Below are 57671 nucleotides of genomic sequence, written 5' to 3' on the forward strand. Positions count from 1 at the left end.
TCACTCCATACCCAGCTTAATGCTATTTACTCTCATTAAGCCTCTTAACTTTTAAGTTACCTTTAGTTATTATGTACTACTTTAATGGCTTTTTTGATCTGTGACAGTTGAGGGTGCGGAATGTGGGTTATATAAGCGCATTTAATAGAGCGCAACAAGCTTACAGAATGGAAAATTCAGCTTTCGCTGGGGATATAGAGACTTTACAACTGGGTATTCCTACTGTAACCAATAATTAGAATTATAACATTGCAGCAGATATTAATACTACTACGGTTACAGCAGTAGCTAATGACGCTGCTGCGCTTAAAGGTTTTAATGGTGGTGTGACTGTTCTTTTAAGTGGAATTACTGTAAGTGTTGCTTGTCAAACCGCAGGAACATTAGCTAATAATCCTATTACTGCTCCTAGTTTAACTTCTACTGGAGCAAGTTGTACAGGAACGATGGTTAGTATGGATTAGGAATTAATTCTTTTTAGTAAGAATCTGCACATTAGCAACAGTGTAAGACTTAATATGAGATTTTTCCGAAGTTATCAGCGGTGCGCCTTTTAATATACCAGATAAAGCAACGGAAAGCATTAAACCACCGGTAGCAGCTGCAATTAAAGTAAATTTATCGTTCACAGAAGTATCTCAGTTTTGTTGTTAGTTATCAAGAGAGAGTCAGGAGAAAGACTTAGTTTTTCTCACCCAGTCACCAGTCACCAGTCACCAGTCACTAGTCACCAGTCATCTATTTTCTCTTCTCAAACGAGGATTGACAAACTCATTCAACCCTTCACCAAGTAGTGATAACCCTACTACCATGATAGTCATTGCTAAACCGGGAAAAAGGGTAGTCCACCAAATACCTGTGGGTAGTGCTTCCAGAGCTTGTTTTAAATCATAACCCCATTCGGGTACATCTTCGGGTAGTCCTAAACCCAAAAAGCCTAAACCACCTAATACTAATATGGCATCTGCGGCGTTAAGGGTAAAGAGGACGGGGACACTTTGAATAACGTTGAAAAATAGATATCTTGATAATACAATCCAGGTAGAAGCGCCCATTGCTTGCGCTGCTTCGATGTAGACTTCGGTTTTAACGCTGACGGTGTGGTTACGCACAACGCGATAATATTGGGGAATGTAAGCAATACTAATGGCGATCGCCGCATTTAATATTCCTCTCCCTACCACAAAAGCTAAGGTAACAGATAGCAGCAAACCCGGTAAAGTGTAAATGCTATCCATGAGAAATAGTAAAGTTTTATCTAATTTTCCTCCTAAATAACCACTTACCATTCCCAAGGGTACACCCACAATCATACTTAATGCAGTGGCTAAAATAACTACTTGCAGTGCTGCTTGTGCGCCAAAAATTGTTCTGGAAAAGACATCATAACCCAAGCGACTTGTACCAAACCAATGTTTTAAAGAAGGTGCTTCATGAATAGGGTTACTTAAAAATTCTTTGGGGTTTTGTAACCATCCCCACTGTTGGAAAACTGGGGCAAAAAAGGCTAAAAAGATAAAAAATAAAGTCATTGCTAAACCTATCAACATAAATCTCTGGGATAGGTTAGATTTAGCAAAGTTTAAAAATCTTGGTATGCGGCTTTTTGTAATAGTCATGGTAATATAATTATGATGGTAATTTTTTTCTAACCCTTGTGGAACAGGCATCTTGCCTGTTAACCTTGTACCTCATAACTTAGGAAACGGCTGTAAAAATATAAATTATATATTACAATAACCAATTTTTTACAATAACCAATTTTCTAATTTAAGTCCTTCAATTCTGGATAAATCGGAATCATTAGAAACAAGAATTAAATCTAAGATAATTGCTGTTGCTGCTATTAAAATTTGAATCTAGTAAATAATTCACAGTGTTATTTTCCTTCTACCGCTGCATCAAAAATCGCTATTTCTTCGGGTGATAAGTCGTTCAATGTCCCTGCAACAGTTTCTAACACAAGAATTTTATCAATTCTTCTGGTTAAATCATGTTCTTTAATTGCTCTCATTTCCTCTGGTGACAATCTACCAAATAATTCTATCAGCATTTCTGTCATTTCATATTGGTCTAATTTGACTTTGTAGAAACTACTTCCTTGAAATAATTTATCTACCAATGTGGAAATACGTTCTGTTAGTTCTTGTTGATACTCGGTTATTTGTTCTTGCATGGTTTTGACTCCTGATGACGGCTGAATATTTACATTATACAGCAGATTTCATCTGAGTGAGGTACACAAGGGCGTGCAGGATGCCCACCCCACAAGAGTTTTACAATAGACTTCTCCAAAATAGAATGTATTAATTTGTCATAAGTTGTAGGGGCGAAGCTTATGGGCGATAATTTAACAAAAAAATCAGACATCTAGATATCCCATAAGCTTCGACCTGCCCCCATAAATAAGTTCCATAATTTCTTTTCTGGAGATGTCTAATTAATATCTGTACCTCATTGATCTGCAATCTGCTATACTTGCATGAAAATTATATTATAATCTACACTCTTACAAACTAGCTTGAAAAATTTGATTAGCAGTTAATTTTAACTCTGGGAAAGTTGGTGATATTATTAAATCATCATCTCTAAATTGACTAACTTGATATTCTCCTTCTATCAGTTGATAAAGTGAAATAGTTGGTTGTTTAGGATTGCCAATAAACACTCTACCACCTAAAGCAGCATAATCTACAATCCAATATTCTGCAATACCCATTTCCTCATAGTCAGCAAGTTTTTTATGGTAATCATCACGCCAGTTTGTACTGACAACTTCAACTACTAAAGGAATTGAAGCTGATTCACTAATTGTAGATGATTTTTTCCATAAAGGTTCATTAATTAAATTAGAACGATTTAACAATATTATATCTGGTAAATATCCTGATTCTTTTTCTGGTGGTTTGATAAAAGCTGTTTTAGGAATGAAATAAGGAAGTTTTAGACGTTTATATTCTGTGACTATTTCTTCAACTAAAAAGCCAATAATTTCTTCATGTTCTCCTACTGGTGGTGTCATTTCTACAATTACTCCATCATATAATTCATAGCGAACTCCTGTATCTGGATACCACTCTATAAACTCGGCAAAAGTTATTAATTTAGTTTCAGGTAAAGCTTGAATCATAATTTAGATTCTTTGGTTTGAATAGTTATCATATTGTTTGTTTGGTGATTGGTGATTGGTAATTGGTAATTGGTAATTGGTGATTGGTAAAAATAAAATTTATTACCCATTCCCCAGTCACCAGTCCCCAGTCACCAGTCCCCAGTCACCAGTCCCCAGTCCCTACAAATTACTTTCTATCAACTGTCGATATTCACTTTTCTGTTTTACACCTTTCACTTCTTTTACCAATTCCTTATTCTTAAATATCTGTACCGTCGGTGTTCCTATGATGCCGGCATTCTCCGCTATGTCTCGATCTTGGTCAATGTCAACTTCAACAAAGTGAATCTTACCATCAAATTCATCGACGACTTTATTTAATATCGGTTTCAAGGTGTGACAAGGGCCACAACCAGGAGACACATATTTTACCAACAACAAGCGATCGCTCTCATGGAATAATTTTCTTAAAGCATAACCCCCATTATGCCTTGTTGCTTGTAAATTAAATTCTGCTGCTGTTTCTGCTTTCTGGGTTTCTGGGTGGGGTGTTGTTCCTTCAATTTGGGTTTGATGAAATTCATGAATTAAATTCTTTGATGATAACCATCTTTCCGCTAACATGGCCGCCATACAACCAGTACCTGCTGCTGTAATCGCTTGTCTAAATTCATGGTCTTGCACGTCACCGGCTGCAAATACACCCTCTAAACTGGTTTCTACACCACCATGTTTAGTGATAATGTACCCCACCTCATCCAGTTCTAATAGTCCCTGAAATAACTCTGTATTGGGCTTGTGACCAATGGCGTAAAATAAACCTTTAGCGGGAATAGTGCTTTCTTCCCCGGTTTGATTATTACGCACTTGCACACCATTCATACTTTCTTCACCAATTACATCTACTGCTTCGGTGTGCCAATGTATTTTAATTTTCGGGTTACTCAAAACTCTGTCTTGCATAGCTTTAGAAGCCCGCATTTTATCAGAACGCACTAACAAATGCACCAAAGAAGCATATTTAGTTAAATAAATAGCTTCTTCTGCTGCTGAGTCTCCCGCACCAATAATCCCTAACTCCGTATTACGAAATAGAGGAGTTGCACCATCACATATAGCACAAGCGGAAATTCCCCGACTCCAAAATTGATGTTCACTTGGTAAACCTAAGCGTTTAGCTGTTGCACCAGTAGCGATAATTAAACTATGGGCTTTTACTTCTCTTTCTTGGGAACGGATAGTAAAAGGACGTTGACTCAAATCAACTGATATCACATCTTCAGTATATAATTCTGCGCCCCACCGTTCTGCTTGGGCTTTCATGTTATCCATCAAGTCTGGTCCGGTGATACCTTGGGGAAAACCTGGGAAGTTCTCAACTTCGGTGGTTGTCATGAGTTGGCCTCCTGGTAAACCACCTGCTTGGAAACCTTCAAATACTACGGGTTTTAAATTTGCCCTTCCTGCATAGATAGCTGCTGTGTAACCAGCGGGTCCAGAACCGATAATTACTAAGTTTTCTACTGTGTTTTCTACTTTGGAATTTGTCATACTAGTATACAAACTCATAACGACTACGTTTAAGTTAGTATAGCATAACTCAAAGATCCCCGACTTCTGACATTAATTTAGGGGATGCTGAATAAATGTAAAACCCAGAGATATCAAAGGTTAGAGGGTGATAAACACAAAAATAAGTGCAAGGTTTTTCAAGGGTATAGCTGAAAAAGCGTGCATTTTTTGAGATTTCCAGAGAGGGCAAAGAAATTTTCAAACCTCCTCCTGACTCCTGTAAGGGCGAAGCATTCGGGCGATAAATTATCAATTTTTATCACAGGTTATTTTCCTGTAAGGGCGAAGCATTCGGGCGATAAATTATCAATTTTTATCACAGGTTATTTTCCGAATGCTTCGCCCCTACTTCGCCCCTACGACTCCTGACTCCTATGCCCTCATGAAAAGACTTTCTCAGCAACCCCTAATTTATGATTTCAGGACTTACGCAGCATAGAACGGAAGTAGGGGTAATTCATGAATTACCCCTAAACAAGAATCAAGTTTTGAGTTCAATCTTGCGTAAGTCCTAATTTGTAGACAAGATCAAAAAAGAAGTCGGGGGTCTGATGGTTCAAACTATAAAATTACACTATAAAATTAAAGTTTCCAGCCTAGCTTGTACTTCTTCTATTAAATCCTGTGGCACACTTTCTACAAATTTGACTTTTCTAGCTCTCCAATCTAATGTTTTAATTTGGTCAGCTAAAACGACTCCTTTTGTTTGTATTCCCTCAACCAGTGGAACTTCAAAACTCAGCCCTTTTCGGTTGCTAGTTATGGGACAAGCTAGAATTAAAGAAGCCATTTGATTATATTTAATTGGAGATATCACCAAAACTGGACGATAACCAATTTGTTCACGTCCTTGTTGTTGTATTTCCTCATTTAAGATGTTAGCAATATCATCAAAAGACATTCCTGAAGCTTGTAGAGTCAATGCACGCCTAATAGAATCAGCAGTCAACCGCTGCTTATTGCCAAATTCTAATTTAACAATATCTCCTCTGTTGGGAAAATAAGAAACTACCAATCTTCATTCCCCACAGCGTTTCCAGTTTCAAATTCAGGATGAAATTTATCAGGAGTCATACCCTCCAGCAACTCATCAAGTGTATATTTTTTTCTCTTTTGTGGTGTAATCACAATACTGTTACCTTCCAGAGTCAAGTTTATTGCTACTCCTTCGGTTAATTGCACTTGTTCAGCTATAGATTTGGGAATGCGAATAGCTAAACTGTTTCCCCATTTGGCGACAATTGTAGTCATACTCTATATCAACTGTTAAAGTTCCGCCTTTAAACAACTGGACTGAATGTATATACTTTGAAGATACAGATTTAATTGGCAGATGTCAACAGGAAGTTTAGGTTTTGTATTATGTAAGGGTTGAGCGATGCTTTACCTCTACTGACTCCTGCTATAAATAAAGAAGAGTTTTCTGGTGTATTATGTCTCTGACTATTGCTGATTTAGAACAGTTACAAACCGAACATCCAGAATGGCAAATGGAGTTGGTAGAGGGGAATATAGTAATTATGGGTCCATCAGATTACGAGTCTGAAGAAATAGGAGGTCGGTTACTGACCTTTTTGAATATGTGGGTGCTATCTCGTAAACTGGGAAGAGTCACAGGTTCTAGTGCTGGTTTTATTTTGCCAAGTATAGATAATAACTCAGAAAAAAGAAACCTCCGCGCACCAGATGTATCTTTTGTGAAAGCGGAAAGATTGAAAAAAAGTAAACGGGACTTTGTAGAGTTAGTACCTGATTTAGTAGTAGAAATCAAGTCTAAATCAGACAGAATTAAACCTTTAGAAGAGAAAATACAGTTATTTTTACAACTGGGTGCTACAGTGGGTATTTTAATTGACCCTGATAAGTTGACTGTAACAGTTTACCGATTTAATCAAGCAACAATGGTATTGGAAAATGGGGATATTCTGACTATACCAGAATTACTTCCTGGTTGGGAATTGGCTGTATCAGAACTATGGCCGCCTGAATTTGAGTAATTTATGTATATTTTCTGCAACATATACACATAATCAATAAAACCTTTTGATCATCTAACAGCGCAACCTATAGAGAAAGTGAAGGTTTTTTACCTGTTGCAAAAGCAGTTATTAGTGTTACATGATTTTGATTACATTATGCTGGAGTGCGGTTCGTAGTGAGCGATTTATCGCTCAAAGCTAGGAGCATGAGGACTAAAGTCCTCACTACGAATTTAAATTTATTTGTTGAGATAAGGGCGGATATTATTAACTACAGCTAGAGAATCTAATCCACACTTGTTCAAAAAGACCTTGCTGTTTCAGGGTTTGCACAAAAATAGACATAATAATTTTTTGGGTTGAGTAATGGATGCTTTTAAGCGTAAATAGTTGTAATACTTAAACTTTTGTATTATATATCGTATATCGGTGTATTCAGTACAAAATAAAACCTGTATTTAATCATGTAAGCTTTACTTATTTACCTCTGATTTGAGTCAGTATTGATACTCGTTGCTTCAAGAACAAGATTAATTAAGATATACAATTATTTAACTCTTTTAAACTCGAACAATATACAGGTAAAGTATTTCTAAATAAAGGTTTTAGCCCATTTTCATCACTTTTGACAAGATGGTAAAAAAATTTTTGCTAGAGGTGATATGAAACTGATCAGATGTGGGTAAGTTATTTGTACAAAGAAACAAACAATACTTCACCTGAAGGAAAACTACTATGAAAACTGAACTGAAAGCAAAATTCTTAGAACACATCCTGGGTAAAAAGAAAGAAAACGAAGGTTTCACCCTGATTGAATTATTAGTTGTTATCATCATCATCGTTATTCTATCTGCTATCGCGCTACCTTCTTTCCTTAACCAAGCTGCAAAAGCTAAACAATCAGAAGCAAAAACCTATGTAAATTCAGTAAACAAAGCGCAACAGTCATACCGGATTAAGAATACATCCTTTGCGACAACGTTTGACCAGCTCAAAATAGGTATTCCTTCATCAACAGATTTCTATAATTATACAATACCCAGCGCCGATGTAAACAGCACAGTTGTTCTAGCGACAACAAAAGACCCAAGTTCTCTCAAAGGTTTTTCTGGTGGTGTAGTCATTCTCACTACTGGTCAAACTGAAGCTATTGCTTGTCAGACAACAGGTGTGCAGACAGGAACATCAGTTGCTGCACCTAATTTAAGCACTACTCCTAACACTTCAGCTTGTACTGGTCTGGAAAAAATGAAATAACACTTAATTTTTGCTTGTTGGAAATGCTAGATCAATGGAAGTGCATCTAGCATTTTTACCTGATTTTATCACATTATGTAGGGGTTAACAGTCGTTAATCCCTACAATGCTTTTGATTTTTAAGCTTATTTTCAGATCAGGCGTAATCTCACTTGGTAAGATATTTCCAAACGATTTCCAGTTTGTTCATTATGACTACCCAGTTAAATAATCAAGTTGCTTCAGCTTTAACTTTGTTAAGTATTCCAGAATATGAACAAAATATTGCTGAAAATCCCAGAGATGTTTCTAATTATTGGTATTTAGGGTTAGCCTTATTATTAGAGGGTAGAGAGGAAGAAGCCCAAATTACATGGATGACTCCCCTTCTGGAATTTGGAGAAGAAGAGTCAGAATCTTGGTTGCAAGAATTAACAGAAATTTTATTACATTCTGCTCAAGAACAAGAAGCAAATTCTAACAATAAATTAGCTTGGGTAATTCGTCAACACATTAAAGAATTTATACCTGATGATATTAATAATCTTTTAAAAATAATTGAACTAAACACTGACTTAAATATTGAGGATCTGGAAACGAATATTAATCAATTAGTTGAAACTATATCTCAACTAACAGAAACCCCTGTTTTTGACGAAAATTTATTAGTTAAAGTAATTGAAAAGTTAGTTCATCTTGATCCAGTTACTCCTCCTCCCTTTGTTGATCATCTGCTTGAAAAATTTATAATTCATTTATCAACATCTGACACCATTATTCCATTACTGAAAGGAAAAGCCGAAGCTTATTATCGGTTTTCTCAGTCTTATATGTCAATTTACTTTGCAAAAGTTGCTCTCCATTTAGACCCAAATAATTTAGATTGCATTAGAAAAATTGTTGCTCCTTTGCAAAGACTAGGATCAGCTTATACTAAAGAATCTATTGATTGGGTGAAAAAATATTTAGCCCTTGCTCAAAAACCAATTGATCAAATTAATGGTTACCATTACTTACTAGACGCATTATTAACTTCTTGTGCAAGTTGGGAAAAAGCAGTTCAAGCTTACCAAGCATATAAACTATATTTATCTAATGTTGTCAACAGCAAATCAGACGACGAAAGCTTAGTTCAGCTTCTTAGCATTGGCGCTTTTTTGTTATACATGGAAGATAATCCACGTGAAAATAGATTAATTCGCAATGGATTAGCTGATTTATCTCAACAAGTGTTGTGGAAAAGTTTTCCCGAAAATATTAATACTTATCAAAAACGTTTTCAATCACATCGTCCTGCTTTGAGTGAGCGTCCTTTAAGAATAGGCTATTTATCAGAATGTTTTCGTACTCATTCTGTGGGTTTCTTAGCTTGGTGGTTGTTAAAATATCATGATCCTCAGCAATTTGATATTTATCTGTATTCTTTAAAAGAGAATATTTACGACCCCCATCAACAAGCTTACAAGAACGAATTTGGTGAGCGTTATCATCAAGAATGTTTGTCAATGGTAGCAATGGCAGATAAAATTAATGCAGATGAGATAGATATTTTAGTTGATTTAGATAGTTTAACTTCCTATGGTGGTTGCGCCATTTTAGCCTTGAAACCTGCACCCATTCAAATTAGTTGGTTAGGGTATGATGGGACTGGTTTTCCCACAGTAGATTATTTTATGGCTGATCACTATGTTCTACCAGAATCAGCACAGGATTATTACACAGAAAAAATTTGGCGACTGCCTGAAAATTATATTGGTATTGATGGTTTTACTATAGGAACACCAACTCTCACCAGAGAATCTTTAGATATTCCTGAAGATGGGATTATTTATTTTAGTTCTCAAACGGGATTAAAACGTAATCCTCAGAATATCCGATTGCAATTACAAATTCTTAAACAAGTACCTAATAGTTATTTTCTCCTCAAAAGTCATCGAACTAATTATCAAGATTTACAAGATTTTATCGCCCCAATTGCGGAAGCAGAAGGAGTTGATTTAAAACAGTTAAGATTTTTACCTTCTGCACCGTTAGATACAGAACATCGTGCTAATTTAGCTATTGCGGATGTTGTCTTAGATACCTATCCTTACAACGGTGCAACCACAACCCTAGAAACATTATGGATGGGAATACCTATAGTTACCAGAGTGGGAGAACAATTTGCAGCCCGTAATAGTTATACAATGATGATGAATGTGGGTGTAACTGAAGGAATAGCTTGGAGTGATGAAGAGTATGTAGAGTGGGGTGTAAGGTTGGGTAAGGATGAAAAATTAAGACAAGAAATAGTATGGAAACTACGAAAATCAAGACAAACATCTCCCCTCTGGAATGGTAAGAAATTTGCGCGGGAAATGGAGAAAGCTTATTTACAGATGTGGCAAATATATTTTTCTGGAGATGTCTATTGTTCTAGTTCATCCTGTCAATCCTTAAATCCTGTCAATCCTTAAATCCTGGATATCCTGATTCAGACAATAAAGTTTTTATGTAAGTATTCGCTTACATTTTTATTGTTTATAACCAGATCCCAGAATTATTTAATAAGTCCGGGATCTATTGATTTTTACTCTAAACCATTAATATCAACACCTGAATTTTTCAACAAATCCCTTAACCTTGCTATTTCTAATTCTGCATCATCCGCACGTTGTTTTTCCTGTTCAGCACGTTGTTTTTCCTGTTCAGCACGTTGTTTTTCCTGTTCAGCACGTTGTTTTTCCTGTTCACTAACTTCTTTATCTGTTAACAGCAACTCACCATCTAAAGTTTCCCACCGCAACCAAACCGTATCCACACCTCTATACACACCTTGCCAACACACTAAAGCTAATTGCAATTTCTTACTAATATAGCGATTTTTATCATCACGGGTTAGAGGTTGATATACTCCCTCAACAATAGCAAAACCCGCCCAATCATCAGGATTAAAAGGATCATACCAGAAATACTCCGGTACTCGCATCCGGTCTTGATAAACTAATTTTTTCTTAGTTTTATCATAATTAGCAGTGCTTTCTGATAATAACTCTATCACCACATCAGGGGTTTTTCCTTCTTCCCAAACTACCCAGCTTTTTCTTTCCTGTTGTGATACATCTAAAACACAGAAAAAATCAGGACCTTTATAATCATATTTTTTCACTTGGTAGGGACTAAAATAAACAAACATATTCCCTGCGGCAAAACCATCTTGACGTTTTTCTAACCAAGGGTAGATGGTTTCCAAAAGTAAATCCATTTGGTATTTATGTCGCAGAGTTTCCATAACGTCATCGTCATCACAGGGGAGATCATGTTGGGTGGGAAAATTAATCAGTTGTTCTTCTGAGTTGGAAATTGTTTCTTCTGTGGTGAATGGGAGCATAATTTTATTCACTCCTATTTTATCTGTTATTGATTAATCATATCCGCCAAAGGTTTAGGGACTTACCTTGTAGGGGCGAAGCATTCGGGTGATAACCTATTGCTGAAACCAGTTCATATTCTGTCCGAATGCTATACGCCCTTACGATTAATGCATCGGTGTTCTAGCAGTCTATTTACTCATCTAATTCTATTCCCAATTGTCGCAATTTAGCCGCTAATTTATCCGCCCGTTGTTTTTCTTGTTCAGCCCGTTGTTTTTCTTGTTCAGCCCGTTGTTTTTCCTGTTCCGCCCGTTGTTTTTCCTGTTCCGCCCGTTGTTTTTCCTGTTCAGCTTGTTCTTCTCCTGTTAACAATAAATTACCATCTAAATCCCACCATCTTAACCAAGGTAACTCTACATTTTTATATGTTCCTTGCCAAATACCCAACTCTACACCCATTTTTTGAATTAGATAACGACCCCTTTCATTAGGTGACATTAAATAATACTTTCCCTCAACTAAATGATATAATTCCAATGATGCTTTCTGCACTTCATAAATTCCATAAAAAGGTACTCTAATCGCTTTTTCATACACCCAAAATTTACCTAAATATGGCGTTTCATCCCTTTCTTCAGCACCATTACCTGAGACAAATTCAATCACAATTAAAGGAGCGACAAATTCTTGCCATAACACATAAGAACGGCGCATTTGTCCATTTAAAGTTGGCGGTACATCAGGAACATAAAACCAATCTGGTGCTTCTGCTCCTTTTTGTGGTGGCTCAGTAATACGCCAATAAATACCGCTATCTTGACCTATACAAAATTGTTTATCTGGATGAATTTCCTGTAATCTTGACCAAATAGATTCTGTTAATAAAATACTTTGAGGATGTTCTTGAAAATTTTTCACAAAAGTTCCATCTTCACAGGGTAATTGAGTATGGTCTGGTAATTGGGTGGGTAGATCAGTTGGCAGATCAAGTTTCATATCAAGTTTCACAGTGTCCATAATTTCCCATTGTGTAGGTTTGTGTTAGCTAGGATAGGTTATGGCATGGCATTCACCTGAGTTTATTGTAAACAATTCAATATTAGGGCAAATATTAGGGCGGGCAGGGATGCCCACCTCACAAGAGTTAAACTTGTTTAGTTCATAAAATTTAAATGCGTAATAGCTCACTTATTTAGCCGCTTGATTATTTCCCTCTGCTCTATTTTTCACATCCGCCAACACAGTCTGGTAATCCTCCCGATCAGGATGCAACTTCACCAAACGTTCCATCAGAGCGATCGCTCCCTGATTATCCCCCATCTGTAACTTCATCACTGACAACTTCTCCAAAGCAACTTGATTATTAGGTTCACGCTGCAAAACCAACTCATAACCCTTAATTTGTTTCTCTAACCCAGTCTCAGCAGATTCAACCACCGATTGCTGCGGTTGTTGCCAAGCCCGTTGAATCGTACTAAACCCCCCAAACAATATAGAACCACCGAAGCCCAATAAAGAAATATATGTAACAATTCTTTGCTTTCTTGCAATTTGCTGACGACGTTTTTCTAAGTAATCACTACCAGAACTAGCCATGTATCAATACTTGCTGCGGTAAACACAGAAAAACAGCAATCTTCCTCTCCTATTTATGAGATTACCCACAAACCCCAAGAAAATATCACAGCCTCCTGTGCCTCCTGCCTTTAGTCGTAATTACCGTACAAAACCAAATTTTTAGCAATTTCCCAGAATCATTTATGATATACTCTAGAAGTTAAGACTAGCTTCGCCAAACTATAGGACTCGCGCACCAGTAAAAAATGCCAACTGGAAAGCAGTTTTAACTAAGTATTCACACAAATAAAATTTGAACCACATCGAGGTTATGACTCAGCAAGTGATTCACCCTATGGTGAAATTGCAGCGCAATGTGCAATCACTCGTAGAATCCAGTATTATCAAGCCCAGCGATAGCATCTGGAAAATTGCCTTCCTCTACGGCAATGAATGGCAACACTGGAAACAAGAACTCCTGGACTTTGGCTTTAGTATGCAAGATCCCATTGGTGATCTATTAGCAGTAGAAACTTGGGACGAAGATTAGGGACTGGGGACTGGTGACTGGGGACTGGTGACTGGGAAAAGAATTTCACGTAATTACCAATTACCAATTACCCATTACCCATTACCCAATCACTAACAAGCCATCAAAGCCTTAGCCAACTCCTTAGCACTTTGAAAGCGATCGCGTGGTAAAGCTTCCGTCACCCGTTCAATAATTTCGCGGAGTTGAGGAGTAATTGTCGGCACATTTTTCACATCAAAACAAACACCACGTCCCCTGTGGCGGATAAAATTTACAGGATTTTGCCCAGTCAGTAAAAAAATCAGCGTTGGACCGATAGCATACAAATCCGATTGTGTCAATGGTTGTCCTCGTTCCTGCTCAGGAGCGCAATAACCTTCAGCGCCGATCCTCGTCCCTGGTGCAGTGCCAATTTCCTTCACAGCACCAAAATCCAACACCACAATTTGATTATTAGCATTTCTTACCATCAAATTAGCAGGTTTAATATCCCGGTGAATCAGAGGTGGATCTTGGTTATGGAGATAATCTAAAATATCGCAAGTCTGAATCATCCAAGCGATCGCCTGATGAGGAGTCACAGGACCAGTAGTATATACACGCTTTTCCAAATCCTGTCCGTGAATTAACTCCATTGCCAAGTAGTTTTTCCTATCTTCGGCAAAAAAATCATAATATTTGGGAATTCCTCGATAATTAAGACATTTCAGAGTTTTCGCTTCTCGTTCAAACAACTCCTGCGCTTTAGCAATTTTAGCCATATCCGCATTCATCTGCTTTAACACCAACAGTTGAGGAACACCTGTAATTACACCTGTAGCATCCCAAGCTAGGTAAGTAGTACCCATACCACCCTGTCCCAGTGTGCGTAAGACCTGATAATGGCGAATTCGCTTGATCACAGTTAGCGGTTGACCACAGTGAACACAAAATATATTATTTGGGGAATTTCCTTCGTGATTGCAATGGGAAACTGCAACTTTCTCAATTTCCTGGTGTATTGGTTGCCAAGGTGAAACCGTCAGTTCCGGTATATCCTCAAGTTGGAATTTGAGTATAGGTCCTCCCTGTGCTAGTTGCAGGAGAGAATTATCGGATAACGTACTTTTTGTTACCAGAACACCATTAAGAAAAGTACCATTTGTCCCTTGACTAATTACCTGCCAAGCATCACTGCTGCTGCCAGCACTCAATTGTTGAAGTTGCAGATGATACCGAGAAACTAAACTATCATTGAGTACAACATGATTATCCACCGCGCGACCAATGCGAATCACAGAGGAACCCTGAAAACTCCACTGTTTAAGCGGCGTTTTATTTTTCGTGTCTAACAGGGTCAGTGTTACCACAATCAAAATTTATAATTCATAATTATTTATCTATCAGAAAAGAGAACTACTTGTAAAGACATGGCCTATCAACCTCATTTCCATTCTATGTCAACTTTGCCGATAGGGTTAACAGCTAGTTAGCATGAGTTAGCTTGTTTGTATCGGAGAAACCTTAACCCGAATCAATATAGCCGTAATATTGTCGTGACCATTGTATTCATTTGCTAGATCAACCAAGTCGCTCAGACCTGATTCCAAATTTGTACTCGAACTGAGCAACGGTGTGAGGTGAGTCTGCCAATTAGTTTCCAATAAATCATTATCTGATAACCCATCGGAAACCAACAACAGCAAACAATCTTCATGAATCTCAAAGAAATTGATATCAGGATGGACAAAATCGGCATCTCGTGGACCCAAAGCTTGAGTCAGTTGGTAGGCATCTGGACGAGCATAAGCTACACTGGGAGATAATCCTTTAGCAATTTCCCGTTGACCCACTTCATGGTCTACAGTCATTTGTTCTAGACCGCCCTTGGGTGTGAGGCGATAAAGACGACTATCTCCCAGATGGGCAACTGCTAACTTAGTGTTTTGCATCAATAACATCACCAAAGTTGTACCCATGCGCCCCACACCAGAACGCAGTCCTTGTTGATTGAGATCATAAATCGTTTGATTAGCTAACAAAACCGCTGCTTCGATCATTTCAGATGTTGGTAGTTCCTCCCCAACCCACTTTTCTTGAAAGTATTTTCGCAAAGTAGTTACAGCCAACTCACTGGCCACCTCACCTCCAGCGTGTCCCCCCATACCATCACAGAGAATATACAAACCCCTAGCTTGCAAATGGCGATTTCCAGGTACATCCAGCTTTTGCTGCTTGGTTTCAATGGCAAAATAATCTTCGTTGTGATCACGTTGACGACCGACATCAGTGCGTCCTACATCTTCCACACTCCTTAATTGCATTGGCAAGATAATTGTCGGTGCATCTTCATTTCTTTCCTCATCCTGACAATTATCATCTTGCAACAAAGTTGGCGCAGAAGTATATTTTGTCTCTGTAGAAGCAAGACCAGAGTTAGAAGGTGATTGTAGTTCTGTGGATATTTCCTCCAAATGCGATCGCAATTCTTCCCCAGTTGCAATCTTACCAGCTTCTAAATCATCCAAAATTTCCACAAGAGAGGCAATATGAGTATGTTGAGACTGTAGACATAAATTGCGCCAAACCCTTCCCAAAGACTTGATAGTTAAAGGCCGCTCGCCATCAGTAGGCAAATTTTTAGTAGGTGTTTCCAGATCCAACCGTTGCAACCCCAGTGTTTGGTCTTCATCTAGTCGCAGATTTGATAACTTCAACAAACTTTGACGACAATTCACTGGTTTCAGTATCTCCCAAAGTTGGATCATCTGATAACACCAGTGTAAAATCTGTAGTGGATGGGTGGCTGGATCTTGCCACGCCTTCAGTAACAACTGCCAATGGGAACGGTCTTCAATCAGTACCACCTGCATATTATCTTGTTGCCAAGCATCGTGAATTATGGGTATTCCCGGTGACATTTCCTGTTGTAATGCCACATAAGCTTGAGCCAAACTAGGAATGCCAATTACACTCACCGATGGCACAATCAAACCCTGTGGTTGATGTTCCAGCATCGCCTCAATAGGTGAAATGTGAAAGGGTTGGCAATCTAAAACTTTGACTTTATACTCAGTACCACCCGCTATCACTTCCGGTTCTGGTAAAGGTTCTAATAATTGATAGCGTTGTCCCCGATCTAAAAATGAGCCTACCGCAAATTGTAGACGGGTGTTTGTGTTACCTATATCTGGTGTTAATTTTTCTTCCCCAAATTCGGAAAAGACGACAGATGTTTCTTGGGTAATCATTGCCCACCAAATCGTGCCACATTCTGCACCACACTTGTGACAGTATTGATTATTTAAAAGGACTTCTGCCCCACATTCAGGACAAGTCTTATAAGTTAAAGACGTGCCACAACTTTGACAAAACTTATTGTCATTGGGATTTTCAAATTGACATTGCGGGCAAATGAGCATAGTAGAAATTCCTTGCTTTTTCTTCTAAGATGCTTCTAGCTACTAAATCTATAACGTCTCTACTGGGATAAAATCTATCCACAATTACTAACTTACTGCCATATAGTTGTGTTTTATATTCTAGTATGACTTTTGACTTTTGACTTTTGACTTTTGACTTCCGCGAAGCGGTACTAGTTGTCTTCTAAATTCATAAAAGCCCATATCTGATATAGCTTTTGATAATTTCCCATTAGCTAACATCTCGGATACAGTCAAATCCTCTATCCCTATCACCGCGTGGTTTTTGCTAATATAGGGGATGCGGAATAAACCAAAAAGGCTCATAAAAAAGACGGTAGGTGCTTTCGTTATAGAGTCTTGAGTCTGAAAAACCTTGCACTTTTATGGGCAGCCAGAAATAAAAAAATGTCTTTAATTCTCCTCCTGACTCCTATTCCCATGACTTACGTCACGCTGCGCGAACACGAAAAGACTTTCTCAGCAACCCCTAATATAGGTCGTGATTTTATGTAATGTATCTTTTCTATAGCGTTTCCCAGTCTCATGAGGTACACCCTAATTTATTTACTGTTACCAATTCCTAATTCCTAATTCCCAATTCCCTAAGATAAAAAAATCTGTACCTCACTAACTTGGTAAATGCTGTAATGTTGGCTATTTTTTGGTGTAATCTCGCTAATTCGATAACTCTTAAAGTCTTACATGATAAGAAATAATGGGCAATTAATAATTAAGAATATCTATTACTAATTACCCATTTCTCATTACCCATTACTAATCTCTAGATTAGCAAAAGTAGTTGATTACTGTATTATCTCATGTTGGAAGTTTTGCTTAAATTATCACTGAGTCATGTAATGATATTTTCTCTAATAAAGGTAATAAAGGTAGTAAATACCACTATAGCCGAGAATATAAATGTAATCTGAAATACAATTTATACAGCGAAAAGCTTAACAAAATCTAAAGAAAAATATTTTGTGACTTAAAATACAGTTTTTCTTTTTCTGTGGCGGTTGAATACAAAAACAACCTATTTGAAAACAAAAGGATAAATATACTTGTCTCAAAGATTAAAGTACGGGGATCACTAAGAATGAAAACAAAAGTTACAGGAAAAGTAAATTTATATATCTAAAGTGTGACGAATAAAAATAAGAAGACTAAGATAATGAATAAGGATAAGTACCTGGGCAAAATTAATTTAACATTTTTGGAACAAACAAAAATCTCTGTATTCCTTATCTGTATCTGTTCCCTGTTAATAGTTCCCTGTTCCCTCTCCCAAATATAAAATTTATTTTGCACGACTACTTACGTGAAATTTTTAAATTGTTAAATTTGTTAAAAAAGAGCCGCCTCTGTGGCTATAAATCTTGACTGGCTAGAGTTACGGATTTTTACCAACATTATTTAATCCAGGGGTTTTAAAATGCAAGTTTTACAAAAAATTCATTGCCCAAATTGCGGCAGTACAGCTGAACGTCACTTTATTGCTGAGAGTCAAGTCACCAGAACCCAATGCCCAACCTGTGATTACCTGATGATTAGCTGCACTCGCACTGGTAGGGTTATTGAGGCTTATGCACCAGGTATTTATGCTAAAAAATAGTGATTGGTGATTGGTGATTGGTGATTGGTGATTGGGTAGTAATTTATAATTATGAATTATGAATTATGAATTATGAATTACCAATTACCTTTTATTTCTTCTCAGTTGTCCACAAGCTGCGTCTGCTTCTAAACCGCGAGAATATCTGACACTCACAGCAATGTTTTGTTGTTGGAGAACATTAACAAAAGCTTGTATTCTATCGCGGTTTGGTCTTTTATAATCTACTTCCTCGATAGGGTTGTAAGGAATTAAATTCACATGACTTTGAAAACCGCGCAGACGTTTTGATAATTCTAAAGCGTGTTCTGGTAAGTCATTTACTCCCGCTAAAAGGATATATTCAAAAGTTACTCTGCGTCCGGTTATTTCTACATATTCTCGACATTCTGCGAGTAAGTCTTCGATGGGGTAGGGTTTAGCACTGGGAATAATTTGCTCTCTTAATGTTTGGTTTGGTGCATGAAGACTGACAGCGAGGGTAATTTGAAAATGGTGTTCGGCTAATTGACGAATGCGATCGCGAATACCTACAGTAGAAACAGTGAGCGATCGCGCTCCTATTCCCACATCTTGATTTAAAGATTTCAAAGCCAAAATTACATTTTCCGTATTCAACAACGGTTCACCCATCCCCATAAACACCACATTACTCACCCGTTGCTGAAAATCTTCCTGTACAGTTAAAACTTGATCCACAATTTCTGCACGACTCAGATTACGTTTAAAACCTCCTTTCCCCGTCGCACAAAAATCACAGGCCATTGGACAACCAACTTGAGTAGAAACACAAACCGTTAACCGCTTATCACTGGGAATACCAACAGTTTCAATAATTTCTCCATCTGCTAATTTCAACAGATATTTTACCGTATCATCAGCAGCAACAGAACGATAATGTAGAGATGAACGACCTATAGGAATATCTATAACTTTTTCTCGCCAACTTTTAGGAAATACAGAAACATCTGCTAAATTACGCACACCTTTATCATATATCCAATTATGTAGTTGTTTCCCCCGGTATCCAGGTTGTCCTTGTTCTTGAACCCAAGCGGTTAACTCAGCTACCGAAGCACCGAGAAGAGGGGAAACAAGTTCAGAGTTTGCAGTGGTAGAGTTTGTAGAGTTAGTGGAATTTACCAGAGATACCAGGGGTGTAGCAGACATAAAAAAACCATAATTTGATTCTATATCTCTATCCTACACCCATGCTCTCAACTTGTGTTGCTTTTCTGACGCGAATTAATAGGAATTTGAATAATAAATTCTGTACCCATTCCCGGTTCAGACAAGCACTCTATTCTCCCACTATGTTTGTCTACGATAATTTGATAACTAATTGATAAACCTAAACCTGTACCTTCACCAACAGGTTTAGTTGTGAAAAAAGGATCAAATATCCGTTGTTTAATTTCTGGATTAATTCCCATTGCATTATCTTTAATGGAAATTTTCACCCAATCATTATTAATGATAGCTGTACTAATTTTAATTTGACTAAAATACAATTCTTTTTCCGCTTTTGATAAACTCTGCTCATGTTGATATAAAGCATCAATCGCATTACTGATAATATTCATAAACACCTGATTTAGCTGCGAAGCGTAACAGATAACTAAAGGTAACTTACCATAATCTTTAATAACTATATTTTGTGCATAACCTAACTTTTCCTTAAACCGGGGTTGCAACAGCATTAATGTACTTTCAATCCCCTCATGGATATCTACAAACTTCATTTCTGATTCATCTAAACGGGAAAAATTACGTAATCCTAGAACAATGTTGCGGATACGATCTGCACCTACAGACATTGAACTGAGTATTTTTGGTAAGTCTACAATCAAAAAATCTAAATCTATTTCTGCCATCTTTTGTTGCAATAAAGATGTAGGTTGGGGATACTCTTGTTTATAAAGATTGAGCAAATTTATCAAAGCTTCAATATAGTTTTGAGCATGATCGATATTACCATAGATAAAATTTACAGGATTATTAATTTCATGGGCAATACCAGCAACTAATTGTCCTAAACTAGACATTTTTTCCGTTTGAATTAATTGCAGTTGTGTAAATTGTAATTCCCGCAGTGTTTTTTCTAAGTGCAGATTTTTTTCATTTAATTCCTGAGTTCTATTGGCAACTTTTTCTTCTAATTTACCATAGAGTTGGGCATTTTCTAAGGAAATAGCTGCTTGGGAAGATAAAAGTTTTAATACTTTCAGTCTTTCCGGGGTAAATGCACCTACTGTTAAATCATTTTCTAAATAGATAATGCCGATAACTTTACCTTGATTGCAAATAGGATTGCAGAGAATAGATTTAGGTTGATATTTAATAATATAAGGATCAACAGCAAATGTTTTTTCATTAGTAGCATCATTAATCAAGATGTCTTTTTGAGTATTCAAAACATAATTGATAACGCTTAATGGTAAGTTTTGATGCTCACTGAATTGTGTAAAGTTTAACTCAACTTTTTGGTTTTCTCGATATTGTGGTACAACAAATAAGTTGCCTTCTTGCTGTAAAATAAAAACAGCTTTTTTTGCTCCTGTATTTTCTACAATTACATCCAGTAAAGTATGTAGTAATTTTTCTATCTTAATTTCCGAAGAAATGGCTAGAGATGCTTTAGTAACTGTTTCTAAATCTAAAATTGCTGATACACTGCTATTGCTAGAATCAGATATAAGCTTACTAATCAAATTAGGTTCTTCACTGTCTATTGCTTTTTGCTTGAGAATAGGAATAAGTAGCTGAGGATAGGTTATTTCTAAATCTTCTACTTTAGCTTTAGCACCCCAATTAACATAACAATAATAAGCATCTATTAAGTAAGTTTGAGCAATTTTTATTTTACCAGATTCCAGATAAAATTGAGCAGCTAATTCATTCGCAATTGCTTCTTCTTGGATATATTTATTTTCCTTTGCTCCAGCAATTGCTTGATCATAAAGTTCCATCGCTTGCCAATTATTACCCAAAACTCTTTCTATTTCTGCTGCCACTAAATCATACTTATGCTGATAGTTTTGCGGTGCATGATTAGCCCAAAATTGCATTTGTTTTTGATTGGCTAAAACAGTTTTTAAACTTGTCTTTTGTTCGCTTATAGATTGATTTGGATATTCAGCCAAAAGAGATAAAGAGTAGTATAAATTATGGTAACTTACAGTAATTTGTCCAACAACATACTTTAAATATTCCTGTCCTTTAAACGCACTTTCAAGGGATTTTTCAGTATTTCTAAAAAAATAAAAAAATATACTTTTTGCTAAATACAAAGAAAACAATGTTGTAGAGCTGTTGGTCTCTAATAAAAGTGGTAATAATACAGATTCATTAAATGAATTACCACTAAAATCCGATTTCTTAATATTATTGCTATCTAAAAAATTCAACACAAACTGTTTCCAGACTTGGTGAACAGGAACAGTTCCCTCTTGCTTGAAATTACACATTAAATGTATATATGTTTCGAGATGCTGAAATATAGATGCTAAATTTTCTCCATTTAATATCATATTTATATTGTACATAGCGGAAGCATAACCAGCATATTCTAAATCTCCCACTTCTATACCACAATTTATAGATTCCAGTAAACTATCTATTGTTTTATCAACATGATTTTTCCAAAAATTAATATTAGCATTCCACATTACCAAAACTCTACATTTGATTTCTTTGGCATCCAATTTATCCAATAAATTCAAAGCCAATTTACCATAGCGGTATCCAGTATCAATATCTAAGAAAAATCCACATAATATTACACCATAATTCACATACCCATGAGCAGAACTTGAACAATTACCATATTTAACCGATAAATGTATCATTGTAAAAATAATTGCTGGAAATAATGCCGGATCAACAAAATAACTAGCAGCAGTCATGTTAGCTAAAATCCGCATCGCTGCAATTTTATCCGGTGCAGTCATCACAGGTAAATTGATTAAATCATCAACATTTAAGTTTTCTGGTGGTTCTTTTTCTAAGTTAACTCCCAACAAATTGGTAATATTTAAACCTGTTTCAATGGCTAATTGGATTTGTACCTGAGCCATATATATTTGCATTTCTGCTTCATATACTTTCACTTGATCAAGTAAACTATGTGCATGGTTTTTGACTATTTTTATATAGGTTTGTGCTTGATCAAAATTAATGTTTAAAAATTCGGCTTCGACAGCTTCTACATAAAGATTTAAAGTCAAATCATACTGATTTTGCCAACTATCTATTGCTAACAGTTCTAAACCCATTCTTAAATATATCACAGCGGCTTCATAAGCTGTAGACAACTTAGCTTTTTGCCCTGCAATTAAGTTGAGTTTAGCTAATTCATATTTATCTAATTCATTAGTAATTAATTCAACACTAATATTAAGCTGGTTGACTATTTCAAATATTCTTTCTTCTAGTTCCCCAGAATCAGTATTTTTTAAAATTAATTTGCCGATTTTCAGGTGTGTTGCTTGTTTCTCCGCATCAGGAATCAAGAAATAAGCAGCTTGTTGTACTCTGTCATGGAGAAACTTATATTTAACTGTCAGTCTTTCCAAATTATTTAATTTTAATTCCGCAGCAGATAAGGAAATAACATCTATACTATCTGCACTATCTACATAAAATTTATAACTTTCATCTTGTGGTAAAATCAAACCTTGTTTCAAAGCATTCCATAAATTTGTAGCTATTTTTAATTGTGATTTTTCACAGACGATAGATAAAGTATATAAATCAAATTGATTACCTATACAAGCTGCAATTTTCAAGATGTTTTGTGTATCAACTGGTAATTTTTTGATTTGCGTTCCTAAAAACTCTACAATATCATCATTTTGATATAAAGCCTTAGCTGCATAAATATCACACTGCCAATAACCAAGATTAAAATTAAAACTAATCAACCCATCCTCATACATGGATTTCATAAATTGATTAGTAAAAAATGGGTTTCCTTGGGTTTTGATTAACAGTAATTCAGTGAGAGATTCTGTTTCAGATTCTGGACAATATAAAGTATCTACTATTAGTTGATTTAAGTGTGATTTATCTAAAGGCTGTAGGTTTATTTGATTAAATATAACATCTGCTTTGCTAATATTATCTAAGGTGATTATTAAAGGATGTCCAGTATAGACTTCATTATCTCGATATGCACCAATTAACAATAAATATTGAGTATCTGTTTCACTAATTAATAATTCTATTAACTTCAAAGAAGCTGCATCAGCCCATTGTAAATCATCTAAAAAAATTACTAATGGATGTTCTTTTGTGGCAAATATTTGAATAAATTTACCAAAGAGAAAATTAAAGCGATTTTGAGCAGCACTACCTGTAAGTTCTGGGACATCAGGTTGCTTACCAATCATATTTTCTAGTTCGGGAATGACATCAATGATAACTTGTCCTTGTTCTCCCAGTACGGATAGAATATGATTTTTCCATTCTTGTAACTTGTCGGTACTTTCGGTTAAAAGTTGCTGTAATAAACTCTGCAATGCTTTTACTAAAGCCGACAAAGGAATATTGCGTTGAAATTGATCATATTTCCCAGAAATAAAATAACCTTTTTGACGGATAATAGGTTTATGAATTTCATTAATAACCGCAGTTTTACCAATACCAGAAAAACCAGCTACTAAGATTAATTCTTTATTGCCATTACTGACTCTTTCAAAAGCATCCAATAAAGTAATAATCTCATTTTCTCTACCATAAATTTTATCAGAAATTATAAATCTGTCGGCTATATCTCTTTGTCCTAAATCAAAATTAGAAATTGCACCTTGATTTAATAACATTTGTTGACAGATTTCTAAATCATATCTAATTCCCCTGGCTGTTTGATATCTTTCCTCTGGTGTTTTTGCCATTAATTTCAGAATGATATCTGCTACAATCTCAGGAATTTGGGGATTAATTTCCCTGGGATGTTCAGGAGTTTTCGCCAGATGACAATGCACCAACTCTAAAGGATTATTACTCATAAAAGGTAATTGTCCTGTGAGTAATTCATACAATGTCACACCCAAAGAATAAAAATCCGTCCGGTAGTCTATCCCGCGATTCATTCTTCCCGTTTGTTCTGGTGACATATAGGGAAGCGTTCCTTCTAATACATTTAGGTTTTTAATTTCAGCAACTTCTTTAGGTAAAAGACAAGAAATACTAAAATCTATGAGTTTAATTTTCTTTGTTTGTGGATTAATAATAATATTTTTGGGCTTGATATCTTTATGAATAATTTTATTTTGATATAGATATTCTAACGCCTCAACAATGGAAATAGAAATATGGAAAAACCAATCTAATGTTAATGGTTGCCACTTAGCATATTGATGAAGAGATATGCCGTCAATATCTTCTAAAATCAGAGCATAACTATTACCATAAGTTTCTAAAACATAGGATTTGATAATATTCGGATGTTCTATTTCTTGGGTAATTGTGAACTGATTTTTTAAGGATATCAATTCGTGCAATTGGGGATATTGTGCGTTTAAAGTTTTGATGATGACTGGAGTTTGAGTCTTTTCTTGCTCACCACGATATACAGTCGTTCTAGTGCTAACATGAATGACTTCTGTGATGCGATAACCAGGAATAGTGATAGCAGAGATATTACTCTTGCTCATAACTCATTATTTGATAAATAGGGAATAGTTAGGTTTATTTATTTAGACATCAACTAAATGCTTTAGACAACTTTTGTAGAGACGCTTCATGGAACATCTCTAGATTATTTGTCCCCAGATGTCTATTTAATCTGAAATTTATTAGCTGATAGCTGATAGCTGATAGCTGAATGCTTAAAAAACATTAACCAAAGGTTGTACTATTCCAACCCCACATAAAACCCTTAGCGTCAGCAAATTCTATATAAATTCTATTTGTAGGAACACCCAAGCAAAAGTTAATTTCCTGGCAAAATTCCTGACTCATAGCTAAAGTTTGTTCAGGTTTCATTGTGCCAACACTTTTAATTTCAATATAGCAAACTGGCTCTGTAGTTCCCGCAAAAGTCATGGGTACTTCAGGTTCAAAAGCTGTCATGACATAAGATTCAGGTTTACCTGTATGTTTAGCTAACTTCGCTGATAAACCTTTGAGCATGGACTCAATTTTAGCTTTTTCTGGAGCAGATACAGAAGTTTGGACTTTGATTAATGGCATAATCAACAATTCAAAATTTAAAATTACAAAAAAACCAAATAATTGCCGGAATAATCTTAATGAATTTTCAAATCTTCATTAAAATTTGAGAATTGCCATCCTGAGAAGGTAGCAATGATTCTCCTAATTTTACTTTGTTTTCTGCATTCAGTGATGAGATGAACGAAACAAATGATTATGTTGTGGATGGTATAAACGAGAACGACTTGTTACTGGTAAGAGGGCAGGACTAATGATATAAAGTGTAGTTCGCAGTAATTGTTCTTGTTGAGTACATTCTGCCATTTTGTCAAGAGGAACAACCCGGATTTTTTCATCAGGCCACCCGATACGAAAGCAAATAGCGACTTGGGTTTGTGGTGGGTAATGTTCCAAGAGTTGAGCTTGGGCATTGGCAACATGACGCGCACTCAGGTATAAACACAAACTAGCTTGATGTGCAGCCAAACTAGCCAATTCCTCTCTGGCTGGTACTTCTGTGCGTCCACTGATGCGGGTGAGGATAATACTTTGTACCAAATTAGGCACTGTTAACTCTATCTTGAGTTTAGCGGCCGCAGCTTGAAAAGCACTAATACCAGGGATAACTTCAAAAGGAATATTCGCCTCCGTCAAAAGCTGCATTTGCTCATGGATAGCACTGTAGAGACTAGGATCACCAGAATGAAGACGCACCACAGACTTATGCGATCGCACCGCTTTCACCATGATCGGTAAAATCTCTTCTAAAGTCTTATTCGCCGTTTTAATAATCTCGGCATCTTGCCGACAAATATCTAAAATCTGTTCTGGAATTAAAGAATCAGCAAATAAAATTACATCAGCCCTAGAGAGGAGTTTTTGCGCCTTAACCGTTAATAAATCTGGATCTCCTGGTCCTGCTCCCACAATATACACTGCTGATTCTAAGGGAGGAATCAAACTTGCATCACTCATATCATTCGTACATTCACTCATAAAAACCTACACAACTATTCCCAAAAAAATTTTTTTGGCATTTCTTGACTACCCTTCCGGATCAACGCTCCTAGCCTAGTAGAGAGATATGGTAGATGCACCCTGGTTAAGCCCTAGAGAAAACTCTGGGGCATTTTTTATTTTTGGGCAGGACCAGGAAGACAAGGAGGGAAGGTAGACAAGGAAGATTTGATACGCACAACAGTATTTTAACGGACTTTTTTGGTTACCAAGAGCATCTGATTTTGTACGGTTTTCCTCCCTTGTCCACTGTCCTTCCAAGTCATCCAAGTCTTGCCCTCACGACAATGTAAAAAACCTACCCCTGTGAGGGGGCGGGGGCGGGGTGCAGGGGAGAGGTATTTTCCCCCTTGCTCCCTGCTAGAAAGCTCCTTGTCCTCTTCATTTCCCCAGTCACTAATCACCAATCACCAGTCACCCCATCACCTTTAGAGGAAGAAACAACATCAGGTAAAGGGCGTTTGAATAAATAAAGCCAAGCTAAACCAGCTAAACCTAAAGAAATTCCCGTTAAACTAACTATTTGTGCAATCCTGAGTAGACCTAGCATCAAGCTATCTGTGCGTAAGCCTTCAATCCAAAATCGTCCTAAGCTGTAAGCTACCCAGTAAACGAGAAATAATGTCCCTACCTTTAGGCGTGGTTTGCCAGATAAAGCGCGAAAAAATAAAGTTAGCAGCAGGGCAAAACCCAATAAATTCCACAGAGATTCATAGAGAAAAGTGGGATGGAAATATTCAAAATTAGCCAAGTTGGGGGGACGACGATCCAAGGGAATATACAGCTTCCAGGGTAAATCCGTTGGTCTGCCAAAAGCTTCAGAATTGAAGAAATTACCCCAACGTCCAATCGCTTGCCCTAAAATCAGCGAAGGCGCTACTAAATCTGCTAATTGCCAAAAAGATATCTTTTTGACTTTGGCAAAGATTAATGCCGCTATGACACCACCAATAATTGCTCCATGAATGGCAATACCTCCCTGCCAAATGGCTATAATCCTCTCTGGATGCTGGGAATATTCTGACCATTGAAATAAAACATAATATAGCCTAGCTGCGGGAATAGCCCCAATTACCAGCCAAATCGACAAATCACTAATTAACTCAGGATTAACATGACGACGCTTTGCCAGATATTGCGAAAGACTAACGCCAATTAACACGGCTGAGGCAATCAACAAGCCATACCAGCGAATAATCACTGGACCAAGTTCAAATATAATTGGTCCTGGAGAAGTAAATTGAAATCCCAAGAGCAAAGCAGAAAAATCCAGTGCCATGCAAAATTACCTAAAAAAGTTGATTGACTACTGCTATTTTCTCGACCTCAACATCATAAGCTGGACTGGGGACTGGTGACTGGGGACTGGGGACTGGTGACTGGTGACTGGTGACTGGTGACTGGGGACTGGGGACTGGTGACTGGTGACTGGGGACTGGGGACTGGGGACTGGTGACTGGTGACTGGGGACTGGGGACTGGTGACTGGGGACTGGGGACTGGGGACTGGTGACTGGGGACTGGGGACTGGTGACTGGGGACTGGTGACTGGTGACTGGGTAATCACTTTTATGTTTTTTAATCAGCTATTCCCTATTCCCTATTCCCTATTCCCTGTATGTCGCTATAATTACCTAAAGCTGTTTAATTTACATAAATGATTGCTATTTATCCGGGGAGCTTTGACCCTATTACATTGGGACACCTTGATATCATTCAGCGCGGTAGTCGGCTGTTTGACGAGGTAATAGTGGCTGTATTGCGAAATCCTAACAAAATACCACTTTTTCCGGTGCAACAACGGATAGAACAAATTCGTCTGGCTACAAAACATTTACCGAATGTGGAGGTAGACAGTTTTGATGGACTTACCGTTAACTATGCCCAAATGCGACAAGCACAAGTTTTGTTACGTGGTTTACGAGCAGTTTCCGATTTTGAGATTGAGCTACAAATGGCTCACACTAATAAAACACTTTCCACTCAGATGGAAACAGTTTTTCTGGCCACCTCAAACGAGTATAGTTTTTTAAGTAGTAGTGTGGTAAAAGAGATTGCAAAGTTTGGTGGCTCTGTCGATCATCTTGTTCCCCCACACATTGCCCTGGATATATACCAATGCTACAACCAAAACTCTCCAAACCTGAACCCAACCACAACGGAAAAAATGTCCCACCTCAAGAAAACCCCAACGGACAAGGAGGTGTAGATATTCTCCAAGAACTTAACCGTTTAGAGGATATGATTCTTGCTGGTTTGCAAATTCCTTTGACTGGACGCACGCTGATAGATGAAGATAAGGTTCTAGAACAGCTTGATTTTGTGCGTGTTTCTTTACCGTCGGTGTTTCAGGCAGCAGCAGAACTCCTTCAAAACAAGGAGGAAATCATGCTGGAAGCGGAGGAGTACGGACAGCAGGTGGTAGAAGCAGCACAGGCTAAAAGAGCGCAAATTTTGTCTGATAGCGATATTATCAGACAAGCAGAAAGGGAAACTGAACAACTGCGTCGCAAAGTGCAGCAAGAGTGTGACGCAATGATGCAAGATACTCTGGCAGAAATTGAACGCAAAAAACGTGCTTGTATGCAAGAGTTAGAGGAAATGCGCCAAAATGCGATCGCTCAAGCTCAAGAAATTGAAGATGGTGCTGATCAATATGCCGATAATGTTCTAGAAAATATCGAACAGGATCTTCAGGAAATGTTACGAATTATTACTAATGGTAGATTACAATTGCGAGGAGAAATACCTAAGCAACGTAATTCGACCTATCCTAAGAAAAAATAATTTGTTCAATACCCAATATAGATCGTATCCGATTTCCAACTTTACCCAGAATCACTGTTGATCATCCAGTATATTTTTGCATAGGTTTTACAGTGCGACGCTGTTACCTTAGACTGTCTTAAAAGTACCGTAAGCAAGTATATCAAAAATATGAAATCTAAGGGTTTTCACATTTCTCGTTTATCTTTAGGCAGCAGTTTGACTGCTTTGTTAGTTATTGCTGGTAGTTCAACATTGCTACCCAGTCAGGTAAACGCTGGTTCTACTCAAACTTTGATTGCCCAAATTCCAGCCAGTGCTACAGTCATTTATGTTAATCCGGTAACTGGTCAAGATCGTGCCGGTGCTGGTGTGAGTGCAGCAACACCTTACAAAACTATTACCTTTGCTCTTTCCCAGGCGCAAGCAAACACAGTGATTCAACTTGCTCCTGGTAACTATACCAGAGACACAGGAGAAACTTTCCCTTTATTACTTAAACCAGGAGTAATGCTTCTGGGTAATGAATCTGCCAAAGGTCAAGGAACAATAATTACAGGTGGTGGGTTTTACACCAGTCGTACTTTTGCTAGACAGGATATAACAATCCTCGCAGAAAATAATACCACCATTGCTGGCTTAACTGTGACTAATGCCAATCAACGAGGTACTGCTGTTTGGGTAGAATCAAGCAATCCCACTATTAAAAACAATACTTTTACCAACAGTGTCAGAGAAGGGGTTTTTGTTACAGGTACAGGAAATCCCAAAATTGAAAATAACATCTTTTTCAAAAATGGAGGTAATGGGGTTTCTTTAGCCCGTTCTGCTCAAGGTGAAATTAGAAATAACACCTTTGAAGATACTGGTTTTGGTTTGGCTATTGGTGGAAATTCTACACCTTTGGTAGAAGGCAACCAAATTATTCAAAACCAAGATGGTCTGTTTATCTCTGAATCTGCCAAACCCATACTACGTAAGAATGTGATTCAGAATAATAAGCGGGATGGTATTGTTGCCACTATCAATGCTCTTCCCAACCTTGGTACTAATGACAGTCCTGGGAGTAATCTGATTCGTAATAACGCTCGTCACGATTTGAATAATGCCACTAGAACTAACCGCATTCTTGCTGTTGGCAATGATATTGATCAAAAGCGAATTGTGGGCGCTGTAGATTTTGTAGCTGCAACTGTTACTCCTCCTGCTGATAATGGTGGTAGTACAGGTGCTACAGCATTTAAAGATGTTCCCACAGGTTATTGGGCAAAATCTTATATTGAAGCTTTAGCTGCCCAAAATATTATTGCAGGTTTTCCCGATGGCACTTTTAGACCTAATGAACCTGTCACTCGCGCCCAATTTGCGACTATTATCACTAAAGCTTTGACACCTGCTGTTAAACGTCAAGCTGTTCAGTTTAAGGATGTGCAAAGCAATTTTTGGGCTTATAATGCAATTCAAGAAGCTTACAAGAGTGCATTTGTGGCTGGTTATCCTGATGGTACTTTTAAACCACAGCAACAAATTCCTAGAGTTCAGGCTTTAGTGGCTTTAGCCAACGGGTTGAATTTCACTGCTAACAATAACAATATTGTCAGCGTTTACACGGATGCTGCTCAAATTCCTAATTATGCCATTGGACCTGTGGCCGCTGCTACTGTGAGACAATTGGTGGTGAATTATCCGACAGTGCAAAAACTTGATCCTAATCGTCAGGCAACTAGGGCGGAAATAGCTGCTTTTGTATATCAGGCACTTGTGGCTATTGGTAGGGCGCAGCCAATTTCTTCTGCTTATTTGGTGACAGCACAGTAACTTTCACAAATTCAATCAAACCCAATACCCAGATCCTTGACTTTTCCAAGCAGTCAGGGATCTATAGTCATCCGGTTTGATTTCTGAATTTATCTGTGTAGGCAGGCAAGAGGCAATAGTTCGACTTCGCTCACCAACCAGGCACTGATGCAAAAGGCTTTTAGAGAATTTTGGTGTACGGAGTTTTTTTCAATAATCAAATAGGAGTCCTATATCTCAGAGGATGTTTGAAAAGTCCAACTAGGGTGATTAGAAATCACATCTACACAGGGGTTGCTGAAAAAGTCCTTTTATATTCGCCGAAAATTTTTCTTCCTAATTTCTTCTCCTGACCCCTGACTCTTTGGAGCGTCGCTGTTCCCATCTCCACAGAAATACCATCAGGGCAACTATTCCTATTTGTAGGGCAAAGTTGGGTAAGGTGGTATCAAGATTTTTACCTGCAAGTAGTTGAAAGAAAAATACAAATGCACCGATAAAACCAGAAGCACCAACGCCAAGATAAATAAACTGCCTTAAACCCCGATAGGGTGAGGCCATTTCGGCTTTTAAGCGATTTTTGAGATTTGGGTCTACCATTTTTTTAAGAATTATGCTATAATTTTGGATGGTTTATGCCGATGTAGCACAGTGGTAGTGCAGCTGATTCGTAATCAGCAGGCCGTGGGTTCAAATCCCATCATCGGCTTGGGTTCTAGAAATTATATATTTTTATTGACCAGATTTTGCCTATTTGAAAAAAAATCTGGGCATTTTTAACACTTGCTTATTTAATACTTGGGGGATGCTGAATAAATGTAAAACATATATAAATCAAGAGATAGAGAATTTATTTTGCATGACTACTTAACATCCACAGCAAAAATCCTAAAATTGGCTCAACTGGTGGTAAGGGATATTCGGTAATATCAATAGTGACTGAATTACCTTCTAATTTCAAAAATTTCCAAGCTGTGCCACTGGTGACAGAACCAAAAATAGTAGAAATATTTATACTATTAGCAGCATTAAATTTTTGAGCAGCTACCATTTCTGCAATACACTGACCTAAACCACCATTCAAATTTTCTTTTTTTGCTTCTATAATGATAATAACTGGAGCTTGAATTTCTAATTGGGTGGGTGATTGACTAATCAGAAAATCACAAATACCATTAAGTCCCATGTTGGGATCTACAGTAAAATCTTCTCCAGAAAAAAGGCTTACTTGACGATTTAATAATCTTCTCACTGCTGTTAATACAGGGCTAATAATCCATTCAGAACGGGCTTTTTCGCTACCTCTTGCGAGTACCAAAGGTAAACCTTCTTCTAGTTCTTGACGTAATAAATCATCAGGTTTAACAAGAGGAACATCTGGGAAAAATCTTCCACTTTCATGGATGGTAATTGCTAAATCTTGGCGGACTTTTTTAAGTGTAAAATCACTGTAAGGCATGGTTTTAATTAGGACTAAAAACGGATAGGAGAGTCAAATATTTGTTGTTATATCAATTCAAATGATAATTAATTATGGTTGTGTTTGTCAATATATTTTGTCTGAATCAGGATATCCAGGATTTTAGGATTTACAGGATTTTTGTTAGTATCGGGATTTTGATGATTTGAGGATTCAGACATTTTCACTACTTCCCAGACTCCAATGTTATAACCCGCTTCTCTAAATCATTAACCTGTTGCTTTAATTCCACTACTAAAGTTGATAATCTCTCAAACATTTTATCCCTTTCAGATTGTGATAAATTCCGTTGATCAATTTGCGGTTTGACTGGATTTTGAGAAATTCTCGAAGATGGAATTTGAGGATTTTGAGGCAATGATAATTCTATTTGGTTCAACCGCAATTCTAAACGTCTCAAGTTAGATTCTAGGTTATAAACTCGAAAATCTACTTGTTGTGATGTTGCAGGATGAGAAAAAATACTACTCCACAGAATAATGGCTAAAATTCCAGATATTGCTGTAAAAAACAATTTTTTGGACATTTCTAATATTTCATTAACATTAATTTTGAATGTGAAATACACAGATACCCAATTTATTTGAAAATTTGGTTTTAAAATGTGGGTTTAAAATTTGGGTATCTATGATATTTTTCAGGGACGGGAATGAATAACGCAGATAAATCTAGAGTTAGATTATCTTAACTGCATCACGCTGCAATTGAGAAAATAATTGTTCCCAGTTGATAGAGTTAACATTATTTTCTCCCTCTTTGACTTCAAAGGTAATATTCTTCGCTTTTGGTTGTTTTAAAGATTGAACACAAATTTCCGCTACATCATTACGACTAATTTTACCACGAATATTATCACCTTGTTCAAATATTAATTCCTTTCCTCCTGCTTCTTCTGTTAAGGCACAAGGTCGAATAATTGTATAAGGTATTCCGCTTTCTCTTAAACTATCTTCTCCTTTTAACTTCCAGGTTAAAATCCCTCCTAATTGGTCATTTAATCTCACTGCTGGGGGTTCTTCCTCTAAATTAATTCCTGGTCTTCCCGGACGAGTTACACCCGCAGAACTAACTAAAACAAATTGTGATAAACCTGCACCACCATAAGCTTTAATTGATTCTAATTCTAATTTAAAACCACCAGGACTAAATTGAGGATTTAACGCACCGTCATATTCAAATTTGCTCAACATTAATTGAAAAGAACAAATTTTACTTTGATCAATTTTAGGACAATCTTTAACAGTTTTTGCTCTAAAAACAGGTGTTAAATTCACAAAAGGGATATTAACATCTATCCATGTATTAGCTACAGTATCAAAGGAATAACTGTAACCCACTCCATCCCAAGTATTTTCAGTTCTCAAAAATATTTTATACCGTTGTCCATCACCTTTAACTCTCAATCTCACCCCGGTAAAACCTGATAAATTAATTGCAGGTGCAAAATTTTTGGTTCTTACAGATGCAAAACCTCCTGAGTTTGCAGTAGAAACATTACCAGCAAATAAAGCGGTTTTTTCTAAAATGCTAAAATTGCTAGAACTGACACCACCCATGACAACATCATCTAAAGCACCCCAAATATTTTTTAATTGTGCTGTTAATTCCTCTGATGATTGGGTAAAATCAAAGATAGTTTTTTCTCCCGTGTTTGGTAAATATCTTCTAGCAGCTTCTACTAAATTTTTTACTCCTCTATATTCTACATTTTCTGGTGTGTCTCCTACTATTTCTGGTTGATAAAATTTCACACCTTGGTTATATTTTGCTCTATCAGGTGTGTCTCCTTCTACTGGTTGAACTCGCACTGCTGTACAACAAACCACACCTTGAATATTACTCATTACCAAATCATTCAAAGTTTCCGGTTTGGTAATATCTCCCACCACTAAGTCAACTTCATTACCAAGAATTGACCGCGCTTTATCAATATCTCTGACTAAACAACGCACTTTTTCACCTTGCGCTAATAATCTTTGTACGACTCGTTTACCAACTCCACCAGTTGCACCAGCTACTAAAATTATACCCATAAGATTACCCCTTTTTGGTTGATTTTGAATTGGTTGAGAACGATTTTTTGCAAATATATTTTGTACCCAGTTCAGTGCAGGGAATACCTCAAAATAGGTGAGGGTTTGAATGAGTCTACATAACTTAGATTGATGACGATTGTTTTCAGTCATAGTGATTGCTAATGGTTTAGGAGTGTTTTTTGATAATTGCGGCAATTTTATATTATAATAATATACTAACAGCTAATTATGGATTTATGGGTTATGAGTCAATTGGCAAAAATCCAAGCAGAGTATGAGCAATTTCCTCAAGAAGTTGCCAGTATTATGATTAGTACAGCAAACGAAAAAGGAATCCCCAACGCGAGTTATACTCCTTTTGTCATGGATGAATTTAAAAACATTTATATTTATGTGAGTGGTTTATCCACCCATACTGTTAATATTCAATCTCATCCTTATGTGAGTGTTTTATTTATTGAAGATGAAGCTAAAACTCCTAATATTTTTGCCCGTCGTCGCTTGAATTTTGATTGTACAGCTACTTTGATTGAAAGAGAAACTGATCAATGGAATCAAATTGTTGATCAATTTCAAGCACGGTTTGGAGAAATTATTGAAGTATTACGTGGTTTAGCTGACTTTAGAATTTTTCAACTCACTCCCACCCAAGGACGTTTTGTGATTGGTTTTGGAGCAGCTTATAATATTAGTGGTGATAATCTCAATCAAATTGTACATTTAAATAAAGATAATATTCCTAATTCATAACTTATATATTATATGCTGAAATTTCAACCTCCTGGTTTTGGTCAGAAATTCATTAAAACATCTTTGGGTAATATGGTTTATTATACCCAAATGAGTGAACCTTGCAATATAGAAGCAGTTGAAAAATTACCACCTTTGTTATTTTTACATAATTTTGGTGGTGGTGCATCTGCTTTTGAATGGTCTAAAGTTTATCCAGCTTTTGCTAATGAATATCGTATTTTATCACCTGATTTAATTGGTTGGGGAGAGTCAGATCATCCAGTTAAAGATTATCAAATTCCAGATTATTTGACTACCATTAGTGAATTTATTCACCAAACTTGTCATCAACCTGTGACGGTGGTTGCGTCTTCTTTAACTGCTGCTTTTATTATTCGTCTTGCTATTTCTCAACCGGAAATATTTAAAGCATTGTATTTAGTTTCACCTTCGGGGTTTGATGATTTTGGACAAGGTGCAGGAAGAAGATTGCCGCTTTCGGTGATTAATACACCTTTTTTGGATAATTTAATTTATGGTTTGGGTGCAGAAAATGAAGTTGCTGTGAATAATTTTTTGCAAAGTTTTCTCTTTGCTAACCCGAAAAGATTAACACAAGAAATAGTAGAAGCATATTTAACTTCTGCACAAAAACCCAATGCTAAATATTCCGCTTTAGCATTTTTAAAGGGTGATTTGTATTTTGATTTGAGTTTGTATATTCAACAGTTGCAAGTTCCAACTGTGTTTTTCTGGGGTGAGGAAGCGCAGTTTACTAATATTAATTTGGGTAGGAGGTTAGCAAGTTTAAATAAAGGTGCAATTAGGGATTTTCAAGCTATAGCTGATACTGGCATTTTACCACATTTGGAAATTCCTGGGGTTTTTGTGGGGTTGCTATATAAGTATCTTGATTAAACGCAGATAAAAAATAAATAAAAATCAATTTTTTGGGGGTGATAAATGATGAGGACAAATATTAATAAAACTGTCACTTATGAAGGTGGTTGTCACTGTGGTGCAGTACGTTTTCAGGTAGTGGTTGATCAACACAAAGTTGATGATTGTAATTGTTCAATTTGTCGCAAAAAGGGATTTTTACATTTAATTGTGAAGAAAGATAAGTTTACTTTGTTCCAAGGTGAGGATGTTTTAACAACTTATCAATTTAATACGGGTGTTGCTAAACATAAATTTTGTAACGTTTGTGGGATTCATTCTTTTTATATTCCCCGTAGTCACCCTGACTGTATTGATGTGAATGTGCGATGTTTAGATGGGGATGTGATGGGTAATTTTGAAATTGTTCCTTTTGATGGTGCAAATTGGGAGGATAATATTCACAAGTTGATTAATTGATTTTAAATTTATCCTTCTTTATCCTTCTTTATCCTTCTTTATCCTTCTTTATCTGCGTTTACTTGTTTCTATACTCTGTATAGGAATGAATTAAAGAAGACTCTGTCTTCTATTTATATAGGTAGAACCTATATAATAGCATTCCCAGTCTGAGACTGGGAACGAGATGAATCAGATAAATTGTGATTTATCTAAATATTCAAAAAACCCTAACCTAACAATTCAAGATTACCGAAAATAAACTCTTGAATTGAGATATTTCCTTCGGTTTCAGTGCGAATTTCCCGACGAGAAAGAACGTAGTAATTGCCTACTTTTTCATATTCGTCTGTGAACTCGCTCCGACCACCTTTTTGAACTCCAGTTTTGGGGTCATGATATACAGAATTGTATGTGTGAGATAGATATCCTGCCCCGGTTTCGTGAACGCTGAAAGTGTTAATAGTCACAACAACTCCATGAATATGACGATGAACAAGGGTAACTACATCATTGCGAACTTTATATTTATCACCGGCTGATTTTCCGCCTACAAAAATTTCCACAGCGCCGGTTTCATCAGTTTCGCCATAAATAAAAGTATTTTCGCCGTGGGTTTGTTCAAAAGTGCGACGCACACGGTGAACAGCAATTTCCCAAGTTTGGCTATCAATTGCTTTTTTTGCTGCTTCGTTTTCTACTTCTGTAACTTCCCATTTGAGATTTCCGTCAATACGAATTTTGCCAGTGAACTCCTGACCATCATATTTATAAGTGATATCTGCGGTGTAACCGGGGAAGTTTTGATCCCAAGTATAACGGTTTTCATAAGCAGCCCGGAAAAGTTCTTGGGCAGAGATTTGAGTAACTGTCATGATGCTTGTCCTCTGGCTACGATTGAATAATAGCTTTTTATCGTTGATGATATTAGGATAGGGGTAATTATTGCAGTTCGCATAGTCCCCAACTGGGTACTCTTATGACTAAAACACTCCACGCCATTTTTGAAGCGATCGCCCATGTTGAAAATGAGCAAGAATTACAACAAGCTCTGATGGATACCATCGGCGTGCATTTTGGCGTGCAACATTGGGGTATTTCTTTTCTCGATAACGAGTTATTAACATCAATAGAAATTCCAGAAATTCCTGCGGTTTGCTTGGAAGCTAACCCAGTGGGTAGTTATGTTTTAGAACGTCATGCACCCACCCATGAACAATTAATTTTATCACCAGAAGATTGGAAAAATTTTTGCACCCGTCATGAACACGTGATGACTGGACCGATAGTTTGTGATGGTCGCTTAGTGGGAACTATCAATTTTGCCCGTGACCCCGGTAGTCCTCCTTTTAATAATAATGACTTGGCTGATTTAAGTGCTTTATGTATTCATTTATCAGCCAAAATTGCTACTATTAGGGCTAAGTTGAAAACCGCTAAACCTGCTGTTGAATGTCCCCTCACAGCTAGGGAATTAGAAATTGCGGCTTTAGTCGCCCAAGGTTTAACAAATGGAGAAATTGCGGCTAAACTTTGGATTACCCAAAATACTGTGAAACAAGCATTGAAAAGAATGTTTAAGAAATTGGGGGTTTCTGCACGGGCAGAAATGGTGGCAAAATTGCAAGAGCATTTTGTAATTCGTAATTCGTAATTCGTAATTTGTAATTCGTAATTCGTAATTCGTAATTCGCAATTCGTAATTTGTAATTATTACCCAATCACCAATCACCAATCACCAATCACCAATCACCAATCACCAATCACCAAATTACAACAAACCCCGATAACGAATAAAAATCAACACCGCCGCCCAAGAACCTAATGCCACTTTCACCGCCACAATAATATTTAATATCGGCAAAATTCCCCCACTAAAAAGTGTTCCTAACTCCCCGTGTGGTAACTCTAATCCTGATAAAGTGATCACAGATAAAACAATAAAAACCAATACTGACACCTTCTCCCAAATAGCTGCATGATAGCGTTTATAGATATCCTGCATCCATTGATAGGATGAAGTAATTGCAATTAAACCTATTGCTGTTCCACCCGCTACACCCGCAGCAAAACCACCTCCAGGACTCAAATGTCCTCTAATTGCTAATTCTATTCCTACTAACGCTGCAATTGTCGCCCCTAACCGAGCTAAAATAACTGATGATCGATCTTTAAATTGATAAATTGTACAAGATGGATTTTCATTGGCTAATAAATAATTGCATCCTAAAATGGCAATGGTAAAGACAATTACTTCAAAAATTGTATCATAAAGGCGATTTCTAAATATGATTCCTGATACCGCATTCACAACACCACTTTCATTCACTACTTTTTCTGTAATAGACATATCTGAAATCACTTGGGAAATATTCCCTAAATTAGATGTGATATCAGGCATCAATAACATTTTGATAAATAATGCTATTCCTGCTAAAATATAAAGCCATTTCATTTTCATTAATGTTTCTCCTCAGATGCTGCAAAATCAACATAATTGATAACTGTGTTAGGTGATGACAGTTCACTTTCAACAATTTGATAAATCCGTTTTACTCGGATTTCTGTTTGATAATTTTGCTCACATTCATCACTCGCTAATACTGGCGCACAGGTAGCATGGACTTCCTTTTCCTGTAATGCTGTTTGTAAACATTGGTAGCTGTTGTAAGGTACAAGTTCCAACCGCATATAATGTTTATTAAAAATGCTACGAAAATCACTGATCAGATTTTCTGAGATTGATTCATTTTCAATGACCCCCAAACGTAAAACTAAAGAAGAACGTACAGCGATCGCATATAAAGCAACAGATAACATTGTTCCCATTAATGCTTCTGTTAAAGCTACATCTGCTGCACCTAAAACCGCATCTACTAACGCAGCGATCGCACCTAAAACACCACGCAAAATTAACGCATGATAAGGGTTAACTTGAGTTATCAATAAACCCGCAGTTAAAGGTAACAAAGCAATAATTATATATAAATAAGAATCATTCATTTTCTGCCTCTATAGTTGTATCATGAGTTGAACAATAGGCGATTACATAACCCAACATTGTATTCCAAATCGCCAAGGAAATAATACCTAAAACTAACAATGGCCATTTACTAGGTATTTTCATTAAAATTCCCACAATCATCAGCATTGAACCCAAAGTATCAGCCACAGAAAGTCCATGTAATTTGAATAATACTGATTTATTGCTAACTAAATGAGAAGTACCCCAAAACCAGAAAAATAACCCTATACCTATACAGGTATAACTGATAATACTCACAAAATTTTGCATTTAACTTTCCTCATTTTCCTCTTTTATTAAAACTCGTGAAATCTGATTACTGAAAGCTGATAACTAATTACTATTCATGCTTCATTTAACCTTCTTAAAATCTGTGCTAATAACATAAATCCAGCATTTCCCACACTCAACATAATCGCTCCTACTACCCCGATCATCCAATCATCTCTTGCCACAGAAATCACTAAAATCATGATAGATACTTTACTAGAAATACTCCCCAAAGCCAACATTAACTGCCAAGTATTCTCTGTTTTCCACGCTTCATAAATAGGAATTAATAAAGCTGCTATCATCCCTAACAAGACTATTTCTAAATTCATAATTATTTCCTTCCTGGTTTAATATGATGAACTTCGTAAAATCCCTCTTCATCATGGTTTAAAACAATAGTTTTCGGGGTAAAAGTAATCAAAAATATATCCATAAACACCAATAATGAAGAATGTTTATGTTTCACTTTTTCCCTGATAATTTCCTCATGATGATGGGGATTAATGATAATTTCAAACGCTTCTTTAAAAGCCACAAGAACCGCTACCACTACTTCCCCTAAAACCTTTACCCATTCGGTTAATTTTGCCCGTGATGTGTAACCTCTGGGTAAAATTAGGGCAATAATTACCCCAATAATAATGTTAGTTGTACTAAAATCAGCCGTTAATAAAAACCAAATGGTTAATCTTAATATCAAATGTCCAATCATGATAAGACCATCCAAAACAAGAAGATTATAGTTAAACTCATCACACCTACTAAATGTTCAAATTCTTCAAGTACACGGGGTACATATATTGCTAATTTCTTGAAAATCAGATGATATGCTAACCAACCAATAGCAATGCTGATAATTGCTTTGATAATATCGGCAATGTTATAAGCTTTCAGATAGGCAATATTGCCCACAACTAAACCAGTAAGTAAGAATATGACTGCTAACCAAAAACCGGGTTTTGCTGTTTGTTCATCGTCTTTATTATGGGATAAAAAGATGAATTTAGAAAAAGCTATTGCTGTGCCAACTGCGGCAATATTCATGGCTATAAACTGCCAAGATGCTAAATTTTTCATGGTTAACACCTTAGCTTCAAAACCTGACAACAAAGGAAAACCAGAAATTGATAAACTAGCGATAACTAAAACAATCCAAATGTTAGTATTAATAGGTTTATTTCCCAGTTCTTTAAAATTGCGACTGGGTAAGGAACCAGCAGTCAAAAATAAAGATGATTTTGCCAGTCCATGAGTTAGGGCATAAAAACCACCTACCGCTGGTGCAGCCAGTATCCAACCTAACTGGGAAATAGTGCTAAATGCTAACAGACGCTTGGTATCTTTTTCAAAGATGGCGTAGGATAAACCCATAAAAGCTGTCCCCACGCCCAAAATAACGACGATATTATTAAGTTCTGGAGAAACCGCAGCACATCTTAATAAAGGTAAAACACTAGCTTTAACTACTACACCTGAAAGCAGCGCAGAAACAGGAGTTTCTGATTCAGAATGGGTTAAAGGTAGCCATAACCCAGAAACAAAAATCCCAGCTTTGACTAACATTCCTAAAAAGATTAATGCTACTGCTTCCGGTGGGGCATTTTTTAAACCTGCAAAACTAAAAGAGAGATTATTTTGATAAACTAAGACAGCACCAACTAGATAAAATAACATTGAGATATTGCTGACAAATAGATAGCGTAAACCTACCCAAATTGAGCGATCGCTCCGGGGATATGCTACCAATAAAAAAGCTGCAATACCACTAACTTCTAAAGCTACATATAAGCTAATAAAATCTGCACAGATAAAGGCAGCATTTAAACTACCATGCACTAGCAAAGTTTGGGCATAGAAAAAAGCATTTTTATCACTTTGCCAACAATATAAAGCTACCGCAGCAGTCACTAAAGCATTAGTTAAAATAAAATAACCACTTAACTGATCTGCTTCTAAAGTCACACCAAAACTATCAAGTAAATTGAGCTTAATTTCAGGCTTTTCTATCAACAACTGCACACCATAAGCAGCAGTAATTAAAGTTCCTAAAAAAGTCAAATGTCTGTTAAGTTGGGGTACTAAAAAAATCATGAACCCCAGAAAAAACGGGATACCTACCCAAGCAATTGTGATCGTATTCATGGTTATGTTATTCATGGTTTTAAATTTAGATTTAATTTGAATTAATTTGAATTAATTTGAATTAATTTGAGTTAATTTAATTTTTATGTTCATATTTGATGATCTGCGGTGTATTATTTTTCTCGATTTCACTACTTTCTAAAGTGGGATTGTCTTTAGCTAATTTCATTACACCTACTAACATTAAAGCTTGAATTGAAAACCCAATTACTATCGCTGTTAATATCACTGCTTGGGGAACAGGATCAGCATATCCAGCTTTTTTGACGTTGGAAATAATGGGAGTAAATAAACCCGTTTTTGAGGCAATAAATACATAAAAAGCAATCACCCCCGTACTCATGACATCCATTGAAACTATCTTCATTACCAGGTTTTTCTTGAGAATAATTCCAAAAAACCCGAATAGTATTGTTATCAGTACAAACGCTTCTATCATAGACATCACCTATTTAATAATATATAAATGTGTATTATTGGATTGAGGGAAAAGTTGCTGTTTGAAATCGGAAATTTTTGTTTCTGAAAGTGTTACATTATTAATAGCACTAAAAGTAGGTGCTAATTACAGCAGAACACTAAATAATTATTATAATAATCATAACAACACCTAATGATTTATGTTTTCTTTAATAACACCAAACATACAACCCGCAAACAAACCCGTGAATTTTGATTTATCCACTTCATTACAATTAATTGGACGCTCTAAAGAATTTCAGCGTATTATAGACATACTTGCAAAAGATGAAGATTTATTAATTACAGGAGTACCTGGAAGCGGTAGAAGAACTTTAGTTAAAGTTGCAGCGCAGGAAGTGGGTGCGGTAGTCTTAGAAATAGACTGTATTCGTGCTACAGATGGTGAAAGATTTTTGCAATTATTACTAGAAGCAATTAGTCAAAATTGGCAAGCAAAGAAAATTAAATCTTGGGTGGAAAAAAAAGAGAGTGAGTTTTTTATTTTTAATAGTGAAAGTAAACTTAAATTATTACATTCTTTAAATCAAAAACAACTCTGGCAAGCATTTACTAGCCTAATTGAATTATTACAAATAATGGCTAATGATTTAAACCAGAGAGTAGTATTGATTTTACAAAGTTTTCCCCATATTCGTTCTTGGGATCGCAATGGTTTATGGGAATCAACATTTAGACAAGAAGTTAAAAACCATCCTCATGTAAGTTACGTTTTATTGGCGACAATTGCAGAAACTAGCCATCATCAAGATGATAGTATTTATTCTATAGAAACAATGGAATTAGCACCTTTATCTAAAGATGTTTTAGCATTGTGGGCGCGAGAGATTTTACATACAGAAAATCTCAAATTTGATCCCCATTCCCAAGGATTACAAGTATTTTTAGATGCGGTGCAGGGAAACATTGGTGATGCGATGGTATTAATTCGCAGGTTATTAAGTTTAGAACATGATCAAGGTTTAATTACTGAGCAAAAAGTACAGCAAGTAATTGAAGGAATGCTCAAAGATTTATCTATAACTTATGAATCTTTATTGATGTTATTACCTGCAAGTCAAATACATCTTTTAGAATGTTTAGCAGTTGATCCGACAGATAAACCACAGAGTAAAGAATATATCCAAAAACATGGACTTTCTAGAGGTGGAAGTTTGCAAGGTGCTTTAACTGGGTTACAACACAAAGGTTTAATTTACAGTGCTGAACAAGGTTATCGTTTAGCTTTACCTTTGTTAGCTTTGTGGTTAAGAAAACGGTTGAGTTAATTGTTAGCATTCAGCTATCAGTAATCAGTAATCAGCTAGTCTCAGGAGAGAGACTGAGTAAATAATAAGTATGCTCCCATTTTTTCTCGTACCCATACTCTGTATGGGAATGAATTTAACAAGGTTCTACCTTGTTTATTTAACTAGAGTCAGAGACTCTTAAATTGTATTCCCAGTCTGAGACTGGGAACAAGAAAAAGAAAACAAGAAAGAAATTCAGCTTTATTTATTCACCTACCTGAACTTCTGGAGAAGGAGCAGAAAAATTGTTAGCTTTTAATTGTACCCAGGTAAAGAAAGGAATTGCTAAAAGTTGAGTTAGGGAAGAAAAAACCACTAAGAAAGTAATAGAGTGATCATACAAAATTCCCATGAAAGCACTACCTAAAAACCAAGCTAAACCATAGCCTGTACTAAAAATTCCGTAAGCTGTTGCGCGTTTATTTTTAGGGACAATTTTTGCTATTGCTGCTTTGAGAATTGATTCTTGCGCTCCCATGCCAATACCCCAAAATGCCATTCCTAAAAGGGCAAACCGCATATCTCCAAAAAATACTAAAGGTGCAAATAGGGAGGAAAATAAAGCTGCAACAATCAGCATAGAAATCCCGATACGATCAAACAAATATCCAAATATCAGAGCAGCTACAGCATCAACTCCCATTGCCCAAGCGTAAAATAAAGGAATGGTTTGCCCAGTGGCTATTTCTCCTTTTTGGAAATGAAAAGCGATGAGGGGAAAATCTGCATAACCAGCCGCAATAACGGCTACAGCACCCAAGTAAATCCAAAATATTCGCGGTAATTTATCACCTTGATCAAGTATTTTTTCTTCTTCAAAATCACTGGGGTTAGGATATAATTTCTGGAGTATTAATAATACAATTAATCCCAATATTGCAGGTACTACTAAAATTTTAAAACCTTGGCGATATTCTCCCAAAAAATAAACCATTGCGGCTACAGCTAAGGGTCCTAAAACCGCACCAGTTTGATCCATTGCTTCATGCAAACCAAAGCCAAAACCGCTACCAATTTGACTTACACCATGCGAAAGTAAGGCATCTCTGGGGGGGGTACGTACTGCTTTACCTGTGCGTTCAGCCATCATTAAACCGGCAGCTACTTCCCATCTTCCAGCTAGGGCTAAAAATGGGACAACGGCGGTATTTAAAATGAAACCTAAAGTTGTAATTCCCCAATATTTACCTGTTTTATCACTAAGATAACCAATCACTAAACGGAAACCATAACCTATTAATTCCCCGAAACCTGCAACTAAACCAACTATAGTTCCATTCGCGCCTAGAACTTCTAAATAAGCTCCTGTAATACTCCGCGCTCCTTCATAGGTTGCATCAGCACAAAGACTTACAAAACCAAGTAAAATCACAAACTTTAATGCGGCTGATTTTTGGTGCATATTTCGATAACTGCTAATTATTACCTCAATTATTTAAACATGGAAAAACTCAAAAAAATAATTGTCTTTTAAATTTTTTATAATTTGATTTTTATAATGTAGTTTATTTAATAAAAAACATAGTTGTCAGAGGTTATTGGTAATTAAAAAACCACCAATTACCTCTTTAACTACCAAGAATTAAGCTTTCTTCAACCAGCTAAACATAGCGCGTAAATCTTTACCAACTTCCTCAATAGGATGTTCAGCTTCTTGACGACGCATAGCGGTGAAACCGGGTTTACCTGCTTGGTTTTCTAATACAAATTCCCGCGCAAATTGTCCAGATTGAATTTCACTTAAAATCTTCTTCATTTCTGCTTTGGTTTGAGCAGTAACAACGCGGGGACCACGGGTATAGTCACCATATTCCGCAGTATTAGAAATACTATCGCGCATGGTTGCCAAACCACCTTCAACTACTAAGTCAACGATGAGTTTAACTTCATGCAGACATTCAAAATATGCTAATTCTGGTTGATAACCTGCTTCAATTAAGGTTTCAAAACCGGCTTTAATTAAAGCACTTAAACCACCACACAATACAGCTTGTTCACCAAATAAGTCGGTTTCGGTTTCTTCGCGGAATGTGGTTTCTAAAACACCTGCGCGTGTACCACCAATACCTTTAGCATAAGCCATTGCGCGATCGCGTGCTTTACCTGTAGCATCTTGATATACTGCAAATAACGCTGGTACTCCTTGTCCTTGCTCATAAGTACGACGTACTAAATGGCCAGGTCCTTTAGGTGCAACCATGATTACATCAACATCCGCAGGGGGTACAACTTGCCCAAAGTGGATATTAAAACCGTGTGCAAACGCTAAGATATTTCCTGCTTCTAAATTAGGTGCTATTTCATTTGTGTAAATAGTTTTCTGAACTTCATCAGGTAATAAAATCATGATCAAGTCAGCAGCTTTAGCAGCATCAGCAACGTTTTTTACTGTTAAACCAGCCGCTTCAGCTTTTGCAATTGACTTACTGCCAGGATATAGACCTACAATTACATTTACACCACTATCTTTTAAATTTAGCGCGTGGGCGTGACCTTGAGAACCGTAACCAATAATAGCAACGGTTTTTCCCGCTAAAAGGTCTAAATTAGCATCTTCATCATAATACATACGCGCCATAGAAGCATCTCCTGTTCACAAAGGTTGTTAAGAAATTGGCAGATTTATGATTGTACCGCAGATTGGTGACTGGTGATTGGTGATTGGTGATTGGGAAAATAATCTTACCCAGTCCCCAGTCCCCAGTCCCCAGTCCCCAGTCCCCAGTCCCCAGTCCCCAGTCCCCAGTCACCAGTCACCAGTCACCTCCACTACTTTCCCTTTTTTGTCAGAAGTTCCAAATAGACAGAAAAATTTGTGACAACTTTGATACAAAAATGTTAAGAATAGTTACAGCATCAGTAATACAAGGAAACAATTCTTATGGTTGATTTACATGATAGAAAACCACCTCATCAGGTAGTTATCGTTGGTGGTGGCTTTGGTGGACTATATGCGGCTAAAGCACTAGCTAAAGCTAATGTCAACGTGACGCTGATAGATAAACGGAATTTTCACCTGTTTCAACCTCTGTTGTACCAAGTAGCTACTGGTGCTTTGTCTCCAGCAGATATTTCTTCTCCCTTGCGTTCTGTTCTCAGCAAGAGCAAAAATACCACTGTTTTGCTGGGTGAGGTGAATGATATTGACACCATAGAACAAAAGGTGATAGTGGGTGGTGAAACCGTACCCTATGATACTTTGATTGTCGCTACAGGTGCGAAGCACTCTTATTTTGGCAAGGATAACTGGGAAGAGTTTGCACCGGGTTTAAAAACCGTAGAAGATGCCATTGAAATGCGTCGGCGGATTTTTATGGCGTTTGAAGCAGCGGAAAAAGAAAGCGATCCTGCTAAACGTCGGGCTTTGTTAACTTTTGTAATTGTGGGTGGTGGTCCAACTGGGGTAGAATTAGCGGGGGCGATCGCCGAATTAGCCACCCAAACCCTCAAAGAAGACTTCCGCAACATTGACACCTCAGAAACTAAAGTTTTATTGCTAGAAGGTTTAGACAGAGTTCTCCCTCCCTTCGCACCGGAATTATCCCAAGAAGCGCAAGCATCTTTAGAAGCTTTGGGTGTAGATGTGCAAACCAAAACCCTGGTAACTAATATTGAAAATGATATTGTTACAATTAAGCAAGGTGACGAAGTAAAAACTATTGCTTCCAAAACCGTATTGTGGGCGGCTGGTGTCAAAGCTTCCGCAATGGGTAAAGTGTTAATGGACAAGACTGGGGCAGAATGCGATCGCGCTGGTCGTGTGATAGTTGAACCAGACCTCAGTATTAAAGGACACTCTAATATTTTTGTAGTGGGAGACTTAGCGAATTTTGCCCATCAAAACGGAAAACCCCTACCTGGAGTTGCGCCAGTAGCCATGCAAGAAGGGGAATATGTAGCCAAGCTCGTACAAAAACGCATCAAAGGTGAAAACCTACCCCAATTTAACTATGTGGATAGAGGCAGTTTAGCAATGATTGGGCAACACGCCGCCGTTGTGGACTTAGGGTTTATAAAACTTAAAGGTTTCCTAGCTTGGTTTTTCTGGTTATTTATTCACATCTACTTCCTGATTGAATTTGATAACAAATTAGTAGTCATGATTCAATGGGTTTGGAATTATTTTACCCGCAATCGTGGCGCAAGATTAATTACAGGGAAAGAGATGGTCAAACCTGTACCAGTGGAAAGTAATGGACATTATCAGCCTGTGAATACTAGACAACCATTGAATGTGTAGTTTTGTAGAGTGGGTTAATAACCCATCATTTTGATTTAAACATAGATGCAAACTCCCATTGGCTGAAAAAAGAATGCGGGCTTATTGTCATACGCCCGTATCTTTTGCTAATAATTAGACTTTCAAATTTGGGCATGGAAGACAGGGTGGAAGTTTTGAGACAAACTAGAATATCTAATTTTCTGCAAAAATCAAATACAGCCCACATTTTTACCTCCTGTCTCCTCCTCCTACTATGGTAATCCGATATCAATCCTCAATCACTAAATCACTCTTTCATTCCCTCCATCAATGGGAATATTAGCAGCAGTTGTTTTCATGAATAAACTACCACACATTTCCGCAGCTAATTCGGCTACGTCATGGCTAGTGATTTCAACTTGCAGCAGATTATTAGTTTTATATTCTTCTACCGTTAAACCATAAGCAGCAGCACGAGAATTTAATACTTCTTCTGTCCAAATTCCCGTATCAAAAACTGCATTTGGATGTACAGAATTAATGCGAATTTTATCTTGACTCCATTCTAAAGCAGCAACTCTTGTTAATTGATTTAACGCAGCTTTAGAAGCCGAATATGCTGCTGCACCAACTCCAGGTGCATAGACATTTTTCGAGCCAATTATGACTACTCTACCGCCTTTAGGTGCTAATTTTAAATAGGAATGACTTTCTCTCATTAAAATTAAGTTAGCATCCAAATTGATATCCATTACCTTACGCCATTCCTGGGTTGATAAATCTTTAATATGACAACCACGAGGAAAGATGCCAGCATTCAGAATTAAGATGTCTAAACCGCCAAATTTACCAATAGCTGTTTCTAGAGTTTGAGTAATTGCATTTTCATCGGTTACATCACAGGTGATTCCTAAAAAATTAGGACGTTTATAAAGGGTTTCAATCTGAGAATTAATATCTAAACCCACAACCGCAGCCCCTCTTTTTAGAAGAGATTCTACACAGGCTTTACCAATTCCAGAAGCTGCTCCTGTAACTAAGGCAATTTCTCCAGTAAAAGGGGGTTCTTTTCCTGATTTTTTTAATTTTGCTTGCTCCAAATCCCAATATTCTACTTGAAAAATATCTTTGGCTGATAAAGCTTTATATTGGTCTAAATTGGTGGCAGTTTCGATGATATCAATGGTATGATCATAGATGTCGGCAACAATATTTGCTGCTTTAATATCCTTGCCAATTGTACATAGTCCTAATTCTGGATCAAGGATTACTCTGGGAATGGTATCTAATATGGTATGTTCAGGACTGGAATAGGTTTTAAAATAGTCTTGATAAGCTTGACTATAAGCTTCGATATCTTGACCAATTAAAGGCAGGCGTTTAGTACGAATTACATGATCTGGTGTAGCCGGACCTTGTTGAGAAATAACAGCAATATCTTCTCGTCTAGCAAAAGCAATATATTTAGATTCTCGATGACTGGATAAAATCACCGGAAAACCTGCTTTTGTTGATAGTCTATGACGTAATTTTGCTAAAGTAGGAGCTAAAGATTTTTCTGCAATCACACCACTGGGAGCAGGAGAATAGGCTTGATTTTTCTGTAAATATTCTTCGGCTTCACTTACCAGTGAAATCATTCTTTCATAAGACTCTTGAGCAGTGTTTCCAAAGGAGAAAATACCATGATTCATCAAAACCATGCCGATGGTGTTTTCTCCTGCTTCTAGTGGGAATTTTTCGCCACAAATTCTGGCTAAATCAAACCCTGGCATAATATAGGGAATTATGACAACTTTATCACCATAAATTTCTTTAATTCTTTGGCAACCGTTGGGAGTGTTGGTAATAGTGACAATGGCATCTGCATGGGTATGATCTACATATTTGTAGGGTAAGATAGCGTGGAGAATTGTTTCCACTGAAGGCGAAGGGGCTGTAGCAATGGTCATTTGAGTTTTTAGCTCATTTACCATCTGAGGATCAGATAAAGCTGGTAGTTTAGCTAATTTTAATAAATGAGACATTCTCACGGGAGCAAAACCTTCTTTTTCTATGGTTGCTAAGTCCCAACCACTACCTTTTACATAAAGGATTTCTTCTATTTCTCCTACTAGGTTTTTTTCTTTGATTTTGACAGAAGTATTTCCTCCTCCATGTAAAACTAAAGCAGGATTTTTTCCTAAGAGACGAGATGTATATACTCGCAGTTCTAATTCTCCTTGATATTGGGCTGCTTCTTGATCATTCCAGAGATTTTTCATAATTGATTTTTGTTGGCTATTTTTTCAGGGGTTTGATATCAATAAATCACTTAATATTATACTATTTTTAGATGAGGTTGTATAGAAAAAATTATTCTAGAAGATCGATTTATTGCATTAATCATCAGGGCGAAGCATTCTGACAAAATATCAATGGTTTCAGCGATGAGTTATCACCCGAATGCTTCGCCCCTACTGGATCGCGCCTCTAAAATGATTCAAGTTCGGATGAAATTAGAAACTAATGGCTAATATTCTGCCATCATTTGGGATTGATATGAAAGCTTTGTAAAGACGTTTTATGCAACGTCTCTACATCTCCAAATATCTACTCCCTTCCTACCACAAGAATACCGATTAAATGAACCACGAAGACACGAAGGAGACGAAGGAAGAAGAGAAGAAGATAGTTAATCTTACACCGGGAAGGGAGTAATACCAACTTAAGCAGTAATAGTTCCCGTTAAAGGTGAACTCGCACTAGCATAGTTTTTAATTGGCATTCTTCCCGCTAAATAAGCTATGCGACCGGCTACAGTTGCTAAACCCATTGCATAAGCCATTGTAGGTGCATTCTCAGCTAGGGCGATCGCACTATTAATTAACAACGCATCCGCACCCAATTCCATCGCTTGTGCAGCTTCTGAAGGCGCACCAATACCCGCATCTACCACCACCGGCACTTTGGCATTTTCAATAATAATCTGAATATTGGCGGTAGTTTTCAACCCTTGTCCTGAACCAATAGGCGCAGCTAAAGGCATCACAGTGGCACAACCAACTTCTTCTAATCGCTTTGCTAACATGGGATCAGCATTAATATAAGGCAATACCGCAAAACCTTCTTTTACCAACTGTTCCGCCGCGTGCAAAGTACCAATGGGATCAGGCAACAAATATTTAGCATCAGGTATAACTTCTAACTTGACAAAATTATTATCTTCCTGTCCTAATAACTTCGCCATTTCCCGTCCTAACCGTGCCACCCGGATCGCTTCTTCCGCAGTTTGACAACCAGCAGTATTAGGCAACATCCAAATTTTACCCCAATCTAAAGCTTCTGCCAAACCTTCATGTCCAGGGGCGTTAGTTTGTACCCTTCTGACAGCAACGGTAACAATTTGACAACCACTAGCAGCAACACTTTTCTGCATTTCTTCAATACTGCGATACTTTCCTGTTCCTGTCATCAAGCGAGATTGAAAGGTTTTGCCAGCAATAACTAAACCTGAATCTTGTAAGTTAAATTCCGCAGGTTGAATAGATAAATTTTTACTATGTCCGTTAGTGAAATTAGCAGGATGGGTAAGCATGGATGTTGTAGTAGATGACTGAGTGGGAACGGGTGTATTTTGAAAGCGGGAATAATGGAAATGAGTTAAAAGCGGATCGGTTGTTTGTGACAAAATCACATCTGCAATTAAATTTGCTGTGACTGGTGCAAGTAAAATTCCATTGCGATAATGACCAGTAGCCAAAGTTAAATTGCTACAATGACTTTCGCCTAAAATCGGTAATTCATCGGAAGTAGCAGGACGAAAACCCCACCACATTTCTTGGATGGGATAATCTGCTAATTGGGGATAAAGACGGGTTGCAGCTTCCAGTAAACTTTGAATACCTGCTGGTGTGTTATCGGGAGTAAAACCGACATTTTCACTGGTAGCACCTAAAACAATAGAACGGTTACGACGAGGAACAATGTAAATATTTTTACCAAATAAAACCCTTGTTAAAGGTAATTCTGTCACAAATTCCGGTACTCGCAACCGCAACATTTGACCTTTGCGGGGATGCACTGTTAAAGGTAATAATTGATTAGACCAAGCACCAGCAGCTAAAAGATAATGGTCAGCCCTAAGAAAACCTATGTTAGTTTGGATACCGATAACTTGCCCTTGTTGCTGGGCGATCGCCTCAACTGTCACACCATCTTTGAATGATACACCCAAAGACTCAGCCGCAGTCCGCAACACCTTCACCAAAGTTTGATTATCAACCTGGCCATTTTCAGGATACCACCAACCACCAACCACATCAGCGCCTAACCCCGGTTGATATTCATGAATAGCTGCTTTATCTAACCAATAAGCTGGTGATTGGTGATTGGGAATAAATTCCTTTTTCTCCCCTGCCTCCTGATATACTGGGGCGAGGATGCCACAAGGCCAATAACCTGTATTGTTTAAATCTTTTTTGGCTGTTAACTCTTCTAATTTACTAATCCAGTCAGGATATAAAGAGAGCGATCGCCGACACAAATCAAGCATAGCAGCATCGGCGATATTTTCCGCATCAGGGGCTAACATTCCTGCGGCTGCATGGCTGGCTGCGGCAGTAAAATCACGGCAAACGACAGTAACATTTGCATCCCGCAACTTTAACTCAACAGCGCAAGCCAACCCGATAATGCCACCACCAATAATTAAAACGTCGCTAGTCATCAGTCAATAGTTATTAGTCATTAGTACATAACTAATAACCTATCAGGATTATTAATTGGTGATTGGTGATAGTTGATAGTTGATAGTTGTTTTTACCCAGTCCCCAGTCCCCAGTCCCCAGTCACCAATCACCAATCCCCATTACCATAAAGCGCGAATAGGTTGTTTATCTTGATCGATAGTACCTGAATTTGAGCTAGTATCTGTTGCAGAAGTAGAAGTATCAGTATCAGTATTATTTGAGCCTTGTGTACTATCACCAGAACCTGTAGGCGTAGTATTGGCATTACTTTGAGCTACACTGGTGCGGCGAGTATCATCAGAAAAATCATTTCTGTTAGTGTTGGAGGTTTCAGTGTTATTTCTGTTAGCAGCGGTTGAATCATCCCTACTGGCAGTGCTATTAACATTAATATTGGCTGGCAAGACACTAGACTCTCTCCTTCCAGGAGGAACATTAGCAGTTTGTTGTCCACCCATCGGAAAATTAATACCAAGTAACGTACCTAGTAAAATTGCCACGCCTCCAGCCATTAAAATTAAGGGAGTCCATCTACCCATCTTGTTTTGTCTCCTTTTTAACCTTCTGGTGTCCAAACTATCTGAGAACCTTGACCCCAAAAACCATCAAATTTTGTAACTTTCACATCTCCTAAAACCTGAGTTTGACAAGCTAAACGCAAATCAGATGTAAGAGAATGGGGAGGAAGCGATCGCCGCGTTCGATCACGCCAATTTGCTGCGGACACTTCGCCTTCTACCTTAACCGCACAAGTACCACAACTGCCAATACCCCGACAGTTTATTACCTGAGAACCACCGTTATGGAGGTCAACACCATTTTTTAGCAGCACTTTTCTTAAATTGGCTTTGTTTTCACACTCAATTAATTTACCTTGAGCTACAACTTTCGGCATATTTAAATTACCAAACTAAATTACAGCAGGTGACAGGTGACAGGTGACAGGTGACAGGTGACAGAAATAAATTTACCAATTACCAATCACCAATTACCAATCACCAATTACCAATTACCAATCACCAATCACCAATCACAACTTATGAGCAAAACTACCTCTCCTCAAATTTCGTTATATGACACTACTCTCCGTGATGGTACTCAACGGGAAGGTTTATCAGTGTCTATAGAAGATAAATTACGCATTGCCCACAGACTAGATCAACTAGGTATACCATTTATTGAAGGTGGTTGGCCAGGGGCGAATCCTAAAGATGTCCAGTTTTTCTGGCAACTCCAAGAAAACCCCCTCAAACAAGCGGAAATAGTTCCCTTCTGTTCCACCCGTCGTCCTCATACCCAAGCCAGTGATGAACCCATGTTACAAGCGATTTTGGCGGCTGGTACACGCTGGGTGACAATTTTTGGAAAATCTTGGGATTTGCACGTTATAGAAGGACTCAAGACCAGTCTGGATGAAAATTTAGCCATGATCCGCGACACGATTGAGTATTTAATCTCTCAAGGACGGCGTGTAATTTATGATGCTGAACATTGGTTTGATGGTTATAAGCAAAATCCTCATTATGCTTTACAAACAATCAAAACAGCAGCAAAAGCAGGGGCGGAATGGTTAGTTTTATGTGATACCAATGGCGGAACTTTACCCCATGAAGTTTCTCAAATTGTCTCAGTTGTCGTCAGGGAAATAGGAAATACAGAAAAAACTCTTACCCAATCACCAATCACCAATCACCAATCACCAATCCCCCACATAGGAATACATACTCATAATGATTCGGAAATGGCAGTTGCTAATGCTATAGCAGCAGTGATGGCAGGTGCAAAAATGGTACAAGGGACTATAAATGGTTATGGTGAACGCTGCGGTAATGCTAACCTGTGTTCTCTGATTCCTAATTTACAGCTAAAACTTGGTTATAGCTGTATCAGTGAACACCAGCTACATCAACTTACAGAAACCAGTCGTTTTGTTAGTGAAGTTGTCAATCTCGCACCTGATGATCATGCACCCTATGTAGGACGTTCAGCTTTTGCTCACAAAGGAGGGATTCATGTTTCTGCGGTGGAACGTAATCCTTTAACTTATGAACATATTACACCTGAACAGGTAGGAAATCGTCGTCGCATTGTCATTTCTGAACAGTCTGGTTTAAGCAATGTTTTAGCTAAAGCTCGAACTTTGGGAATAGAATTAGATAAAAACGATCCCCAAACTAAACACATTCTTCAACGCATGAAAGACTTGGAAAGTGAAGGTTATCAATTTGAAGCTGCGGAAGCTAGTTTTGCTCTATTAATGTATACAGCTTTAGGACTAAGACAGGAGTTTTTTGAAGTTCAAGGTTTTCATGTTAATTGTGATTTGGTGGAAGGGAAAAAAAGCACCAATTCTTTAGCTACAATTAAAGTAGCTGTGAATGGTCAAAATATTCTGGAAGCAGCAGAAGGTAATGGTCCTGTTGCAGCTTTGGATGCTGCTTTACGCAAAGCTTTGATGAATTTTTATCCACAAATTGCCGATTTTGAATTGACTGATTATAAGGTAAGAATACTCAACGGAAATAGAGGAACATCTGCAAAAACACGCGCTTTGGTTGAGTCGGGAAATGGTCAACAACGCTGGACAACTATCGGAGTTTCTGCTAATATTTTAGAAGCTTCTTATCAAGCTGTAGTAGAAGGTTTGGAATATGGGTTGTTGCTGCATTTCCAAGCAGAAAAAGCATTGAAAATTTAGCAGTGATATAAATGTGATCAAATGGTCAAAATCAGGATATCCAGGATTACAGGATTCACAGAATTTACAGTAATTTTGATGATTTATAATTTGGCGATCGCTCTTTTTCCCACTGCATGAAATCTCAAAATCCCCATTTTCAGGATTTTTGTGATTTTTTTTGTTTTAAGACTTGACAATGCCAAAAATTTACAGTAGACTTATGTTAGAAGTGGAAATATGTGGGCGCATATATAGTAAATTTTTCAATCTTCAACATCTTAATTTCCACCCACATTCAAGAATCCCCAAAAACAATACATAAAATCTCATCTTGTACATCCTCAAATCTTGGACATCCTGATTCAGACAAAATCCCATTTTTTTTATTTCTTATAATAATAAGAATCATTAATCAATTTTACTGCCAATCATCTCCACCAACCAACTGAGCGATATAATCATCCATAATTGCTGGTAACTCCTTAGCAGAATAAACATAAGTTAAAGACAACAATTTATTTGCAGTAGCTAAAATTTCATCTTTATCTATAACTCCTGCAAGCTGCGAACGACTGTATTTACCGTTCGTTACCTCAAAACTAGCGTCAACTATCGCATCCTCAATTACTTCTTCCTCAATTAAATTAGTCCATTCATCTTCATTCACATAATAGGATTTTTTATTATCCTTCAAATTTATCTTTTTAATTTCTCTAATAGCATTACGAATAGAAGCAACCCAAGATGCAGTTAATCTCTGTTCCACTTGATTTTTAATCAAATGAATCAATAAAATTTTTAAATAAGATTGGATATTTCGCAGAATAGCTTGTTTACTCATTCCTGCCAATTCATCTACAATTTCTAAAGCTTCTGCGTAACGTCCTTGTAAAATATTATTTCTGAGGTCTATCAATTCCTGAGTCATCGCTTCTAACCTCAAACCATCAAAAAACCAAAATCCTAATTTATTCTCTCATCTTACCAAATTCTCATCAAACTATAGAAAATTACAGAAAATTCCAGTATGCAAATTCTTAAATCCTGCGAATCTTAACTTCAACACTTCAAAACCTGTTATCTAAAACCTGTTATATATGGCGCGGACAGATTTCTAGATATAATAAAAATATAGCAAAACTCAGAACAACTGTCAACCCCCTAGCTGAAATTACCAAAACTCGTTAAATTATTGACATCATTCTCAATAATCTTGAGAAAACACCCACCCTTATTGATAGAAATCTTTTTTTTCCCAAATCCCATACAAATTACTTATACCTCTTACTTATACCTCTCTGCGACTCTGCGCCTCTGCGTGAGAAAAAAAACCAAGATAATAAAGTGAGGAAACCTCTACAGCCTAAATGCCCACAGTGACTTTGATGGATTTGTTAGACTAAACACACCAGGATATTTTCAGTCAAAAAGCCAGCAGACGAGGCCATTCATGCTTACAAATACCCTACTTCTTTCCAATCAACTCCCCAGTTTACAGTATTCATCAACAACAGAACGCTTCGACGACACCTGGGAAGCGCCCCTGGCCACCCTTTTGGGACTAGGACGCGCTGCTGGTGCAGATTTTGTAGAATTTTTCTTAGAACGTCGTAACTACATTAGTTGTTTAGCAGAAGACGATACCATCACCAGCATCTCACCCAGTTTAGCCAGTGGTGCAGGAGTGAGAGTATTTCGAGGCAAAGCCGACTGTTACGTTAGCACCAATAACCTGACATTTGCTGGACTAAAAGCAGCCTTAGAAAAAGGTCTTTCCATCCTGGGATTACAACTGCCAGGACCAACTGCTTTCATCCCCGAAATCAACCTAGAATTATTGAGAGACTACGCCACCAAACGCGGTAAAGATGGCTGGCTCCCCTTATGCAGTTCCATCCGCGAAATGGGAGAAATCCTTCTTGATGGTACTACCCAACTCAACAAAAAAGCTACCCACGTTCAGTCTCGCCGAGCTACTTACTTCCGTGACTGGCAAGAAGTATTAATTGCTGCCAGTGATGGCACATTTGCCCGTGATATTCGCCTCACCCAGTCAGTCGGCTTTAATCTTCTGTGCGCTGATGGTGCCAACCGTGCTTCCATCGGTGAACGTTCAGGAAACACCAGTGACCCCAACTTCCTGAAAACCTGGGATTATCAACAAGCTTCCGAAC

General features: G+C 37.3%; 58 protein-coding genes, 1 tRNA gene and 1 pseudogene (1 of these 60 running past the window's edge). 21 read left to right on the forward strand and 39 right to left on the reverse strand.

Annotated features, from left to right (window positions below):
• The first annotated feature begins 122 nt into the window (after window positions 1–122).
• Window positions 123–239, forward strand: coding sequence for a type IV pilin-like G/H family protein (locus H6F45_RS26850; protein ID WP_199301740.1), 117 nt, complete (start codon window positions 123–125; stop codon window positions 237–239).
• A gap of 87 nt (window positions 240–326) precedes the next feature.
• Window positions 327–464, forward strand: a complete 138-nt coding sequence (locus tag H6F45_RS02385; RefSeq protein WP_162501860.1) for a hypothetical protein — start codon at window positions 327–329, stop codon at window positions 462–464.
• Window positions 465–467: 3 nt separating this feature from the next.
• Here the strand turns inward: H6F45_RS02385 and H6F45_RS02390 are convergent, their stop codons facing one another.
• Window positions 468–629, reverse strand: coding sequence for a hypothetical protein (locus H6F45_RS02390; protein WP_187041981.1), 162 nt, complete (start codon window positions 627–629; stop codon window positions 468–470).
• 15 nt (window positions 630–644) lie between these two features.
• Here H6F45_RS02390 and H6F45_RS02395 point away from each other — a divergent pair, with 15 nt between their 5' ends.
• Window positions 645–794, forward strand: a complete 150-nt coding sequence (locus H6F45_RS02395; RefSeq protein WP_190346366.1) for a hypothetical protein — start codon at window positions 645–647, stop codon at window positions 792–794.
• Here the strand turns inward: H6F45_RS02395 and H6F45_RS02400 are convergent.
• The 7 genes and pseudogenes from H6F45_RS02400 to H6F45_RS02425 form a co-directional block, all read right to left on the reverse strand.
• Window positions 735–1619 carry an ABC transporter permease gene (locus tag H6F45_RS02400; protein ID WP_137666991.1) on the reverse strand — a complete coding sequence of 295 codons (885 nt, stop codon included), beginning with the start codon at window positions 1617–1619 and terminating at the stop codon, window positions 735–737. The genes H6F45_RS02395 and H6F45_RS02400 overlap by 60 nt on opposite strands.
• 129 nt (window positions 1620–1748) lie before the next feature.
• Window positions 1749–1853, reverse strand: a pseudogene (locus tag H6F45_RS26330) (VapC toxin family PIN domain ribonuclease); the annotation flags it as partial.
• Window positions 1854–1879: 26 nt separating this feature from the next.
• Window positions 1880–2176 (reverse strand): hypothetical protein, encoded by a 297-nt coding sequence (locus H6F45_RS02405; protein WP_190346367.1) that lies wholly within the window; start codon window positions 2174–2176, stop codon window positions 1880–1882.
• Between the two features lie 333 nt (window positions 2177–2509).
• Window positions 2510–3130, reverse strand: a complete 621-nt coding sequence (locus H6F45_RS02410; protein ID WP_190346368.1) for a Uma2 family endonuclease — start codon at window positions 3128–3130, stop codon at window positions 2510–2512.
• Window positions 3131–3292: 162 nt separating this feature from the next.
• Window positions 3293–4663: a thioredoxin-disulfide reductase gene (gene trxB, locus H6F45_RS02415; protein ID WP_190346369.1), complete on the reverse strand. Its 1371-nt coding sequence runs from the start codon at window positions 4661–4663 to the stop codon at window positions 3293–3295.
• Between the two features lie 595 nt (window positions 4664–5258).
• Window positions 5259–5699, reverse strand: a complete 441-nt coding sequence (locus H6F45_RS02420; protein WP_137667528.1) for a type II toxin-antitoxin system PemK/MazF family toxin — start codon at window positions 5697–5699, stop codon at window positions 5259–5261.
• The gene (locus H6F45_RS02425; protein WP_096565304.1) at window positions 5693–5935 is read right to left on the reverse strand and encodes an AbrB/MazE/SpoVT family DNA-binding domain-containing protein; all 243 of its coding nucleotides are present in this window, start codon (window positions 5933–5935) and stop codon (window positions 5693–5695) included. The genes H6F45_RS02420 and H6F45_RS02425 overlap by 7 nt, the downstream gene beginning before the upstream one ends.
• Before the next feature lie 182 nt (window positions 5936–6117).
• Between H6F45_RS02425 and H6F45_RS02430 the strand changes: the two genes are divergently transcribed.
• The 3 genes from H6F45_RS02430 to H6F45_RS02440 all read left to right on the forward strand — a co-directional run bounded on the left by H6F45_RS02430 (window position 6118) and on the right by H6F45_RS02440 (window position 10355).
• Window positions 6118–6681: a Uma2 family endonuclease gene (locus tag H6F45_RS02430; RefSeq protein WP_137667529.1), complete on the forward strand. Its 564-nt coding sequence runs from the start codon at window positions 6118–6120 to the stop codon at window positions 6679–6681.
• 717 nt (window positions 6682–7398) lie between these two features.
• Entirely contained in the window at window positions 7399–7920 is a 522-nt protein-coding gene (locus H6F45_RS02435; RefSeq protein WP_190346370.1) for a type IV pilin-like G/H family protein, read from the forward strand.
• 191 nt (window positions 7921–8111) lie between these two features.
• A complete protein-coding gene (locus tag H6F45_RS02440; RefSeq protein WP_190346371.1) occupies window positions 8112–10355 on the forward strand; it encodes a hypothetical protein in 2244 nt (747 codons plus the stop codon).
• Between the two features lie 113 nt (window positions 10356–10468).
• Here H6F45_RS02440 and H6F45_RS02445 read toward each other — a convergent pair whose 3' ends face one another.
• The 3 genes from H6F45_RS02445 to H6F45_RS02455 form a co-directional block, all read right to left on the reverse strand.
• A complete protein-coding gene (locus H6F45_RS02445) occupies window positions 10469–11269 on the reverse strand; it encodes a Uma2 family endonuclease (RefSeq protein WP_190346372.1) in 801 nt (266 codons plus the stop codon).
• A gap of 175 nt (window positions 11270–11444) precedes the next feature.
• Entirely contained in the window at window positions 11445–12269 is an 825-nt protein-coding gene (locus H6F45_RS02450) for a Uma2 family endonuclease (protein ID WP_096565293.1), read from the reverse strand.
• A 171-nt stretch (window positions 12270–12440) separates the two neighbouring features.
• A complete protein-coding gene (locus tag H6F45_RS02455; protein ID WP_137667533.1) occupies window positions 12441–12848 on the reverse strand; it encodes a tetratricopeptide repeat protein in 408 nt (135 codons plus the stop codon).
• A gap of 292 nt (window positions 12849–13140) precedes the next feature.
• Between H6F45_RS02455 and H6F45_RS02460 the strand changes: the two genes are divergently transcribed.
• Window positions 13141–13359 carry a DUF4327 family protein gene (locus tag H6F45_RS02460; protein WP_096565289.1) on the forward strand — a complete coding sequence of 73 codons (219 nt, stop codon included), beginning with the start codon at window positions 13141–13143 and terminating at the stop codon, window positions 13357–13359.
• Here H6F45_RS02460 and H6F45_RS26855 read toward each other — a convergent pair.
• From H6F45_RS26855 to H6F45_RS02470, 3 genes are all read right to left on the reverse strand, one after another.
• A complete protein-coding gene (locus H6F45_RS26855; RefSeq protein WP_277876949.1) occupies window positions 13301–13426 on the reverse strand; it encodes a hypothetical protein in 126 nt (41 codons plus the stop codon). The two genes, H6F45_RS02460 and H6F45_RS26855, sit on opposite strands and share 59 nt — an antisense overlap.
• Before the next feature lie 25 nt (window positions 13427–13451).
• Window positions 13452–14690 (reverse strand): protein kinase, encoded by a 1239-nt coding sequence (locus H6F45_RS02465; protein ID WP_096565287.1) that lies wholly within the window; start codon window positions 14688–14690, stop codon window positions 13452–13454.
• A 129-nt stretch (window positions 14691–14819) separates the two neighbouring features.
• Complete coding sequence (locus H6F45_RS02470) at window positions 14820–16742, reverse strand: serine/threonine phosphatase (RefSeq protein ID WP_190346373.1); 1923 nt, start codon at window positions 16740–16742, stop codon at window positions 14820–14822.
• Window positions 16743–18177: 1435 nt separating this feature from the next.
• Between H6F45_RS02470 and H6F45_RS02475 the strand changes: the two genes are divergently transcribed.
• Window positions 18178–18357, forward strand: coding sequence for a replication restart DNA helicase PriA (locus H6F45_RS02475; protein ID WP_096565283.1), 180 nt, complete (start codon window positions 18178–18180; stop codon window positions 18355–18357).
• Window positions 18358–18441: 84 nt separating this feature from the next.
• On the opposite strand, the gene rlmN is transcribed toward H6F45_RS02475, so the two are convergent.
• From rlmN to H6F45_RS02505, 6 genes are all read right to left on the reverse strand, one after another.
• A complete protein-coding gene (rlmN, locus tag H6F45_RS02480; RefSeq protein ID WP_096565281.1) occupies window positions 18442–19527 on the reverse strand; it encodes a 23S rRNA (adenine(2503)-C(2))-methyltransferase RlmN in 1086 nt (361 codons plus the stop codon).
• A gap of 47 nt (window positions 19528–19574) precedes the next feature.
• Window positions 19575–25013, reverse strand: a complete 5439-nt coding sequence (locus tag H6F45_RS02485; RefSeq protein ID WP_190346374.1) for an ATP-binding sensor histidine kinase — start codon at window positions 25011–25013, stop codon at window positions 19575–19577.
• Between the two features lie 184 nt (window positions 25014–25197).
• A complete protein-coding gene (locus H6F45_RS02490) occupies window positions 25198–25551 on the reverse strand; it encodes a phenylpyruvate tautomerase MIF-related protein (protein ID WP_096565277.1) in 354 nt (117 codons plus the stop codon).
• A gap of 147 nt (window positions 25552–25698) precedes the next feature.
• Window positions 25699–26508: a precorrin-4 C(11)-methyltransferase gene (gene cobM / locus H6F45_RS02495; protein WP_190346375.1), complete on the reverse strand. Its 810-nt coding sequence runs from the start codon at window positions 26506–26508 to the stop codon at window positions 25699–25701.
• 421 nt (window positions 26509–26929) lie between these two features.
• Entirely contained in the window at window positions 26930–27808 is an 879-nt protein-coding gene (lgt, locus tag H6F45_RS02500) for a prolipoprotein diacylglyceryl transferase (protein WP_137667537.1), read from the reverse strand.
• 53 nt (window positions 27809–27861) lie between these two features.
• Window positions 27862–28095: a hypothetical protein gene (locus tag H6F45_RS02505; protein ID WP_190346376.1), complete on the reverse strand. Its 234-nt coding sequence runs from the start codon at window positions 28093–28095 to the stop codon at window positions 27862–27864.
• Window positions 28096–28185: 90 nt separating this feature from the next.
• Here H6F45_RS02505 and coaD point away from each other — a divergent pair, with 90 nt between their 5' ends.
• The 3 genes from coaD to H6F45_RS02520 all read left to right on the forward strand — a co-directional run bounded on the left by coaD (window position 28186) and on the right by H6F45_RS02520 (window position 31112).
• The gene (gene coaD, locus H6F45_RS02510) at window positions 28186–28737 is read left to right on the forward strand and encodes a pantetheine-phosphate adenylyltransferase (RefSeq protein WP_137668895.1); all 552 of its coding nucleotides are present in this window, start codon (window positions 28186–28188) and stop codon (window positions 28735–28737) included.
• Window positions 28647–29315: a DivIVA domain-containing protein gene (locus H6F45_RS02515; RefSeq protein ID WP_190346377.1), complete on the forward strand. Its 669-nt coding sequence runs from the start codon at window positions 28647–28649 to the stop codon at window positions 29313–29315. The genes coaD and H6F45_RS02515 overlap by 91 nt, the downstream gene beginning before the upstream one ends.
• Before the next feature lie 150 nt (window positions 29316–29465).
• Entirely contained in the window at window positions 29466–31112 is a 1647-nt protein-coding gene (locus H6F45_RS02520; protein ID WP_190346378.1) for a DUF1565 domain-containing protein, read from the forward strand.
• A 315-nt stretch (window positions 31113–31427) separates the two neighbouring features.
• Here H6F45_RS02520 and H6F45_RS02525 read toward each other — a convergent pair whose 3' ends face one another.
• The gene (locus H6F45_RS02525) at window positions 31428–31691 is read right to left on the reverse strand and encodes a DUF3493 domain-containing protein (protein WP_137668897.1); all 264 of its coding nucleotides are present in this window, start codon (window positions 31689–31691) and stop codon (window positions 31428–31430) included.
• A 37-nt stretch (window positions 31692–31728) separates the two neighbouring features.
• On the opposite strand from H6F45_RS02525, the gene H6F45_RS02530 reads away from it, so the two are divergent.
• Window positions 31729–31800 (forward strand) — tRNA-Thr (locus H6F45_RS02530).
• A gap of 141 nt (window positions 31801–31941) precedes the next feature.
• Here H6F45_RS02530 and H6F45_RS02535 read toward each other — a convergent pair.
• The 3 genes from H6F45_RS02535 to H6F45_RS02545 form a co-directional block, all read right to left on the reverse strand.
• Entirely contained in the window at window positions 31942–32550 is a 609-nt protein-coding gene (locus tag H6F45_RS02535; protein WP_190346379.1) for a hypothetical protein, read from the reverse strand.
• A 187-nt stretch (window positions 32551–32737) separates the two neighbouring features.
• The gene (locus H6F45_RS02540; protein WP_190346380.1) at window positions 32738–33097 is read right to left on the reverse strand and encodes a hypothetical protein; all 360 of its coding nucleotides are present in this window, start codon (window positions 33095–33097) and stop codon (window positions 32738–32740) included.
• A gap of 148 nt (window positions 33098–33245) precedes the next feature.
• Entirely contained in the window at window positions 33246–34757 is a 1512-nt protein-coding gene (locus H6F45_RS02545) for a CIA30 family protein (protein WP_190346381.1), read from the reverse strand.
• Window positions 34758–34850: 93 nt separating this feature from the next.
• On the opposite strand from H6F45_RS02545, the gene H6F45_RS02550 reads away from it, so the two are divergent.
• Genes H6F45_RS02550 through H6F45_RS02560 form a run of 3 tightly spaced genes read left to right on the forward strand, consistent with a single transcriptional unit; the run spans window position 34851 to window position 36698 of the window.
• A complete protein-coding gene (locus H6F45_RS02550; protein ID WP_190346382.1) occupies window positions 34851–35357 on the forward strand; it encodes a pyridoxamine 5'-phosphate oxidase family protein in 507 nt (168 codons plus the stop codon).
• 12 nt (window positions 35358–35369) lie between these two features.
• Window positions 35370–36257, forward strand: a complete 888-nt coding sequence (locus H6F45_RS02555; RefSeq protein WP_137668902.1) for an alpha/beta hydrolase — start codon at window positions 35370–35372, stop codon at window positions 36255–36257.
• A gap of 48 nt (window positions 36258–36305) precedes the next feature.
• On the forward strand, window positions 36306–36698 hold the full coding sequence (locus H6F45_RS02560; RefSeq protein ID WP_190346461.1) for a GFA family protein: 393 nt from the start codon (window positions 36306–36308) through the stop codon (window positions 36696–36698).
• A 209-nt stretch (window positions 36699–36907) separates the two neighbouring features.
• On the opposite strand, the gene H6F45_RS02565 is transcribed toward H6F45_RS02560, so the two are convergent.
• Window positions 36908–37552 (reverse strand): DUF3386 domain-containing protein, encoded by a 645-nt coding sequence (locus H6F45_RS02565; RefSeq protein ID WP_137667234.1) that lies wholly within the window; start codon window positions 37550–37552, stop codon window positions 36908–36910.
• Window positions 37553–37656: 104 nt separating this feature from the next.
• On the opposite strand from H6F45_RS02565, the gene H6F45_RS02570 reads away from it, so the two are divergent.
• Window positions 37657–38331 (forward strand): LuxR C-terminal-related transcriptional regulator, encoded by a 675-nt coding sequence (locus H6F45_RS02570; RefSeq protein ID WP_190346383.1) that lies wholly within the window; start codon window positions 37657–37659, stop codon window positions 38329–38331.
• A 117-nt stretch (window positions 38332–38448) separates the two neighbouring features.
• On the opposite strand, the gene H6F45_RS02575 is transcribed toward H6F45_RS02570, so the two are convergent.
• The 7 genes from H6F45_RS02575 to H6F45_RS02605 form a co-directional block, all read right to left on the reverse strand.
• Window positions 38449–39132: a Na(+)/H(+) antiporter subunit B gene (locus H6F45_RS02575; RefSeq protein ID WP_137667254.1), complete on the reverse strand. Its 684-nt coding sequence runs from the start codon at window positions 39130–39132 to the stop codon at window positions 38449–38451.
• A gap of 5 nt (window positions 39133–39137) precedes the next feature.
• The gene (locus H6F45_RS02580) at window positions 39138–39680 is read right to left on the reverse strand and encodes a DUF4040 domain-containing protein (protein ID WP_137667238.1); all 543 of its coding nucleotides are present in this window, start codon (window positions 39678–39680) and stop codon (window positions 39138–39140) included.
• Window positions 39673–39972, reverse strand: coding sequence for a monovalent cation/H(+) antiporter subunit G (locus H6F45_RS02585; RefSeq protein ID WP_137667239.1), 300 nt, complete (start codon window positions 39970–39972; stop codon window positions 39673–39675). Before H6F45_RS02585 ends, H6F45_RS02580 begins: the two co-directional genes overlap by 8 nt.
• A gap of 74 nt (window positions 39973–40046) precedes the next feature.
• A complete protein-coding gene (locus H6F45_RS02590) occupies window positions 40047–40304 on the reverse strand; it encodes a hypothetical protein (RefSeq protein ID WP_137667240.1) in 258 nt (85 codons plus the stop codon).
• A 2-nt stretch (window positions 40305–40306) separates the two neighbouring features.
• On the reverse strand, window positions 40307–40687 hold the full coding sequence (locus H6F45_RS02595) for a Na+/H+ antiporter subunit E (protein ID WP_137667241.1): 381 nt from the start codon (window positions 40685–40687) through the stop codon (window positions 40307–40309).
• Window positions 40684–42117 carry a cation:proton antiporter gene (locus tag H6F45_RS02600; RefSeq protein ID WP_190346384.1) on the reverse strand — a complete coding sequence of 478 codons (1434 nt, stop codon included), beginning with the start codon at window positions 42115–42117 and terminating at the stop codon, window positions 40684–40686. Before H6F45_RS02600 ends, H6F45_RS02595 begins: the two co-directional genes overlap by 4 nt.
• Window positions 42118–42193: 76 nt before the next feature.
• On the reverse strand, window positions 42194–42556 hold the full coding sequence (locus H6F45_RS02605; protein WP_096572539.1) for a cation:proton antiporter subunit C: 363 nt from the start codon (window positions 42554–42556) through the stop codon (window positions 42194–42196).
• A gap of 181 nt (window positions 42557–42737) precedes the next feature.
• On the opposite strand from H6F45_RS02605, the gene H6F45_RS02610 reads away from it, so the two are divergent.
• Window positions 42738–43865: an ATP-binding protein gene (locus tag H6F45_RS02610; protein WP_190346385.1), complete on the forward strand. Its 1128-nt coding sequence runs from the start codon at window positions 42738–42740 to the stop codon at window positions 43863–43865.
• Window positions 43866–44091: 226 nt separating this feature from the next.
• Here the strand turns inward: H6F45_RS02610 and H6F45_RS02615 are convergent, their stop codons facing one another.
• Window positions 44092–45288: an MFS transporter gene (locus tag H6F45_RS02615; RefSeq protein WP_190346386.1), complete on the reverse strand. Its 1197-nt coding sequence runs from the start codon at window positions 45286–45288 to the stop codon at window positions 44092–44094.
• 180 nt (window positions 45289–45468) lie between these two features.
• Window positions 45469–46464: a ketol-acid reductoisomerase gene (gene ilvC, locus H6F45_RS02620; RefSeq protein WP_096565236.1), complete on the reverse strand. Its 996-nt coding sequence runs from the start codon at window positions 46462–46464 to the stop codon at window positions 45469–45471.
• An 83-nt stretch (window positions 46465–46547) separates the two neighbouring features.
• Here ilvC and H6F45_RS02625 point away from each other — a divergent pair, with 83 nt between their 5' ends.
• Both H6F45_RS02625 and H6F45_RS02630 read left to right on the forward strand, forming a co-directional pair.
• Window positions 46548–46775 (forward strand): hypothetical protein, encoded by a 228-nt coding sequence (locus H6F45_RS02625; RefSeq protein WP_190346387.1) that lies wholly within the window; start codon window positions 46548–46550, stop codon window positions 46773–46775.
• Window positions 46768–48126 (forward strand): NAD(P)/FAD-dependent oxidoreductase, encoded by a 1359-nt coding sequence (locus H6F45_RS02630; protein WP_137667249.1) that lies wholly within the window; start codon window positions 46768–46770, stop codon window positions 48124–48126. The genes H6F45_RS02625 and H6F45_RS02630 overlap by 8 nt, the downstream gene beginning before the upstream one ends.
• A gap of 263 nt (window positions 48127–48389) precedes the next feature.
• On the opposite strand, the gene H6F45_RS02635 is transcribed toward H6F45_RS02630, so the two are convergent.
• From H6F45_RS02635 to H6F45_RS02650, 4 genes are all read right to left on the reverse strand, one after another.
• Window positions 48390–50351, reverse strand: coding sequence for a bifunctional aldolase/short-chain dehydrogenase (locus H6F45_RS02635; protein WP_190346388.1), 1962 nt, complete (start codon window positions 50349–50351; stop codon window positions 48390–48392).
• 443 nt (window positions 50352–50794) lie between these two features.
• Complete coding sequence (gene thiO / locus H6F45_RS02640; RefSeq protein ID WP_190346389.1) at window positions 50795–52795, reverse strand: glycine oxidase ThiO; 2001 nt, start codon at window positions 52793–52795, stop codon at window positions 50795–50797.
• Between the two features lie 141 nt (window positions 52796–52936).
• Window positions 52937–53356 (reverse strand): hypothetical protein, encoded by a 420-nt coding sequence (locus H6F45_RS02645; RefSeq protein ID WP_096565228.1) that lies wholly within the window; start codon window positions 53354–53356, stop codon window positions 52937–52939.
• Window positions 53357–53373: 17 nt separating this feature from the next.
• Window positions 53374–53712, reverse strand: a complete 339-nt coding sequence (locus H6F45_RS02650) for a 2Fe-2S iron-sulfur cluster-binding protein (RefSeq protein ID WP_190346390.1) — start codon at window positions 53710–53712, stop codon at window positions 53374–53376.
• A 144-nt stretch (window positions 53713–53856) separates the two neighbouring features.
• Here H6F45_RS02650 and cimA point away from each other — a divergent pair, with 144 nt between their 5' ends.
• On the forward strand, window positions 53857–55515 hold the full coding sequence (cimA, locus tag H6F45_RS02655) for a citramalate synthase (RefSeq protein ID WP_190346462.1): 1659 nt from the start codon (window positions 53857–53859) through the stop codon (window positions 55513–55515).
• 400 nt (window positions 55516–55915) lie between these two features.
• Here the strand turns inward: cimA and H6F45_RS02660 are convergent, their stop codons facing one another.
• Window positions 55916–56425, reverse strand: coding sequence for a DUF29 family protein (locus H6F45_RS02660; RefSeq protein WP_096565224.1), 510 nt, complete (start codon window positions 56423–56425; stop codon window positions 55916–55918).
• Window positions 56426–56947: 522 nt separating this feature from the next.
• Between H6F45_RS02660 and H6F45_RS02665 the strand changes: the two genes are divergently transcribed.
• On the forward strand, window positions 56948–57671 hold the start of the coding sequence (locus H6F45_RS02665) for a TldD/PmbA family protein (RefSeq protein WP_137668928.1). 749 nt of this gene lie beyond the right edge of the window; only the first 724 of its 1473 coding nucleotides appear in the window; the start codon lies at window positions 56948–56950; the stop codon falls past the right edge of the window.

The sequence above is a fragment of the Sphaerospermopsis sp. FACHB-1194 genome (assembly GCF_014696235.1).
Classification (GTDB): Bacteria; Cyanobacteriota; Cyanobacteriia; order Cyanobacteriales; family Nostocaceae; genus Sphaerospermopsis; species Sphaerospermopsis kisseleviana.

Bases quoted from the DNA above. Each gene is read 5' to 3' on its own strand.
- H6F45_RS02400 (WP_137666991.1), bottom strand. From the start codon at position 1,619: ATGACTATTACAAAAAGCCGCATACCAAGATTTTTAAACTTTGCTAAA.
- H6F45_RS02405 (WP_190346367.1), bottom strand. From the start codon at position 2,176: ATGCAAGAACAAATAACCGAGTATCAACAAGAACTAACAGAACGTATT.
- H6F45_RS02410 (WP_190346368.1), bottom strand. From the start codon at position 3,130: ATGATTCAAGCTTTACCTGAAACTAAATTAATAACTTTTGCCGAGTTT.
- trxB (WP_190346369.1), bottom strand. From the start codon at position 4,663: ATGACAAATTCCAAAGTAGAAAACACAGTAGAAAACTTAGTAATTATC.
- H6F45_RS02425 (WP_096565304.1), bottom strand. From the start codon at position 5,935: ATGACTACAATTGTCGCCAAATGGGGAAACAGTTTAGCTATTCGCATT.
- H6F45_RS02430 (WP_137667529.1), top strand. From the start codon at position 6,118: ATGTCTCTGACTATTGCTGATTTAGAACAGTTACAAACCGAACATCCA.
- H6F45_RS02435 (WP_190346370.1), top strand. From the start codon at position 7,399: ATGAAAACTGAACTGAAAGCAAAATTCTTAGAACACATCCTGGGTAAA.
- H6F45_RS02440 (WP_190346371.1), top strand. From the start codon at position 8,112: ATGACTACCCAGTTAAATAATCAAGTTGCTTCAGCTTTAACTTTGTTA.
- H6F45_RS02445 (WP_190346372.1), bottom strand. From the start codon at position 11,269: ATGCTCCCATTCACCACAGAAGAAACAATTTCCAACTCAGAAGAACAA.
- H6F45_RS02450 (WP_096565293.1), bottom strand. From the start codon at position 12,269: ATGGACACTGTGAAACTTGATATGAAACTTGATCTGCCAACTGATCTA.
- H6F45_RS02455 (WP_137667533.1), bottom strand. From the start codon at position 12,848: ATGGCTAGTTCTGGTAGTGATTACTTAGAAAAACGTCGTCAGCAAATT.
- H6F45_RS02460 (WP_096565289.1), top strand. From the start codon at position 13,141: ATGACTCAGCAAGTGATTCACCCTATGGTGAAATTGCAGCGCAATGTG.
- H6F45_RS02470 (WP_190346373.1), bottom strand. From the start codon at position 16,742: ATGCTCATTTGCCCGCAATGTCAATTTGAAAATCCCAATGACAATAAG.
- H6F45_RS02475 (WP_096565283.1), top strand. From the start codon at position 18,178: ATGCAAGTTTTACAAAAAATTCATTGCCCAAATTGCGGCAGTACAGCT.
- rlmN (WP_096565281.1), bottom strand. From the start codon at position 19,527: ATGTCTGCTACACCCCTGGTATCTCTGGTAAATTCCACTAACTCTACA.
- H6F45_RS02485 (WP_190346374.1), bottom strand. From the start codon at position 25,013: ATGAGCAAGAGTAATATCTCTGCTATCACTATTCCTGGTTATCGCATC.
- H6F45_RS02490 (WP_096565277.1), bottom strand. From the start codon at position 25,551: ATGCCATTAATCAAAGTCCAAACTTCTGTATCTGCTCCAGAAAAAGCT.
- cobM (WP_190346375.1), bottom strand. From the start codon at position 26,508: ATGAGTGAATGTACGAATGATATGAGTGATGCAAGTTTGATTCCTCCC.
- lgt (WP_137667537.1), bottom strand. From the start codon at position 27,808: ATGGCACTGGATTTTTCTGCTTTGCTCTTGGGATTTCAATTTACTTCT.
- coaD (WP_137668895.1), top strand. From the start codon at position 28,186: ATGATTGCTATTTATCCGGGGAGCTTTGACCCTATTACATTGGGACAC.
- H6F45_RS02515 (WP_190346377.1), top strand. From the start codon at position 28,647: ATGCTACAACCAAAACTCTCCAAACCTGAACCCAACCACAACGGAAAA.
- H6F45_RS02520 (WP_190346378.1), top strand. From the start codon at position 29,466: ATGAAATCTAAGGGTTTTCACATTTCTCGTTTATCTTTAGGCAGCAGT.
- H6F45_RS02525 (WP_137668897.1), bottom strand. From the start codon at position 31,691: ATGGTAGACCCAAATCTCAAAAATCGCTTAAAAGCCGAAATGGCCTCA.
- H6F45_RS02535 (WP_190346379.1), bottom strand. From the start codon at position 32,550: ATGCCTTACAGTGATTTTACACTTAAAAAAGTCCGCCAAGATTTAGCA.
- H6F45_RS02540 (WP_190346380.1), bottom strand. From the start codon at position 33,097: ATGTCCAAAAAATTGTTTTTTACAGCAATATCTGGAATTTTAGCCATT.
- H6F45_RS02545 (WP_190346381.1), bottom strand. From the start codon at position 34,757: ATGACTGAAAACAATCGTCATCAATCTAAGTTATGTAGACTCATTCAA.
- H6F45_RS02550 (WP_190346382.1), top strand. From the start codon at position 34,851: ATGAGTCAATTGGCAAAAATCCAAGCAGAGTATGAGCAATTTCCTCAA.
- H6F45_RS02555 (WP_137668902.1), top strand. From the start codon at position 35,370: ATGCTGAAATTTCAACCTCCTGGTTTTGGTCAGAAATTCATTAAAACA.
- H6F45_RS02560 (WP_190346461.1), top strand. From the start codon at position 36,306: ATGAGGACAAATATTAATAAAACTGTCACTTATGAAGGTGGTTGTCAC.
- H6F45_RS02565 (WP_137667234.1), bottom strand. From the start codon at position 37,552: ATGACAGTTACTCAAATCTCTGCCCAAGAACTTTTCCGGGCTGCTTAT.
- H6F45_RS02570 (WP_190346383.1), top strand. From the start codon at position 37,657: ATGACTAAAACACTCCACGCCATTTTTGAAGCGATCGCCCATGTTGAA.
- H6F45_RS02575 (WP_137667254.1), bottom strand. From the start codon at position 39,132: ATGAAATGGCTTTATATTTTAGCAGGAATAGCATTATTTATCAAAATG.
- H6F45_RS02580 (WP_137667238.1), bottom strand. From the start codon at position 39,680: ATGAATGATTCTTATTTATATATAATTATTGCTTTGTTACCTTTAACT.
- H6F45_RS02585 (WP_137667239.1), bottom strand. From the start codon at position 39,972: ATGCAAAATTTTGTGAGTATTATCAGTTATACCTGTATAGGTATAGGG.
- H6F45_RS02590 (WP_137667240.1), bottom strand. From the start codon at position 40,304: ATGAATTTAGAAATAGTCTTGTTAGGGATGATAGCAGCTTTATTAATT.
- H6F45_RS02595 (WP_137667241.1), bottom strand. From the start codon at position 40,687: ATGATTGGACATTTGATATTAAGATTAACCATTTGGTTTTTATTAACG.
- H6F45_RS02600 (WP_190346384.1), bottom strand. From the start codon at position 42,117: ATGAATACGATCACAATTGCTTGGGTAGGTATCCCGTTTTTTCTGGGG.
- H6F45_RS02605 (WP_096572539.1), bottom strand. From the start codon at position 42,556: ATGATAGAAGCGTTTGTACTGATAACAATACTATTCGGGTTTTTTGGA.
- H6F45_RS02610 (WP_190346385.1), top strand. From the start codon at position 42,738: ATGTTTTCTTTAATAACACCAAACATACAACCCGCAAACAAACCCGTG.
- H6F45_RS02615 (WP_190346386.1), bottom strand. From the start codon at position 45,288: ATGCACCAAAAATCAGCCGCATTAAAGTTTGTGATTTTACTTGGTTTT.
- ilvC (WP_096565236.1), bottom strand. From the start codon at position 46,464: ATGGCGCGTATGTATTATGATGAAGATGCTAATTTAGACCTTTTAGCG.
- H6F45_RS02630 (WP_137667249.1), top strand. From the start codon at position 46,768: ATGGTTGATTTACATGATAGAAAACCACCTCATCAGGTAGTTATCGTT.
- H6F45_RS02635 (WP_190346388.1), bottom strand. From the start codon at position 50,351: ATGAAAAATCTCTGGAATGATCAAGAAGCAGCCCAATATCAAGGAGAA.
- thiO (WP_190346389.1), bottom strand. From the start codon at position 52,795: ATGACTAGCGACGTTTTAATTATTGGTGGTGGCATTATCGGGTTGGCT.
- H6F45_RS02645 (WP_096565228.1), bottom strand. From the start codon at position 53,356: ATGGGTAGATGGACTCCCTTAATTTTAATGGCTGGAGGCGTGGCAATT.
- H6F45_RS02650 (WP_190346390.1), bottom strand. From the start codon at position 53,712: ATGCCGAAAGTTGTAGCTCAAGGTAAATTAATTGAGTGTGAAAACAAA.
- cimA (WP_190346462.1), top strand. From the start codon at position 53,857: ATGAGCAAAACTACCTCTCCTCAAATTTCGTTATATGACACTACTCTC.
- H6F45_RS02660 (WP_096565224.1), bottom strand. From the start codon at position 56,425: ATGACTCAGGAATTGATAGACCTCAGAAATAATATTTTACAAGGACGT.